Genomic DNA, 54,170 nt, shown 5'->3' with positions numbered 1-54,170 from the left:
AAATTCTAGGTTGGAGTTACGAATGTATCCTACCAAAACTCCGCTACGAGAAAATCAGTGTCAAAGTCAAATCTGAATATCCTGTGATTACTCCGGAAGAACTTACCCAACAAGGTTTAGCCATGGTTACATTTGCCAATTTAGTGATTGCACCTTGGGGTCGCTCTAACGGTCAATTTGTCAGCTATGGTTTATCAGCCACGGCAGATGCGGCAACTTTGATTCCGAAAAAACAAGGTCCCACTGCGCAAGACTAATTTTCCTATGGGTTTGTTGGGTGGTTAGGACGAAACGGCGGGGCAGCGCCATAGAGCCGCTTCTGTCCGTTAAGACCGCCCAATAAACACATAGGCTGGAAGGACTGCTTTGCAGGACTTCCCCTTAACTTGATTTATAGAACAACATCAGGCGAAAAATGATGGTTCTTTGACAACTGAATACACATCAAGGAGTGAGGATTTTTGAAAGCTTATAATCAAAAAATCATTGAAACTCCCACGTACCTTGAAATTTATGATTATGAAGCAATCATTACTCCTAAACAAAAAACAGGAAATATTGAAACCAATCCAAAACGAAAAAAAGAATTAGCTTGGCTTTATGAAGAAGAGAATCCAACTACCGAAAAAAGAAAAAACTATGATGAATTATCTGCTCAAGGACAATACGACAGCTTAAAACGAAAACAAAAATACTATCAAAATATGCGCTTTGAAATTGCCCGACTCGTGGATATGAACTTTGACAATCGGACAAAATTTTTAACCCTCACTTTCAGAGAAAGCATTCAAGACATTGCCTATGCGAATAATGAATTCAAAAAATTTATCAAACGACTAAACTACGAACTCTATCATACAAAGAAAGCAAAACTAAAATACCTTGCCACGTGGGAAAAACAAGAACGAGGTGCGATCCATTACCACATCATCCTGTTTGACTTTCCTTTTATCTCCACCAATCGCCTTACTACCATCTGGGGACATGGATTTGTCAAAATCAACAAGATTGATGTGGATAGTATCGAAAATCGTGGACGCTATATCAGTAAATATTTTGATAAGGACTTGGATATCAAAGAGCATAAGAAAAAAGCGTTCTTCAAGTCGCGCAACCTCAAAGTGCCCAGCGTCACGAAACAACTCGTGGACCAACCTTTTGATACCACAAATCAAGAGGTACTTTATACCAATGAGTATCTCGTAAGACGTCCGATATTTTACAGTGCGATAAATGAAGATGGAACTCCTGAACAAGTGATGGATTTTCAAGAAAGTACTGTTCACTATACCAAGATAAAAAAATAATTCATTATTCCCTACGCAAAATTCAAAGGAAGTGAGAATATGACCGAAATGAAAATTTTACTCAGTGATGATCAGATGGGCATTATTTCTACTCAACTATCTGATTTAATCACAACTGAAATCGAAAAAATTAAGACCCAGGAAAACCTGCAACACCGCTATATGAATAAAAAACAAACTTGTAACTATCTACAAGTTTCCAATAATACGTTAGATGGCTGGATTAAAGAGGGCTTACCCCTTATTCAAATCCACGGATCAAATAGATTTGACCGTATCGCCATTGATCAATGGCTTGCAAGCCTAGCAAAATAATTCCGACATCGTTATACTCCATATATAGTATTTGATTTCGGCTCGCAAATTCGGAGGGAAATACTATGGCAATTAGTAAAACAGAAAATGAGACTTACCGTTTACGGCTTTACTATCCACAAGATATCCAAGAGATGATAGGCATAAACAAACTTTATTCCAAAACTTTCAAAACTAGAAAGGATGCAAAAGCAGCAGAAATTGATTTTTATGCCAAGATTAAAGAGCTACGGGAAAACAAAGAAAAGAATGCTTTTGAACTAGGTGGTGAAGCACTGTTCAAAGCTTTCTATGAAGATATCTGGATTGATGCTTATACAGCTGGTTTAACTTCTCGAAACACGAAGTCTCCTACTCCTGTGACAATCGCGAATACAAAAGATATTTTTCGACTTCACATCTTACCAATGCTTGGGAAATACACATTGAACTATTTGAATCAAAATAAAGCTTTCGTTCTAAAAATCATGACACAAAAGGCTGCCGAATACGCAAACTTCAAAATACTACGTAGCTACGTTAATTCTATTTTCGATTGGGCGGAAGAACTTGAATACATCGAACGGAATAAACTAGAAAAATCGCTTAAACGAATCAATGCTACTAAGAAAAACCAATTGCAAGAAGCTAAGAAAGAAGAAGATTTATACCTTTCCTTTGAACAACTTCAAGAATGGCTAACTGCCGTTCAAAGCGATTATGAAAGTGGGAAATTGACTTTACAAGACTATGTATTATTTCTGACTACTTTCTTTTTATCTGATCGCAAATCAGAAACTTATGCCATCAAATGGAAGGACGTGAATTTCACTACTTCCCAGATTACGATTGGTAAAGCCTTGGATAAATTTGGCAATGAAAAAAGCACCAAAGGGAATAAAACGACAATTTTCCATATTCCAAATGAACTAAAGCAATTACTTCAACAGTGGAAAGTCCAACAAAAAGAAGAACTATCTCAATTTGAAATCGAACAAACCGAAGAACAGCTACTCTTTACCTTCTTTGATGATAAAGGAAATATCAATCAAAGACTTCATACAGATTATTTGAACTACCGTATGAAATCCATTGAGCGACGACATAAACACCTTACCCATGCGACTCCACACAAGTTACGGCATACTGGGGCAACCTTAGCTAGACAATCTGGTACTTCTTTAGAACAGATTTCAGAAGCCCTTACTCATAGCGATATAACAATCACAAAAGTTTATGTGAACACACCAAATGTCATTAAAATGCCCGTTGGTGAAATTGCTTATCGCAAACTAGCTCAAAATGGTGCTGTCCTGAATGGTGTCAACAATGGTGTCAAATTCAAAAAAAGACGCTTCACAAACTGAATTGCGAAACGCCTTGAAATGTTGATATACAAAGATATATTAACGTTTTGAAAATTGTGAAGCTTTACGAGCTTTCTTAAGACCTGGTTTTTTACGTTCAACCATACGTGCGTCACGTGTTAATAGTCCAGCGCGTTTTAAAGCTAGACGGAAGTCTGGATCTACTTCTAACAATGCACGAGCGATACCATGACGGATAGCTCCTGATTGTCCAGCGTAGCCTCCACCGTTTACGTTAACAAATACGTCATATGCGCCTTTTGTTTCAGTAACTCCGAAAGGTTGGTTGATAACTTCACGCAAGTCTGCGTGTGGGATGTATTCTTCAACATCTTTTTTATTTACAGTAATTTTACCAGTTCCTGGTACTAAACGTACGCGGGCAACTGCATTTTTACGACGGCCTGTGCCGATATATTGAACTTGTGCCAATGAAATTCCCTCCTATTAGATTAAGTTTGTGATGTCTAAGACTTCTGGTTGTTGTGCAGTATGTGGATGTTCTGCTCCACCATACACGTTTAATTTTGTCAATTGTTTGCGACCTAAAGTGTTTTTAGGTAGCATTCCTTTTACAGAAGTTTCGATTAAACGACGAGAATTGTTTGCACGTAATTCTCCAGCAGATACTGATTTCAATCCACCTGGGTAGTTACTGTGACGATAGTAAATCTTGTCACTTGCTTTGTTCCCTGTTAATTTTACTTTGTCTGCATTGATTACGATTACGAAATCTCCAGTATCCACATGAGGTGTGAATGTTGGTTTATTTTTACCACGTAAGATAGATGCAACAACTGCTGAAAGACGTCCCATTGGAACATCAGTTGCGTCTACTACGTACCATTTACGTTCTACTTCGCCTGCTTTGGCCATATATGTTGTACGCACAATATTTTCCTCCAATTTAAGTTTCTGATGTTTGACATACACTTCGAGTTTCCGGGGCTCTTTGTGGGGCAAACAATACCATTTAACATATTACCTTCTAAAAAGCCTTCTGTCAATGCGTTTTCACTGCCTTTCGGAAAATATTTCCATTTTAGAAACTCTTTTTTCAACAGATACCACTCAACACTAAATTATTTTTATTCAAAAATTATGTATAAAATACGGTAATATCCCTTTTTTACTGTATACAATATTCTTAAATAGAAAAATATTGCATATTTATTAATAAAAACTGTTGTCTTTTCTTTTTAATGGTGCTATGATTAGTCCATAAATTTTTTTTGAAAATAAATAAATAATTTTTTAAGGGGAGAATTAAATGAAGGAAAAAGTTATTTTGGCTTACTCTGGAGGACTCGATACCTCCGTTGCCGTCAAGTGGTTAGTTGATGAAGGATATGATGTGATTGCTTGCTGTTTAGACGTTGGTGAGAAAAAGGATATGACGTTTATTAAAGAAAAAGCCCTACAGGTTGGCGCCTCAGCTTCTTATGCAATTGATGCTAAGGAAGAATTTGCTCAAGAATTTGCCTTAATTGCCTTACAAGGACATACGTTTTACGAGCAGTCTTACCCGTTAGTTTCCGCTCTATCTCGTCCATTAATTGCGAAAAAATTAGTGGAATTAGCGCATGAAATGGGCGCAACAACCATTGCTCACGGCTGTACGGGAAAAGGCAATGATCAGGTTCGTTTTGAAGTAGCGATTAGCGCTTTAGCACCTGAGTTAAAGGTCATCGCGCCTGTTCGTGAATGGAAATGGTCGCGAGAAGAAGAAATTAACTATGCTCAAGAAAAAGGTGTGCCTATTCCAGCTGACTTAGACAATCCTTATTCAATTGACCAAAACCTTTGGGGACGTGCCTGCGAATGTGGGATTTTAGAAGATCCTTGGGCGACACCGCCTAAAGGAGCCTATGCCCTAACTGCCGAGCTAGAGGAGACACCTGATACACCGGACATCGTTGAGATTACTTTTGAAAACGGCGTCCCTGTTGCATTAAACGGCGAAAAAATGCTTTTATCCGAATTAATTCTTTCTTTAAATGTAACGGCCGGTAAACATGGGATTGGTCGAATTGACCACGTGGAAAATCGTTTAGTAGGTATCAAATCTCGAGAAGTCTATGAGTGCCCAGGTGCAGTCGTTTTGATGAACGCTCATAAAGAACTCGAAGATTTAACCTTTGTGCGTGAGTTAGCTCATTTTAAACCAACTATCGAAAATCAGTTAAGCCAAATCATTTATGATGGACTTTGGTTCAATCCTTTAACCGATGCGCTAATTTCCTTCTTAAAATCAACACAGGTCTACGTTAACGGGGTCATTCGTGTGAAATTATTTAAAGGAAACGCCATTGTCGAAGGACGTAAATCAGAGAATAGTTTGTACAATGAACAGTTAGCGACCTATACTTCTGCGGATACCTTTGATCAAGACGCAGCAGTTGGTTTCATCAAACTTTGGGGGCTTCCATCAAAAGTTCATGCAGAAGTCCAAACAAAAGTGGCAAATGATCAAGCAACTGACTAATTGGTAGTCAAACCTAGCGTTAGAAACGAATTCTAATTGCTCATTGGTGAGTCTCTTTTCCTCTTGCGAGAGAAAATAAAGAGTCCAGCAATCTTCAATAATATAGCAGCTGCACTTTGAAAAAAGGCGAGTACAGATTTTTCGGGAAAAAATTAACTGTTACCTGCAGTCTGCTCTCCCCCTTATAGATTTGGTAGGAGTCTATAAATTCGTATGGAAATACTCAGACTTAGAGACTGGACTGTGTACCAAACGTCCGTCTCTTTCTTTTTTAAATAATAAAATATGAGGTGAAGAAACGATGGCAAAACTTTGGGGTGGTCGTTTTGATGGGAAAAACGAAGCATGGATTGATGCTTTCGGAGCATCAATTCCTTTTGACCAAAAACTAGCAAAGCAAGATATTACGGGCAGTCTAGCGCACGTTAAAATGTTAGCAAGAACAGGCATTATCACAGAAGATGAAGGAGAACAAATCATTGCTGGTTTGAAGGCCGTGGAGAAAAAACTGGCAGAGGGCAAACTAACTTTTGCTATTGAAAATGAGGACGTTCATTTGAATATCGAGAAATACTTGCATGAAGAAATTGGTCCTGTGGCTGGGAAACTGCATACTGCACGTAGCCGAAACGATCAAGTGGCCACAGATATGCATCTTTATTTAAAAGAAATCATTCAAGAGGTTGTTGAAAAGATTACCTTATTCCGCCAAGTGTTGGTCCATAAAGCAGAAGAAAATATTGAAACCATTATGCCAGGCTACACTCACTTACAACATGCTCAGCCAATTTCATTTGGTCACCATATGATGGCTTATTACGGCATGCTGACAAGGGATCAGGAACGGTTTATGGAAAGTCTCAAACGAGTCGACATCTCGCCTCTAGGAAGTGCAGCTCTGGCAGGAACAACCTTTCCAATTGATCGTCAATTCGTAGCAGACGAGCTCGATTTTGCGTCTGTCTATGAAAATAGTTTGGACGGAGTGAGTGATCGGGATTTCATTTTAGAATTTTTAAGTCACTCTTCCATCTTAATGATGCATCTTTCTCGTTTTTGCGAGGAGCTTATTTTATGGTGCAGCCATGAGTTTCAGTTTATCGAATTGACCGATACTTTTTCTACAGGTAGCTCGATTATGCCACAAAAGAAAAATCCTGATATGGCTGAATTAATTCGTGGAAAAACAGGACGCGTGTACGGGAATTTATTTGGCCTTCTGACGGTCATGAAAGGTTTACCGCTTGCCTACAATAAAGACCTTCAAGAGGACAAGGAGGGCATGTTTGACACCGCTCATACGATTCTGACAAGCCTAGACATCATGGCAGGAATGATTGAGACAATGAAGTTAAATACGCAACGAATGGAAGAGTCGACCGAAAAGGATTTTTCAAATGCCACTGAGCTAGCCGATTATTTAGCTACAAAAGGTATTCCTTTCAGACAGGCACATGAAATTGTTGGAAAATTGGTACTCAGTTGCACTCAAAAAGGTATTTATCTGCAAGAAGTACCTTTCGCCGACTATCAAGCCATCAGCCCGTTAATAGAGGAAGACATCTACACCACTCTCGCTTCAAAAACAGCCATTCAAAGACGGCATTCCTTCGGTGGTACAGGATTTGACCAAGTAAAAAATGCCATCGCCCGCGCTAAACAATCGTTTTAATCAAATAAAAAGGGCACTTTGTCAAATGGTGTTGTTTTAAAAATAAGTCACAGAATTGAGAACACTTTTGGTGTTCTCTTTTTGTTTTTTAAATGAGTTCACAGAGACCTTGTTGGACTAGAATCCGCAGGCGTAGATGGCGAAATGTTCGGAATCCAAAGGCAATACGTTTGATTACTTTGATTAGGTTGTTTTTTCCTTCTAGTTTCCCGTTAGAATAGCTGTACATCAAGGCATTACAAATGGCTTTTCGATGCTTTCGCAGGTAGAGAATGGCTTTCTTGAATCCTTTATTCAATTGCGCAGGAAGTTGGTCGATACAAGTAAAGAAGCCCTCATAATCCTTAGTTTCAAAGGTTTCTAAGAGTTCTTGATAAATTTCATAGCTTTCTCTGAGGTCAGAATCCACGGTTAGGAGATGGTCCAAAACCTCTGATTCTGTTACATATCTCTTTTGAAAGAGGGGAAACTGCTTGAGCGCACTGTAGTTGATATTTTTATGTTTCTTTAAAAGAGTCCGCCAATATTTTTTTAACTTGCGATAGTCCTTTTGGGCAAGGGCATCACTTTTTTTTAGTTGATTCATTGTTTGAATTCGTTGTTTATTAAAAGCTCTACTCAGTTGTTGAATCACATGAAATCGATCAATCGAAATTTTGGCGTAAGGAAATACATCTTTTACAAAGCTACTATAAGAAGCATTCATGTCCATGACAATATGGGTGACTTTCTTTCGTGCCTTTAGCGTAAAACGCTGAAAATACGCACGTAGCTTGAAGTTTCTTCGGTCGCTTAAAATGTCAAAAATTTGTCCTGTATCTGCGTCACTGACAATAAAACACATGGCTCCTTCACAATCTTTCGTTCCTTTAAACTCGTCAATCAATAAATGAGCTGGCAAGTAATGAGGGTTAAAACGGGGTTCTCTATGAAAAGAGTCTAGAACTCGTTCAACCGTTTTAAAAGAGACAAAATAGCGTTCGCCAATATCTTTCATTGAAATTTTCCGCTTCAAATCAATGGCAATAGCGAATTTCAATGGGTTCGAAATGTAACAATTTTCCTGAACATAGGTCGTCTGGGCAGAAAAAGTGGCGGTACATTGTTTACAACGGAAGCGCTGCTTAAATAACCGTAAGTAGGTAGGAACCTCTTGATACGGAATGAGCTGAATAAGACTCTCATAATACGCATGACGAATAATACAGTGTCCTTCATTGACAGAGCCGCAAGCAGGGCAACAAGAAGGTGTATAAGTAAGTACACCGGTAAAGACGTTGGATAGCTTGCCGGAGATCGTTTCTTTAGATAAGGGGTCCTCTACAAAGTAAAGGTTTGGATCTTTTATATTTAATAATTTTTTTATCAATTCACTTGTCTTTTCCTGTTTTTTTCTGTTAATCTTAGTTATAGGCATTTGGTTTCTCCTTCTATATTTTGTTTAGGCGACTTAATTATAGAGGAACCAAATGCTTTTTGTTATAAAAAAATTTGGAGTTCCTACTCATTTTTTGAGTAACAACACCAAATATTATAGAGCCATAAAAAGTCGCCCCAAAGAGTCTATTGTAGACTTTTGGAGGCGGCTTTTCGTTTATATTCACGTAACCTGTTGTCTTATCGTATGTTGCTACTTTAGAAAAGAGTAGCTTAATTTTTGTGATTAACGATAGACTAGCGTCTTTACATACTGCATTTAAATAAACATATTTAAAACTTCAACAATATCAATCCAAGTCAATAAATCACATTGCTCAATTTTTTCTACATTTCTAGTCATGTAATCAATAGATCGTAACTGATGTGTGACTACCTCTCCCCTAATCTCTTGGGGATCTTTTATCTCAATGTATGTTGCAAATTCTCTCTTGGTAGAAGTAATTGGACAAACTAGACAAAAACCTGTATGCTCATTAAATTCAGTCTTACTAACAACTAATGCAGGTCTTCTTTTTCGAATTTCTTTTCCCCTTGATGGATCAAAATCCATCCAGATAATATCTTTTTGTTTTGGAAAATACATACTAATTTTCCTTTCCTTCTCGCATCATTGAATCCCATTCAACATCCTCAGAAGAAATTGAACTTCTGAACCCTTTCCAGTTCTCTTCATTTTTAAAAATATCTTCTTTTTTTGGTTTTAATACATACGTATCTCCAACCTTCAAAATGGTAAAGGTCTCTCCTACTTCAGGCGATATATCTTTAGGGAAAATTGCCCCTACAGAATTCCCCATTTTTCTAGCAATCGTTTCCATAGCTCCCACTCCTCTTTCCACATTGTCAAACTAAGTATAACTCGATTTTACAAAACAATCAATTTAATTTTAGATGAACCTTTATCGTCATTAGTTACAAAAATTTTTCAGTTCGATACAGTGGGGCGTAACATTCATTGACGTATCCATCCTTCTTACTAACACATTAGCTTTGATACACAGAGTATATATTTTTTTGCTTTAATCTCTATCATGCCTTGAACCATTTGAAGTCATTAGCATTTTTATATCTCAAAAATAAAGGCTCTATAATATTTGGTGTTGTTACTCAAAAAATGAGTAGGAACTCCAAATTTTTTTATAACAAAAAGCATTTGGTTCCTCTATAATTAAGTCGCCTAAACAAAATATAGAAGGAGAAACCAAATGCCTATAACTAAGATTAACAGAAAAAAACAGGAAAAGACAAGTGAATTGATAAAAAAATTATTAAATATAAAAGATCCAAACCTTTACTTTGTAGAGGACCCCTTATCTAAAGAAACGATCTCCGGCAAGCTATCCAACGTCTTTACCGGTGTACTTACTTATACACCTTCTTGTTGCCCTGCTTGCGGCTCTGTCAATGAAGGACACTGTATTATTCGTCATGCGTATTATGAGAGTCTTATTCAGCTCATTCCGTATCAAGAGGTTCCTACCTACTTACGGTTATTTAAGCAGCGCTTCCGTTGTAAACAATGTACCGCCACTTTTTCTGCCCAGACGACCTATGTTCAGGAAAATTGTTACATTTCGAACCCATTGAAATTCGCTATTGCCATTGATTTGAAGCGGAAAATTTCAATGAAAGATATTGGCGAACGCTATTTTGTCTCTTTTAAAACGGTTGAACGAGTTCTAGACTCTTTTCATAGAGAACCCCGTTTTAACCCTCATTACTTGCCAGCTCATTTATTGATTGACGAGTTTAAAGGAACGAAAGATTGTGAAGGAGCCATGTGTTTTATTGTCAGTGACGCAGATACAGGACAAATTTTTGACATTTTAAGCGACCGAAGAAACTTCAAGCTACGTGCGTATTTTCAGCGTTTTACGCTAAAGGCACGAAAGAAAGTCACCCATATTGTCATGGACATGAATGCTTCTTATAGTAGCTTTGTAAAAGATGTATTTCCTTACGCCAAAATTTCGATTGATCGATTTCATGTGATTCAACAACTGAGTAGAGCTTTTAATAAACAACGAATTCAAACAATGAATCAACTAAAAAAAAGTGATGCCCTTGCCCAAAAGGACTATCGCAAGTTAAAAAAATATTGGCGGACTCTTTTAAAGAAACATAAAAATATCAACTACAGTGCGCTCAAGCAGTTTCCCCTCTTTCAAAAGAGATATGTAACAGAATCAGAGGTTTTGGACCATCTCCTAACCGTGGATTCTGACCTCAGAGAAAGCTATGAAATTTATCAAGAACTCTTAGAAACCTTTGAAACTAAGGATTATGAGGGCTTCTTTACTTGTATCGACCAACTTCCTGCGCAATTGAATAAAGGATTCAAGAAAGCCATTCTATACCTGCGAAAGCATCGAAAAGCCATTTGTAATGCCTTGATGTACAGCTATTCTAACGGGAAACTAGAAGGAAAAAACAACCTAATCAAAGTAATCAAACGTATTGCCTTTGGATTCCGAACATTTCGCCATCTACGCCTGCGGATTCTAGTCCAACAAGGTCTCTGTGAACTCATTTAAAAAACAAAAAGAGAACACCAAAAGTGTTCTCAATTCTGTGACTTATTTTTAAAACAACACCATTTGACAAAGTGCCAAAATAAAAAGTCGCCCCAAAGAGTCTATTGTAGACTTTTGGAGGCGACTTTTTTGTCAGCTATAACTAGTTACGGCTTTTCGCACGTGAATCTGCATCAATCCCAGGCGCTTTGCCTAATTTGGCTTGAAGCATCCAGATTTTCTTTTCGATATCTGTTTTGTTTGAAATAAAGATATCTTGTGTTGAATCGTCGCCTTCTTCACCAGAAGCTTCAATTCCTTTTTGGTACAAATCAGCTAAATAACGGTACCCTTCAACTAATTTTTCCATACGTTCAGGAATTGTGCGTTCCCAGTTCCCCACTTCGTCTTCAATTCCAGTGTGGTCAGCAAACTCTTGTAATGTAGAATATGGCGAGCCATCTAATGTGATTAGACGTTCTGAAACAACATCTAGTTGCTCATTGATTTCATCCATATATTCGTCCATTAGTGGATGTAGAGTTAAAAATTCTGGTCCTCTCATATACCAATGTGTTTGGTGAATAACTACTGAGAATTGGCTCAAGTCAGCAACTAATTGATTCAATACTTCTTTTGTTTGTTCAAATTTCATAAATGTCTCCTCCTATATATGATTAATTTCCTTACACTTAAAATCATAGTATGAAATCAAAAAAAAGTACACTATTTTCTCTTTTAGATTAGAATTATTCTAATTTAACTTTCGATTTCAGATTTTTTGACTATACAGCGTATAACATTGGCTATTTTAAAAAAAATTATCTTCAGTTAGCGTAGTTTCTTTTGAAGACCTTTGAAAGGAGCATTCATTCTATGATTATCTTTTTTATTACTGGCTGTTGTTTTGGTTCCTTTTTCTGTGTGGTTGCAGAGCGCCTCCCTATAAAGAAACCTTTTTTACTCGCTCGTTCAGAATGTGTCGCCTGTAAACACCCCTTAAACTATTGGGAGCTTATCCCAATCCTCTCTATTTTTCTTAAAAAGTTCCACTGCCAACACTGCCATCAACCGATTCCACTTATCTGTCTCTTTTCAGAAGTGATCTATGGTCTTTTATTTGTTTGGTTTTATTTCCAATCATGGAACAACACAACGTACTTCTTATTCATATGGCTAACAATGGCTTTTTTACTCTCACTGACAGATATTTTTTATTATTTAGTCGAACCTAAGATTTTTTACTCCCTCAGTCTCATCTTGTGGGGATATTGGCTTTATTTGGGGCGACCCTTTAATTATCTTTTACTTGCAACATTGCTTGTTCTTTACTTTGGCCTCCCCTTCCTCTTTGAAAAATTTGGCCACGGAGATTATTTACTACTGATTTCCTGGGGCGTTTTCTTACCCTCTATATCCTTTATCTATTGGTTGTTTTTCTCAAGCCTTTTTGGATTACTCGGCTATTTTTTCATTCACGTATTCATCAATAAAAAAATGACAGAATTACCCTTTGTTCCCTTTTTAAGTCTAGGACTTTGCTTCACACTTTGGCTTATTTGAAATAAAGACTCTGAATCATTAAACTAGATTACTCTTAATTTTGGCCATCTAGTTTAATGAGTAAAGATTGAGAGTTTATCATTCTTGCCAACTCTTACGGAGAAAAGCCGCTCTTCCTGAACCTTCGCGGTAGCGTTCATAGTGTTGTTTATTTTTCTTATAATATTCTTGATGATAATCCTCAGCTGGATAAAAGGGCTGTGCTTTTTCGATTTTTGTAACAATTGGTTGGGTGAATCGACCACTATTTTGAAGCTGTTTTTTTGATGCTTCAGCACTCTCTCTTTGTTCTTCCGTTGTATAAAAAATAACTGGACGATAGGATTCCCCTCTATCAGCAAACTGCCCGAATTCATCAAAATTAATCAAAAAAATCAAAATTAATCAACATGAAAAAGCCTTCAAATCAGTATTTTTTGACTTTTAAACACAAATGAAAATCATTCAGTAGTTAATATTTGGTATTCAAATGGTATTCATTTAATCCGTTTTTTCAAGCCAAATAGCTTTGCTTTCTGTTCTCTTGACAAAAGGGAACTAACGTTCGTATAATAACTATGAGGTGAGTAGTATGATGGAAGAATTTCTTAGAAAACATTCAGGAGATGAAGTTGCTGATTATTATAAAAATTCTGATGATAAAGTTAAAACTCAAATTGAGCTAGGCATTTTTTCGATTTTTGCAAAAGTAGAAAAAAATAATCCAATAAACATAGAAAAAGAAATAGTTACAAAAAATGGAAAGAATAAAGTTCGTTACATTATAGAAACTGACTTGAAATAATTTTAGGAGTGATTGGATGATTAACTTAATAGGAACTGTTGATAAGATACGAGTATTAAAGTTTACTGCACAGCCACTTGTCCGTTTTACATTAATGACCGATGACGGAAACATCAACTGTCTAATTAGTCTCCACTCCCTATCTTTTTTGGCTGATGTTGAGGATGGAATGCGAGTTTCAATCGTCGGCACATATAATAGAAGAAAACAGTTTGTAATCAGAAAATATTGTGTCATTGGCAAAACAAAAGTCATGTATGAATTTGAAAATAGTATCTACCCGAAAATAAAAGTAAATTAAAAAAGATATCACCTCTCTTTCGCGTATCTAGCTTAAAGGAGGTGATTTTAATATGGATTACAATTTTTACTGCATGTATGGTCACGTATTTAAAAAGGGCAACACGATTGTGCATGAAAACGAGTATCTGACAATCAGCTATCAGCCTGCAGACAGCAATCTTAAAGCTTGCTATCTCGGTCTTTGCAACGATTTAATGGACTTAGAAGCTGCGTCAATACGCCCGAAATATTTGAGAAACAGAATAATTAAGATTAAATAATGCTGTTAGACCACTTCGGTGGTCTTTTCATTTTCTGTTTACTTTATAAAACAAAAGAGTTTACTTTGTAAAACGAATATGCTATACTATGTATGTAATCAAATGAGAGAGAAACAAGGAGAGAACTAAAATGACTAAAAAAGAAATCTTTAAAACGGCTTGGATTATTGCCAAACATGGAGCAACTAAATTTGGAGGTTCTCCAAAAGAATATTTTTCAGAGTCATTAAAAATGGCATACAAGAGAGGAGATTTGAAAATCATATTTACTTTAGAGATTGCTAGTGGAAGCAGAAACCATAAAAGTTGGGTATCAAAAATTGAAGGAACAGACCCGAAATGGGGATTCAAAAGAAAATTTATTGATCCGACAGAACCTGGTATTTACGACTTAGAAGACGGTGTCTATAACTTCAAAGATGCTCCCATTTCTTATCAGCAATATTTGGTCGTAAAAAATGGTCAAGCAACAGAAATCGAAAAAGAAGAAGTTTTAGCTAATTTATAATCCTCGGCTTCTCTCTCTTAGACTAAATGGAGGTATACAAAAATGACAACTATCAACCTAATAGCAAAGGATTTACAAGGTATTATAAAAATCATAGCTTACGAAAATTTAAAAAATCACGAAGACGGAGTAATCCCGGCAATCAAAACAGAAGAAATCGAAAAAAGACTTCCTTGGATATTACAAGGAAAAGTAAATTCACCTCTACTAGACCTAGAATTAAATGAATCTGATAACTTAATGTGGTCAACTCAAAACGTTAACTTACGTTATTACTATGATTTGAAATTGAATGAACATCTATTAAAAGAACTTGTAGACGCACTCAATCAAATCATCACGAGCGAGAATGATAACCCAGCTTACGAAGACAAAAATGACCCATATTATTTTTCATTTGAAGAAGATGACGATAGAATTTTTAGTAAGAATTTTCTTGAAAACTTAGAAACAACCTTAAGAAAATTTGATTTAAATCACAACGAACAAGAAATTGCAGAATACACTGTCTCTGACAGTCAAAAATAAGGAGAGATTACAATGACAGAAATAAGCAACGTGGACGAATTAAATTATTATTTTTTATCACAAGCAGACCTTGAGATAGCTGGTACAGACTTAACATCAGCTATAATTGATGGGATTGGTGGAATCATACGTAAGTTACCTAAAAGACCTGGCAACAATGTTCCCGTTAGAGTAAAAGTTAGCTATAACCCTAAATTTCGGCTTGGGGATGAATATAAAATTTTAGAAAAATACAACTATAAAAATAGAGGAACTTACACAGTTAGTGAAAATTCTGAGGGAATGATGTTTGGTTCGCAGAAAGGACAAGGGGCTGGAGCCGTGGAACTTGAGTTTATTTTTAAGGATGATGATGCTGTTCAATTGATTCAGCGTCTCCATATTATCGCAAACAAAAGTGATTTACCTGAACCTTTTACACTAATATATGATAGAGATTTTTCGTCATTGATGAGCATGCAAGATGTTGCTCTTGAATTAGGTATATCAAAACAACACATCACCACCAACATATCAAGAGGGAAATTTCCAGAACCAGTCAAAAGAGTGGCTAGTGGCAACCTGTGGACAAGAGACCAGATTGAAAAATACAAAGAAGAAATGAGAAAATGATAAAAATCATTTACTTAAACAAAATACTGATGTAGAATTTAGTTGTCAAGTCCTAGTTTAGGACTTGTGGATTGAAATTATTACCTATCAGAACTTATCTAAAAACATTTTAGTCTAGCTCTTTTTAGAGCTAGTGGATTGAAATATGTATTCATAAATTTTTGTTTAATTGAAATAGCTAAAAAAGCCGATATCCCAAAAATGGATACCGGCTTTTAGTTTGCTATTTAACATCTTGTTCTAACACCCAAGAATTAATATCAGCCAACAAATACGCCCGCTTGCTAGCAGACTGGTTAACCGATTTAACTTGCTTAATCTTATAGCTCTTACCTCTGACAAAGCTAGCCATCTTTTGACCAGTCTGATAATTAGTGGCTGTGGACTTGATAGTTACGGTTTGTCCAACTTTTTTAGCCGGATATCCTCCACCGGTCGAGCCACTTTTTGCTAATTGGAGATCGTTAGGGTGCGCCCATCCCCATGACTCGACTAGGTATTTTTTCCCTTTGCCACTAGCGATTTTTTTGATTACACCAGTTTGACCACGTTTAGCGGTTGAGCGTCCTCTGCCATCAGAATCTTTGTACAAGGCATCAAACACTTTGACTGTATCGCCCACTTTCCCGTTGGTTAACGGTTTGGTATTTTTCCCTGGCGTATTGGGATTCGATGAGCTTCCTCCACTGTTATTGCTGCTACCACTTGACACACCATTTTCAACATCCATTTTAAACTGCGCTCGACTGATACCCCATTTTGCTAGATAAGGATAAGGGTCTACATGGTCTGTTTTATTGTTTGGTTGGTGAGTTCTACAGTAATCATGCGTATTGATTCCCATGTTTCCAGCATCCAACTTCTGAGGAATTTTAGCTTGTTTTGCCAGTTCTCTCAATAGCTCAATATACAAACGATAATCTCGTTCAAATTCAGCCTTTGTCTTATGCGATTCGATTAATTCAACTGCAGCGTACGCCCACTTGTTCCAATCTCCAGCCACATCCCAAGCACCGCGCCCTACCTCTGCAGTCTGGATTACTCTACCGTTGCCAACAACATGAGTAAAAAATCCATCATAGATGTTTTTGCGACCCATGTAATCAGCTTCATTTTGCGCTGTTGATTTTGGGTTTCCTGTGGAATGAGCATGTACTTGCCCGTAAGGCGGCACTCCAACTAAAGGAATGCCTTTTCTGATTTGTTTTTCAATCTTCATCTTTATCTTCCTCCTCGAAATCTTTCGACAAGGTAAACTCGTTATCCACTTCGTACGGATCAATACGAGGTTTATCGTTATCCTTGCTGAAATTGTTGCTTATGATGTTTAAAATTACACCGGCCAGTGTTGCAACTGCTGTTACTGTACCGACTGCAACGTCTGTTGGGAACCCATACAGACCGCCCATTGTTACTAAAAATGCCGTGATGGCTGGTACTCCGATTGTTAAAAACCGTTTTATAAAGTCATATTGCTTATTAGTTAATTTCATATCATGGTCTCACTCCTTTTATAATTTTTCTTCTAAGCGATCTAATCGCTTAAAAATATTCACAAAACGTTCCTCATGTGACGTTGAAAGTTTTGTAATTTCTAGTCTCAATTCGTCTATTTCATTATGAATAGCAACTCTATCACGTTGACTTTCAGCCATTTGATTAGTAAATGAATCAAGTGACCTATTTAAATCCCTAATCGATTGGTCTAAGTCTGCTATAACAAGCTTTTTAAACAAGTACATTAATAAAGCTAATAATGAGCTTCCCAATCCAAATAATGTTGCAACCTCACCCACTGACAATCCAAATATTGTCATTATCTCACCACCGACTTTAACCGACATAAAAAGAGACCTGTCTAAGACAAGTCTCTCAAAGTAATTTATTTTGCTTTTTTGCTAGTTGGCTTAATCCCAACACCTAAAATCTCATTCATTTGCTTTTTTGTGATTGCTTCAAAATCTACGTACATTTGTAAGTCGTCTTCTGTCGCCCAACCTTCTAAATACGCATATTTGATTGATTCGAAATCAAACATATTATTCACCAGCTTTCGTTAAATCATTAATTTGTTTTTGCATTTTCATTTGTCCCAACGACAATTGGACTGCGGTTTTCCCTAATTTTTCTTGCGCTTCTTTTTGAGCGTTTAGTTCATCTTTTAGAATTTGTGGCGTTAAATCAACCCATTCATTTTGTCCAAAATCAAAGGATGGCTGCAAGAAGTCTTCCGGAATTGGTTTATCCGTGTAAGGTACCTCTACTGGGAAATCGTCCACCGTTTCAAATGGTCCTACGTATTCTGTTGATGAAATAACTTTGTATACTTGTTTCATGTTTGTTCCCCCTATTTGTTTTAATTGCTATATAATTCGTCTCCAGCAAACCACGCCAACTTAATTGGATACCAATGCGTGTTTGAATAGTCCAACTGAACACCTGAACCATTAAAGTAGCGATCAATTACAATCGTTCCGTCTCCTAAAGGTCTTGCATAAAAGCGATTATTTCCTGAACCTTGCTGTAGCTCACCTGTGGTTAATCCTTGAGCCGGCCAGTAACTAGACGGAATCCCTTTGATTACAGTGACAGATGCACCAGTATTAGTAATTGAAGTTGTTGGTTGAATTACAGCACTCACCATTACAAGTCCATTACGCTTTCTTATTCGAGGTCTGTTGTTTGTGTTATCTCCATAATTTTTCCAACCAGTACCTAGTGCCAAATTTAACCAACCTGTGTCCGATATCATGTTTTTACCACTATACTGTGGTATACTACTAAAGTTTTTAGTTCCAGTAATCGTCTGATTACCGGTTAACTTAACAACGGTTTGCATCAATGCTGCTATTTCATTGCTATGTGGTAAATACAACCACTGGTCCCATGTATTTGAGACTTCTCCAGCGCCTCGGAAATACATTTTTGAGTTAGCAAAAGCTCCAGTATAAGCTTTTGGGTAGCAGTATTGAACTATGCGGTTTACATTGTACTTTATCGTAACGATTACAGAATAATCTTGTGGATACCCGCTTACAGAAGCCGCTCCACCATCAAAGATGGTTATCCCATCAGCATAGGAAGATGGTGGGTCACTTACGGGTTTCATATTAATTAATGGAATTGGAATCTTATTTAATTTATCTGCAAGTACTTTCCCCGCGTTTGCTGATAACGCACTCAATGTATCAGTTGAACCATTTGTATTCAAAACTTTAACAATACCTGGTTGTGTAGCCGTAGCAACTTGAGTTTGTGGCACATAAAATTGTGTCATATTTATCTTATACGAGTGGTTAAATTGTATTGCATCAACGATAATTTCTGGATTATAACTAACAGTACTAGTAGCTGTCCATAATAAAAAATATATTTTTCCATTATCTTGAATTGCTGATGCTGGTGTACCCAGCCTTAAATAAGCAATATTATCAGTACTATTAACAACCATTGAGTTTGCATCCCACTCACTACCCGTCCAATATCGTAAACGTAGTAAGTTTTGTCCACTCGGCATACCGTTTCCTCGTCCCCAAACTTCAATAGCCAGTTGATTCGCATTATTTCTAACCCACCTAGCTTTTTCAGCTGTTGTCGTGATTCCCTGCCTACTAAAAATATATGGGTACTCTCTTTCTAATTGACTGACTAAATCAAAAGCTGCTAACATTTGAGGAATTTGATTTGCCACTCCTTTGGTAGCAGATTGTATTGCAAATTTCCCATCAATTGATAACGTATTTGCGTAGGATCCTTCTCCTGTATCAACCCAACCAGAAGCGCTTGGATTCCTCAAGCTAGTTCCAATGCCATACCTATATAAGCAATGTGGATTTTCTACAAAAGAACCAACCTTTTTATTAATATAGTTATAAACACGATGGACTTGTAAAAATGTTGTTACAGTATTGATTATTCTGTCATCAGTTTCTTTTTTTGTATATAAACTTTTTTCAGTTATTTGCTTTTGAATTGCATCCATTTGATTTTTAGAGGACGTTTCAAAATTGTTTAGCTTGCTTTGCATTGTATTAATCTGCTTATTAAAATTAACCTCTGTTGCTATAATTTTAGCTAGCGCATCTTTAATCTTTTGGTCAATTTCATCAAATCCGGCATAGTAATAATCTTGCAGTTCGGGAACGATATCATCGATGGGACTACGTTTGATTGCAAACGTAAAACGTCCAGCTGTATCCATATGTTGCTCGTTAGGCAAATCTACATAAATGCTACCGTTCACAATGCCTTGATATCCCATAATATTAGTTGGTAAGATTATAGACACAATGCCCTCTACTTTATCCTCAATCGTTGCATTGTAAACGTGTCTACCAATTCCATCAGCTGCTGTTTTTGAATCAAACAACAAACAAATAGGTACGATTGTTCCCTCAGTTAATGGGAAAATTGCACCTTCTTTTTTTAGTTTGAATTTTAAGCGAGCAACGCCTTTATCGTGTGACCAAAACACGACATTTGTGTTAATGACATTGGTTGCAGTTGCTTCAATTTCGATAAGTTGGTTATTTGTTTTATATGTCTTATTCATCCGCCTAGCACCTGCCCACCATTTTTTTCTTGCTTGAGAGTAGTAGCGAATAGCGGTGAACTCGAATATAATCTAACCACACTTGCGTCACCGATGTAGCCTATTGAATTTCCAGAGCCTTTAACAGATACAATCACATGTGACGCAAATCTTGCATTGACACAAATATTTTGATTGTTAAACGTAGTTCCAGAACCAATAGAAATTGCTGTGTTACCACTCGAATATACCGCACTAAACCCACTGATTGATTTCGTGTTTTCCGAAAAACTGCAACTTTGGATTGATACATATCCGGATAGGTCACAGTTTACTGATTTACCCGCTGAATTTTTAGTATCTACAAATGTGAGACCTGTCAAGTTTACATAAGTCGGTGTATTGAGGACTTCAAACGATCTTACGTAACAGCCCGTATCCGTTGCACCCATTGTTTCCACATAGTTTGTGGAGCGGATAAAAATTCTTCCAGCTTGAATTGAGTCAATAATGACGTCTTCCAAATAACTACCAGGTTCTAGCCAGAAATAATAGATGTTTGATGATATCATTGGCAAACTATTTACCGCCGATTGAATTGTTTTAAATGGTTTAGCAGCTGTCCCTGTCGCAGTCGTATCATTTCCAATTTTCGAACTAATAAATATATCAATAGTCTGTGATGTTCCTCCGAATAAACTCTGTATCACTTTATTCAGTTGACTAATTTCTTCTTTTTGTTTCAAATAATTTTCAGTTAAGACTTTAATCTCTAGCGCCGTTAATTTTTCTCCAGCGACTAACCTTGAGTGTAATGTTGCAAAACTTTGGCCAGCACTGTTAACACGAGCGTCTACGACCTCATTAGGCGACGCTCCACCACTCTGTAATACTAAGTTATCGATACGCTTGTTTGTTGCGCTATCACGTCTCTCAGCATCGGCTGGAAGCCCATTGACCTTGTCGATTAGTTTATCAAACAGCTTTTTAAATTCTAAATCAATTCTGTTTGACGTCCATTTTGGTAACATGTCATCACCCTTTCTTTAATAATTGTTTGATGATGCTTGTCATCGTCTTTTTTGTATTGCTAAAAACTATTTCTGGTGGCTTATTTGGAATCATTGGATAGTCCGTTATCCCAACTACTTGAATCCACATATTTATATTAAGTGGCTCGTACACAAACGTTACATAGTCCCCTTTGTTCAAATCCACCGACCACTTTAAAGTAGTACTACCTGAAACATTTGGGTAATCTTGTAGCTCTCGCTTTAATCGAGCGAGCATATTCCCACTATTTGTATATCGGTCATCCTCTACTGGGTCTTGTATTCTCACCCCCCAAACAGTTGCTTGAGTAGACGTATACGTGATTGGATTAAAGTAGTACCCTCCGCCAGCTGACTCATCTTTTTGTTTTCCGAACCCTCTAATTTGAGTTTTTAAGTCAAACGTATCGATGTCAAAATTAACATTGTCAGTGTTATATCTGTATCGAATTTGTTCGTTTGTTTTCTGTCCGTAATCTGCTGAAGGATAAAAGGTTAAACGTTTGTTGTTAGGAATAACTACTGCGTCATAATCATCTAAGACTTCTTCAATCAATTTCAGATAGTTATCTTTCCCAAAGTTTTCTTGTTCGACTTTTAAGAAGCGATTGTTTGGGTCAATAATCTCGTAAGAAAAGCCTCTTGTACCACTTGCAAATATATGTTGCAGACACTGTGTGATACTCAGAGTTCCTGTTTTTTCTGAGTATTGGCGTCCATCTTTGATTGTGTAATATATGTGAATGGCCACCACTTCTTTAAACTGCTGTTTACCGACTGCATAACTCTTCAGCTGCTTAATTACATACTGTTGCCCTTCCCAAATAACGATTGACTCGTAGTCAACAAGGTCAAATACAACGCTGTTTCCATCAGTTCTCATCACTTTAAAATTGACTTCCCACGTCTCATTTTTCTGCCAATTAACAGTAAAAGAATCCTTATCAACGTCGACAAGGATTTCTTCTTTGGTTTCTTCAAAATTCCGAATAATTAAATCGCCCATTTATGCACCTACTTATACAAGAAACGAAAATCAAAACTAACTTTCATTCGAGAGATGTTTTGAATTTCGATTTCATTTTTGCCGGGAACTAGCGATATCAAGCCGTGATTAGTCTCAATTCCGCAATGTACACCATTTTTCTTTGGATATACTCCCTCAATCGTTAAGGCTTCCCCTTTATCGCTGTATATGGAACCATTGTAAATGAATCGCTCACCTGTTGTTTTATTGAAAAGAGTACATTTACCGTCACTCATGCCTTCTACCTTAATAATTAGGTCTTGTTCACGGGGATCAATAGTAAAGTCACCTGCATTATAAACAATAAATTTATTTTGATTAAACGTGTACTCATAGTCATCCGCAAGAATTCCTTGCGAAAACTGCCACTCATTGTCTAAGCTATAATTGCTTAGCGTTGTTGAAACAGCTTCTGAATGACCTTCAAATACTAAAAATTCAGCTTTATAACGTGTGTAACTGCTATACTCGTCTTCTCGCTCTAGCGACACTGGATTGACCTTGAATCGTTTACCGGGTGATTTGCTATGAATTAGATAGTATGGGGTGCCGATAAAAATCAAACTATATAGCTCCGTTTCAATCAATTCAGCATCCTTGTCATTATTAAAAAATACATCCAAATCAAGAAATAAACTAAATGGTTTAAACGATGCATTAGACTCTCTACTTCCATTTGACCCGCTAAATTCCGTATACTCCACCTCGTACTGAGGGTAGCCACGACTTATATTTGCACAAACGATTTTTAACTGTTCCTGTGGATCAATGACTACATCATTTTGAATAAATCTTAAATCATAAAACATTTGCTACCCCCTCATAGACATAAGTCTTGATAATTTATCACCAAACATGGAATCTTGTAGCTTATTTAAAGTGTTTCCATCAAGCTCAATATTGGGATTTTTTTGAAGAATCATTCTTAAAACTGACATCATATCTTTATGCTGAGATTGGATGACGCCTATCAACTCTTTTTGGTTGATATTAACATTCAAATTTTGCTTATTATTTGAACTGCTGTTGAAAAATTCCATCTGTTTAATTATTTGAGCATTTTGTGGTATGCCCACGCCTTCAGCATATTTAGGTACAAGTCGTTTAGTCATTGACGCTTTAATTACCTTAGAACCTTTAGGTAAATCGGGTAGAAACACATCTCTACCATCTGGAATGAATGGAACGCCACCTTTAGGAATAACTAATTCTTTGTAAGTTGAACCTTTTTGGTCATTGACAATAGCCGGGCCACCTATATGGAAGTTTGTACCTTTTTCCAGCCCTAAAAGCTTTCCTATACCTGCACCAAAATCAGCTACTACACTTAGTGTTTTTTGGATGAATGATGGCTTAGAGTCAAAATCACCAACCGCTTTTGTAGCTTCACTTGCAGGACCACTAGCATTATCGACAGCAGCTAAATATTTAGTATCCGGATTGTTTCTCCGATAAATATCTAGCATAGTCCCCCCTTGAGTTGTAGCATTAATCACGCTACTTGCATTTCCGTTCATCATTTTCGTAGGAACTTGCTTATTATTAAACGTATTAATCGAATCGATTCCACTTTTACTTTCATTATTTATATCTGCAGAGTTACCTGTAAAGAGCTTTTCTTGTATATTTTTACCAGTATAATTATCAATGGCTGTTTCACCATCTTGTGCTGCTTTCTTTACATCAGTCGCGTCCCCAAGAAAATACTTCAAATCCTCTTGTATTGCATTATATTCTGCAAGTGATAAAGTACCATCATCTAACTTAGCCATCACATCTTCATTGTTAGCAAACATCTGCTTGACTTCAACAGGCATATTCTCCCAAGCAGTCAAAGCTTCTGTTGAGGCATAAATCTTATTCGCTAAATCTTCGTTATTTACTGTAATATTTTTTTCCAATATCGATTTACGGTCCCACCACTCAAGTTCTTTGCCAGACGATAGAATTTTATCAAGCACATCTTGATTATCCATTAACAACGTCTTATCTTCTACTGAAAGATAATCCCACCTAGCTAGTGTGTCTCGAGATTCAAATACCTTCGTATAAACATCTTCATTATTAATTAGAAGCCTCTTGCTCGCATCATCTTGCGAATTCCATCGTTCAAGTTCAATGTCCGAGTTCGTAATTTTTTCTAATAGATCAGAGTTATCAGCAAGTAGTTTCTTTTCCATATCAGGCAAGCTATTCCATCTAGCAAAATTCTTTTCGGATGTAAAGATTTTATCCAAAACATCTTGATTATCTGCTAGTAGATATCTTGTATCGCTTGGTAAATCATTCCATGCCTTCATTTTGTCTTTTGATTCATTCAACGAGTTCAAAAATTTATAATTATCTGCTTTTAAATCTTTAATTGTGGGTTGATATTCATCCCACAGACCTAAATTAAACATAGTTTCAGCCATTTTTTCAGGAGTATTAGAATAAAGTATGGCTTTCTTTTCTTCAAATTTCATTTCATCCCATTTTCCACCATCTCTTAAAGCTTTAAAGGTGTTTTGAGAAAACTCGTCTTTTAGCACAGCTTGTTTATCTTCCCAAGCCATCCCGTCCCAACGACCGTTCGCAATGGCCGCTTCTCCGATGATAAGTTTAGCATTTGAATCAAGATTGGCATCGTGTAAAACAACTCTCATTCTGTTCCACGTATCAATATCTTTTGTTCCGTCTTTGACAATTTGAGCTGCGTTTGTTTTTACATTTCCTTCTTTATCAATGAGCTCTAACCCATTCCAAATTTTACCAGCTTGAGTTGCTTGGTCAGCAGTCCAAGATAGTTGAGTAGCATTTTTTTGTGCATTTTCTGCTAATTCATTTGACATATCTTGCGCAGAACGTAAGATTTCTTCATTTGATTCCTTTACATATTTACCAGCTTCACCCATACTTGATGCCATTTGTCCTGTTGCAAAAGACATCTCCGATGCAATCTCAGGATATTTATTTTTAATCAATAGTAATTGAGCTTCAATAGCGTCTGTTGATCTATCTTTTGCTTGTTCATAAAGCTTAACTAATTGCTCGCCTTCTTCGGTGTGTAGCAACCCTTTATCATCTAAGTATTTCTTGTAATCCTCTAAACCTTGTGTGTACTGATTAAGCGTTTTTTGTCTTTGTTTACTAAGTGTTTGAGCCATTTTTGTGGCCTGTTCTTTAGTTGAGCTTTCAATATCTCCGTTTAAAGCTTGAGAAACTTCTTTTCGTTGATCAGCATCTTTAATCGTAATTTTTAGATATTCATCAGTACTTTGACGCATTAAGTCCGCAATCATCTTTGTACCTTGGGCAGTTATTTGACCATCAGCATCCACATATTTCTTTTTGATATCTAATATATCTGCATTATTTTTTTGAACAATCTCAAGTGCTTTCTCTCTTACTTCATTAGCAGTTTCAATAATTTCGCTACCTGGTCCACGAATTTCTTCGGGAAGCATATCTAAAGATTCTTTAAAAGCGGAAATTTGTGAAGTTAAAGATGTTTCAATTGTTTGACCAATTCTTTCAAAATTCGCCACAATTTTTTCTGTATTTCCAGAAAATCCTTGTTCCATTAAACCAAATTCCCCTGAAGCAGTTTGCGTGTTGTCTTGAATATGGGTGAGTGTTTCATCAGTTACTTTACCAACATCCGTACCCCAACGTTCTACACGTTGACTTGAATTCCAAGCTTCTTCACCAAATAACTTCCAAGCCCCGTAGCCGACTGCCAAAGCCCCGCCGACACCAACTATACCTAATATAGCTGGACCCAGTGGACCTAATGTTGCAGCCATAGCACCCAGACCACTTGAACCTGCAGCCGAACTCGCCGCTCCACCAAATAAGCCGAACTTTCCAACCCCGTCACCAAGAGCTTTTGATAGTGTTCCAACCTCAATAGAACCATCAGCTAACTGCTTAGTAAACTCCCCAACAGCCTTCTTTTTAGCAATTTGAGCTGACATCTCAACAAAGGATTTTCCAAGACCACCGATCCCAGATGACATTTTACCAACAACAGATAAAACTGGTCCAGCTGCCATTGCAAATGCACCTAGTTTTATAATCATTTGTTGCGTCTTAGGATCAGCATCACTAAACTTCTTGACTAAATCACCTAACGATTTGATTAAAGGTTTCGCAGATTCTAGCCCATCTCTCAATGCATCGACAAATGGTCCGCCTAATTCTATCGCGGCATCAACTGCTTCGTTTTTAAGCATTTTTAACTTAGATTCAGTTGTTTCATAGCGTTTGCCTGCTTCGTCTGTTAATGCGGTATTTTTCTTAAATGCGTCATTCCCCGTCTTCACAGCATCCGAAAAGACGCCACTTGCTCCTGCCGCACGCAACAAGCTGTCTCGTAAACGAACCTCAGTAATGTCCATATCGTCTAAAACTTTGATTGCTGATGTTCCTTTATCTTCTGCATGAGACAAGCCTTCAACAAATTTCATAATGGCGCCAGAAGGGTCAGATTTAAACATTTTTGAAAATTGATCGCCAGTCATACCAGCGACATCAGAAAAGTTTTCCAACGAAGTCTTAGATTTATCAGCTTCTTTATACCACTTTCTTAATGACGTACTGTTAGTCCCTAATGCTTCAGCCATTCCTTTAAGTGTTTTCCCACCTTTTCCAACAGCATTTGAAACGTCGCCAATTGTGTATCCAGCGGCATTTGCTCGTTCTTCAAGCTCAGAAAATGCACCAGTCCCTTTTTCAACGGCTAACTGCATTTGAACCATGACTTTTGAAAAAGCTGACCCACCAGCTTCAGCTTCTACGCCTACAGAACTTAAAGCAGCCGCAAAGCCAACGATGTCACCCTCAGACATACCAATTTGTTTACCTGCACCAGCTAAACGTAATGCCATAGCCGATATTTCTGATTCAGTAGTCGCGAAATTGTTACCTAAATCAACAATCGCAGAACCCAAATTACTGAACTTATCATGAGACATACCTGTGATATTAGCAAAACGAGCCAACTCAGTTGCCGCCGTATTAGCTGACAAATTGGTTGACTCGCCCATATCAATCATAACTTTCGTAAAATCTACAACATCATCTGTTGCAATGCCTAATTGTCCGCCGGCTTCAGCAACTGCCGCAATTTCCTTGTGCGTGCTTGGTAGCTCTTTAGCTAGTCCACGTAAGCCATCCTCTAAATCTTTATAAGAGTAAACAACTTTTCCTGTAGAATCGACAACCTCATCATTAGTCTTCTTTACCCCAGCAAAATCACTTTCCCACGAAATCGCCGCTGTGGTTACTGCTGTAGCAACTGCGGCAAGTGGAAGAGTCACGCCTTTAGTTAAAAAAGAACCAGCTGACTGGGCTTTCCCACCAAATGCAATTAAACCATCACTTGCCTTATTAATTGCGCCTGTAGCACCGGTAGTTTTAATTCTCAGTTCTGCAAGTTCACCAACTGTATTTTTTAACTGTGTTTGATAACTGGCCAGTTTACCATTAGCGTCCTGTAATTGTGAGGCTAGCCTTTTAGTCGATTCGGTAGCTTTACCATTAACAAAAGACTCTTCATAGGCTTTTTTAAGACTGGCTACTTGTTTTTCTTGCGCACCAATTACTTTAGTGAGACCATCGTACTTACTGCCAAGCTTACTCATCTTATCGCCAGCCATGTCAGCTATTTTCATGTTTGCCGACATTTCTTTTGCTAAATAGCTAACTTGTTTTTTAGAATTAGCTACGCCTCGACCGAAATCAGCGTCATCTAATCCCAATTTAATGACCATATTACCTAACGGTGTTGCTCCTGCCAAATTACCCGCCTCCTTTTACTAAATCGCTTAATGGTCTTACAACTTTTTTCTTTTTCTTCGGTGTTTTTGTAAACATAATTTCATACAGATAACTTATATCCGTATCAAGCACATCATTGATTGACCAATTTGGATAATGCTCAAGAATTGTCTTAACTAAATCCAATTGCAATTTATGATGCTCAGCAGCTGTTATTGCTTTTTTGTTTCGTTTGGGGCTGAATCGTCATCAAATTTTTCTTTGTATCCTAAAACTCGATACATAATGATGTCAGAAATCTTTTTAGGCGCTTCTGATGCATCTAAGCCATCTAAAATTGCGTCTACCGTTACATCCTCATCGTCAAAAATACTCGCGACAAAGCGGACACGGTACTCATCAAGCTCAAATTGTTTAGGCTGAATCTCCGTTCCAAACTTATCCTTTCCCCACAGCTCAGATTCTCCCTTGGTATAATCCAAAGCTTTGCGGTATGGGATATGGTCTTGTACAAACGTTTTTTTCTTTCCCTTAATCATTAAGTCTAATCTTGCTTCGCTCATTTATATTTCCTCCAATAATTGAATTAAAAGGCTAGTCCGAAGACTAACCTTTTACCATGTATCTAACTTGGTCCTTGTCCATTTACTATCTGCCACACAGATATATAGATAATCTGCATCCCAACAAATCATACCTTTTTCGCCATACGCTGTTGCACTAGCTGGTGTCTTTGTATTACGCAGACGAATAGCATCACTAACAATATCAAGTGCTCTCGTTGGGCTTCTGGTTCCTAGACCGATGTTGCCATTAGATCGTTTTACAAAAACAGCTGTATCAACTGGCGTTCCATCGTCTTTGTAGCGCACAATTTCTAAATCAGAACCTGCATTGTTTCCTGTTTCGTCAGTACTATTCGCTCGTACTGTCCAACGTTTAGAGTACATTTTATCCGGAATAATACGCCCATTCTCGTCAAGGCAGCCTAATTTTTTGTTGGCTGTAGCAAACGTAAAATCTCGATTTGATGCTTTAGCGCCAGCAACTCTACTGATACCATTGACAGTAAAATTAGAACTCCAGGTTTGAATTTCACAAATATCTGTGTCAAATGGAAACTCCATACGTGTGTGAATCTGTCCAGTTCCGTCGTTTTTAGTTGTTTCAATTGACAGATGAACATGGTCAGCTTGTCCAGCGTCGTTAGCCTTGTAATGGCTGATAATCGCTGTCTTATCTGCACCTGTCTCATCAGTCCAAACCAAAGCTGGTTTAGCTCTATCTGCAGTCCACTGCAATCGAATCATATCCGATAAGTGACCTTCTCCGACTTGCCATTTTTGATCTGTTGCTAAATGCAGACGATTGTTCGTTAGTTTTAAACCACCACCTGGCAATTCAGACTCACCGAATAACAGTAACGCATCAATTAACTTTGCAAAATTCTCTGATGTTAATTCTTCCTCTGAACCAAATAGTTTTTTTAAATCCGCTTTTGTCACTTAATCACCACCCCATCATCAATCTTCATTCCTTTATCAAGCACCCCAATCTTACGGGGTGGCTTAGGGTGTAACCAACGGTGTACCTAAAACAACGCCTTTTAATTCATCAACAGCTTCTTTTCCAATTGCACGGAGGACATGCAAGTTTTCTGTTTTTTCGCCGATTGTAATTGAGCGAGAAATAGCAGAATATACATACTCGCCAGGTTCCGGCTTAAAGTCTTCATCTGTCGTAGTTGCTAACGAATGACCATCTTTTGTGAATGACCCGCACGTCATAGCAAATGCAACTGGTGTACCGTACAAATCCTCTGCTTCAACAATCGCGGCCACAAATGGTGGCTCAGTGTTTTCCCCCATTCCGACAATTCCTTCAGCCATAGCAAGATACCCAAGTAGCTCATCCTCCACTTTAGATGGCAAGTCTAGGATTCCGAAGTTTGCAGCTACTGAACCTACGCCTTTTCGAACAATAAAGTATTCAATATTTGATCCAAATACTTTTACTGGCTCTTTTGATAGCCCAGTTAAATCAAAGCTTGATGTAGCCCCTTCTTTTGGCACACCTTTAATTTCGTGAATTTCCGCTGTTGTATCTGGCTGTTTCTTTGCATCTAGTTTCCTTACTGACATTTTTGCAAATCCATAAGTTTCCATTTATAAAATTCCTCCTAATAAAATAGACACAAACTAATAGTTCGTGTCATGAATGGTTGTATTTTTACGATAACGTCGTGCATCGACGTACCGCTTCGTTTCTTTAAAGTAGGTATCTAATCCTCCATTTAGTTGACCAAATCCGTTATTTCGCATAGTATCCTCTACAGCTTTTGCAAGTTCTTTCGTTACTACTGCGTTTTCGCTTTCGACATTTATCTGATAGCTAAATTGCTTAGACATAACCTTGTTACTCGCGAAATAAGCAGTCTGTTGTGGGACAAGTGCATCAATAATAATAAACGGTTTTGACGTATCGAAAGGTTCGACCAACTCGTAAAATTTAATACGAGAACTACCGACTTTTTCAGCGATTGTTAAGTTAGCCTTTAAAGCATTATAGATCTCCATCATCATATCCTTCATCGTACTAACTCCTCCAATTCGCTTCTCATTTCTTTCATAGCCGTATTTTGCACTTTATCAACAGCACTTTGCAGTTTCCCCATTCCTCGAGGTCTAACGTATTTCCCAAATCGCGTATAGCCAAATTCGTTTAAATGAACTAACGGAGCACGTTCTTTCGAAGCCCACCCCGTCTCAACTCGTTTAGGATTACTCTTAACGCCACTAGTAATAACTAAATCGTGTGTTCTTCCGCTATCAATATAACTAGACACTGCGTCCTTCACGATTTCTTTATTTTTTTCACCAGCAGTTCTTAGAGCTTTGTTAATCACGCGAGTTGCTTTTGATTTACCAAGCTTTGCTTCAATATTTTTTAGTATCTCTGCTTCACCTTTGATTGTTACACTCATGATGTCACCCCTAAAATAATTTTGAGGAAGTCATTATTTTCTAAGTCTGGTGCATGATCAACAACATCCCAAATCTTATTCTTGTATCGAAAATCATCAAGAACTACTTTATGCTTATTGTTAGGCAAATAATCAGTGTGCGGATCGCGAATTTTAATCGTGACTGCTTCTTTGGTTCCTTTTCCGCTCAAAATATCTCTATCTTTCGATGAAGGGTTATACACAAGACACGTACATTTATACAGTTCTTGCTTTTCTTCTTCGCCCGGATAAGGACCATCACTCGCTATAAACTCAAAAAAAGTAACTGGTGTGTTTAAATCACCAGCTACTATCTGAGGTCGCTTGTATTTTGAATTAATCGGCAACTGAGTCACCTACCAAATCTATTGACGCGTCCATTATCATTGTTTGGAAGTTGCTATAGAAGTATTCTAGTGCCTCGTTCCTCAAATAACGTGTGCGTTCATAGACTAATTCTTTCCCTTTTTCATAAGAATTAGGGTCAAAATTTCCTATGATAGATTTAATATCGGCGAAACCACTGTCTAGTTGTTCACCAATATCATCATCTTGCGAGGAATGAAAAATACTAAATCGCCGTTTATATTCGTCAACGAATACTTTTTCATTCATTCGTCACCCCTCCAGTAAATCAATCAATTCTTGCTTTTTAGCATTGCCTGCATAATCAATCGCACGCTCGTCTAACAATGCTTTCAGTTCTGGAACAGTATGGCTTGCATAGTCTACTGTCGCCTTACGAGCGATAGGCGTTGCTACTCCCCCGAACCACCAGGTGCTTCTTCGTCTGCTGGGATATCAATGTCATATACTTGCGCGGCGTCATTGTTTTTAGGCTCGCCATTTCCTAACATATCAATCGCATACAATGTGGCACGTTTCATAGCAAAAGTTTCTTTATAAATGTTGACCTTGCTTGGACGTGATTGTGTTGCATCGTATTCACCGTCAACGAATGCAATCAGTTTATTTTCGGGTACATCTAAAGATTCAATAATGTGGTCTTGAGGAATAAATGGTAAGTTAGATACAAATACTCCATTTGCATTTTGAGTAGTCACACGAGCAACGATATCGTAGTAGTTGACAGGGTTAACAATCAAATAAACTTTCCCAGAAACTTTACGATATTTTGTTTCCCCTTCGTCCTCATCTCCAATTTTATGCGTATATTTTGAAGCTTTTTTCAGAACTTTGGCAAATTCTTTCACCATTGTTGGTGCGTCTTTAAATGTCAATGTTCCAGCTGAAGCTTTGTCCGGATAAACACCACCAGTTACCGCTCCATCTAAATCTTTAAGTAATCCGATTGGCTCATTGTTGCCTGTTCCAGTTACAATTTTAACCTCCCAAATATCGGAAACAGCCTCACGCAATGATAGTTGAACATAGCGGTTAATCCAACGAGGTCCTAAATCTAGCGTGTCATTTGAAATTAACATAAAAGCTGTTAATGCTAATTGCGTGTATTCTGTTGAATCGAACTCAGCATCTAATTGACCTTCAACATCTTTATGCAGAGGTCCAAAGACTGCAACGCCGTTTCGACGCGAGCGAATAACTTTAACTTTTCCAACGGTCGATGAAAAATTGACTAATCCTAATAATGGATGGTCTTTTTCTAGGTCTTCAAATACTTTTTCGAAAATAGTTTCTGGCCATACAAGGTCCTTATCAAAACCACCAGCTTTAGAAACTTCATTATAAAACTTAGTTTCTTCTGCAGTTAGAGTAGGAATACCTCGAGCTTCTAGCACTCGGTTATCCGTAACATTTTTCAGTTCTTCATACTCTGCTCTGACTTGTTTCCCTGCGTCCTCTGCAATGGCTGTTACATAATTCTCTAAAGCGGCATTGACTTGTTCCGGGGTAGCATTTTCTTGATTCGAAACAGCATTAAACGTTTTTTTTGCGTCAGCTGTGTTGTTTGTTAATGTTAGCATGTGTTATTCTCCTTTTTTAAGTCTTGCGACTAATGATTTACTTTTAGTTTCTATTGGTTGAGGTTCCTTTTTAGAGTCAAAAAAAGAAGCTAATGCTTTTGTAACTTGAGCATTAACTCTGTCTTCGATACTTCCTTCGTTATCATCATTTGCTTTTTTCGACTTAACTTCATCTGCAAAGCCATAATCAACAGCTTCTTGAGCTGTAAACCATTTTTCCTCGTTAATCCAGTTAGTTAGTTGTTCCTCTGACTGTCCAGTTTTCTCCGCATAAATGCTCAGAATTGAACCATCAATTGTTTCTAAAGCATTTAAAGTCTTCTGTATATCGTGTTTATTACCCCATGTCCATGTTGATGCTTCATGAATCATCAGGGAAGTACCTGTATTCATGATGACTTTATCTGCACCAGCTACAATAAATGTTGCTGCACTCGCAGCAGTTCCTGTTACTTCCACTGTGATATTAGAGGAATGATCTTTGAGATAGTTGTAAATCTCAATTCCTTCGAATACATCACCACCTGGAGAATTAAGTCTGATGACAATATCATCTGTCACAGAATCCAAAGTATTCCGAATGGTTTTGGCATCAATCGCATCATCGTCAGACCAGTATTTTTTGCGCACTGCTCCACTTAAGGTGAGAATGTGCTTTCCATCTTTAGCTTCATTTTTAAACAAAAATGGAACGTTTTTAATCTTCGTCATTGTCTTTCTCACCCCCTTTCAGCGTTTCTTCATAATTCTTCGTACGAAGTCGCACTTTGCCTTCTCCATTTGGCAACTCGTCATATTCGACAGCCTCACGAACTTCGTCGATTAAGAATGCCCCGCCAGAAGTAACTTTATCGATTTGAGTAGCATATTCTAACAAGTCTTTCGGCAACACATTTTCTACTTTTATTCTTTCACCATTTCCATATCCTTGTTTGCCGATAATTTTAGCCATCAATTCATCTTGTAATTTTTTTGCTAATGAAGCCGTACAAAGCTTTCTGAACGCTTTGATATTTGAATCAAGTTCAGCCTTATCACCATAAATAAGCGCCGTAGGAACTCCTATGGCGTTAGCTATATCATCTATTAGTGATGATTTCATTTTATTTAATTCGTCTAAGGATTGATTCGATACGCCTTGTTTATTTGTGTACTCTTCATATTCTACCGCTTTAACTTTAGCAACGATTGCAACAGACTTAGTCTTAAATGATGTATAGATTTTATCAACATAGTCTTGCAAACGTTCAGCTCGAGTTTTTCCATCTTTACCTTTTTCATCATTTGCTGTACCAGTAGAATCAATAGTTACTGACCCTCGAATTTGATTATTGCGCATGGCAATTTCAAGGATTCGACCAAATAGCTCAGAATAATCTTCGAATAGTCCTTTTGTAAAACTATCCAATTTGGCATTGTTATACTCAATGTATAAAACGTCGCCCATGTAAAAATTTTCTGGAAACACATGATTTTTAACGGTCACTCCTGTAAAAATATCATTCCTTATATGATCTTCAGTACGAGAAAAATTATCAGCTATCAATAGTTGATCTCCTTTAATAATCACTAGCACTTCATTTTCATCCAGTAAACGGTAATAGAACTTTTCCCAGAACGTCGCCGCAGACATATCTTTATTGGGACGTACATTCAATATATAGTCCCAATCACCAGAGTTTTCTTTATTCTTAAATTTTATTTCCAGTGTAGACATTGTTCGAGCAACAAAATCAAGAACCGTATTTTTCGCCATAATTTTTAAGTATGAACGCGCTGAGTCTTCATCTCCAAACACAAAATCTGGAATCCAATCAGATGGAACTTCTTCTTTTATTGACTGTTTAAATACATCAAATAAACCCACATATATTCACCACCTTTCAAATGAATTACCAAATTACTTCGTTTTTGCTAAAGATCGTCTACCCGATTTGTTCTCAAGTTCACCGTATTCTTTTCGTTTTCGCCCAGTGCTTCCGACTATCGTTTTATACCAATATGCTTTATTTCCACCATAGGCTGAATTTGTTGTCCTCTCTACATTTAAGTAATGTGGTTTATACATATTTATCACCCTCTCTAAAAATCTAATTCATCTAACAAATCAAACGCTTCATCATAGTTCACGTCAGAAATCTCTTCGCGTTTATATAAAGCCGCTAAGAAAGCATGAAATCCATCTGTTTTTCTTCTAACAGGTTCTTTTTTTAGAAAAGTTCTATTCCCAGCATTATCTTCTTTAACAAAAGTATTATGGGTGTACCAACGCATAATAGGACTGTCTCCAAAAATGAATCGTTCATTTGCAAACCCGTCTTCTATAATTGGTGCAACCTTTGCTTGCACGCCTCTAGGATTCCTTAAAAATTCGTACTCGTATCCTTCTTTTTCTAGTAACGGTTTTAGTAAATCCATTCTAAACCCATCTGCAACAACTAAATCGATAGAGTAAAACTGCCTTTGCTCATTTAACCAATCAATAATATGTTTCGGCTCAATTGAAGGCTCATCTACTACTTTTATTAGCCCTTGTCGTTCCCAATCTTCAATTGGTGCTTTTAATTTAAAAACATCAAGAAACTTTTTCCTGGCAAAACTCTTTTGGATCCAAACGAATTTTTCATCCACTTTGAATAGCAAACCTACACTGACAAAATCTCGAATGCTTGCATAGTCAAATCCAGCAATACAAGAACGCCCCATCAAATCTGGAAGGGCTCTATTTGTGGCCATAAGCTTTTCTTGTGAGGTTACATCTCTCTCATCATTTCCTTCAGTGAAATTCATACGTTTGATGACAAATTCTTGTCTGCCACTTGGTTCTTCTTCTAAATCAAGGTAATCCTCTTTTACTTCTTCGAAAATCTGTTCTGCATATTTTGTTTTTTCATTGAACATTGGATTGGCTTTGGCCCACATAGCCATATCATTCATTTCATCTATAGAATCTAATGTACATATAAATGGAAAATATCCAATTCTATCTGTTTTACCAGTGAGGATCTTCATGGACCGTTCAAGTTGTTTATCATAGAACCCTTCACGAACATAACCATTTGTTCCAAAATAAAAGGTTCTAGCATTTTCTACTTTTCCTAAGCCCGACCTTTGAACTTTAACTGGACCATTATTGATAAACCCATGAACTTCATCAAAAAAAAGACAGGCATCTCGTGCGCTGTCCATTGTTTTCGGATTATTCGTTCTAAATTTAAAGACTGCATTCATAGCTTTGCCAGTAATGACTGTTTTTTTTGCATCAAATTGTTTTGTTAGTTTTTTACTTTGAATCACATTATAAACTTCTTCAAACGACATCTTCGCCTGTTCTTCTGAATTAGCAGTTATTGTTGAATTGTATCCTTTAATGCCATGTAAGGGAGATATAAAAAAAGCTCCCAAGGTAGAAAGGAATCCATTTTTACCTGCACCGCGGGCAATCGTTATTAAGAACTCACGAAACACTACCCGGTCATTCTTCTTCCAGTACATAAAAATAAAAGTTGCAATGAACTTCTGATATACAGCAAGTGGGAAAAAGTTTTTTTCTGCGAATCTAATATATTTTTCTAACATATCGTAATTAATGTACAGATCATCACGACTAAGAATTTTTTGTTCTAGATACTTGATGAGAAGCATTTGTTTATGACAAGCAACATGAGCACCACTTAGCACTAACTGTTTGTACTCTTCAAAATATTTTGCTTCAATCATAATAAATCACTGCCATCATCTATATTCGTTCCCCCTTCCTTTTCGAGAGGAATTAAATCTGTTAATTGTTTCATAATCCTTTGATAGCTCATGTCACGTGAGTTAAAAAGCTTTGCCATCGGACGCTCTCGCTCATATGGGTCTTGTTTATCAGATTGACAGAACATTTCGACATCACCGTTTTCAGAGATATCTATCCACATCTCATCAAGTAAAATTTTTAATCTAGCTGCTTGAATAATTAACCCATCAACTGCTTTTAATTTATTGCTTGGAATATCTTTGAACAATTTTTTTAATCTATTTTTCTCTTTTTTTACAAGCTTGTCTCGCTCTTCTAGCGTACTCATTCGCTCACCTACTTTCATAAACTATTTTACGGGGGAGGGGGGTCACGTGTGAAAAGTGTGTTTTTCTTTCTAGTCGACCCCTTCCACCGGTTCCCTGAGACCCCACTTTGACCCAAAATTATTCGACGGGGGGTATATCAGTCCCCACAATCAGTTTATTTTTTGTTCATTCTTTGAATGTTTTTATTAATCATTGGTTATGCACTACACCTGTTATCATATCGATAGACAATGCTCTCTGAGCTGGACTATCTTTGGTAATGTAAATAAAAGTAATTACATTAGTTCCTGGCATATCGCTGTTAGTAACATAATGTTTCGTCATTGATACCACGCCAACTTCTTCAAGCTTAATCCAAAGTCTTGGTACTTCATTGTTTAAATCGTATTTAATATCACTACGTTCTACCACCACTCATCATCCCACTTTCTTTTCTTTTGTTCACCACGATAGTTCATGCGGTCATGTCGCTTATTGTGACAGTCTTTACATAACGTTCTTAGATTGTTTATATCTAATGCATATTTCGGATACTTCTCTAGCTCTTTAATGTGGTCGACCTCTAACACTGAATCGTATTGAGTCGTTAGCTTGCCCTCGTACTTGCACCACTGACACTCATAGTTGTCACGCTCTAAGCACTGTTGTCTAAGCTTACGCCATGTTGTTGACCCATAAAACCTAGCTCTATCTGCTCTAGTCTTTACGTTTGGTGTCATTGTTTAATTGCTCTATATACGACGTAGCTAACGCCCTCTGCACTTGTAGTACACCATCAACGCCTAACGCTTTGACATCCAAGCGCATTCGTTGTTTAAGAAATTCTGCGTTAACTGGCGTCTCTAATGCTCGTTTCATCACATAAAAATTAAGTGAAGCTAGTTCATCCATCTTTAAACCATAGATTGTAATCATATTCCAAAACATTTCAGCTATCTCATCCATGCTTTTGTTGTCTTGGATTTCTTTAAGTTCTTTCATCTGCTCGATGATGCTTAATTCTTTTTTGTCCATTTCATAGCCTACTCTCTGTCAAAAAATATTTGTTTAATAGTAAAAAAAGTTCTTGCTTTATGCGCATTTTATGTGTATAATAATAAATATAGAAGGAGTTGATAATATGCCAATGACGCCAAAGGAGATGGTGAAACTGTTAAAAGAAAATGGATTCAATAAAAAAAGTAAAAATGGTAGTCATCAAAAAATGTATAATCCTAAAACTAAGAGAACAACAGTTGTTCCCATGCACAACAAAGACTTAGGAAAAGGACTTGAATCTGAAATATTGAAACAAGCGGGCTTGAAATAGCCCGCCGGTTTCAACGGCATATTATCAACTCAATAAGAAAGGTGTGAATTTTATGTTAGTGTATCCTGCAACATTCGAATCAGATGGTAAATATATTCTAGTCAAATTCCCCGACATTCCGGAAGCTATGACTCAAGGAGATTCGGTCGAACAAGCTTATGAAATGGCTTCTGAAGTGTTAGGCTTAGCATTAGAAGATGTATCAAGCTATCCAAAAGCTTCCTCTGTTTTAGATGTGAGAAATCAATTTCCCGAAAAAGATGTAGCCCTCATCGGTATTGATATGGCTTCTTATCGTAGAAAATATCACTCTAAAACAATCAGAAAAAATGTAACTGTTCCCGAGTGGCTTGCAGATGAAGCCGAAAAAGAGAACATTAATTTTTCTCAAACTTTGACTGAAGCATTAAAAGAAAAACTTGCTATCTGAATCTGAACTAAAAACTCCACTCATTAATCTTGAGTGGAGTTTTTACTAGTTACTCGTGGTACGTACAGTTAAACCAACGGCCACAACGACAATACTCCAATGCCTAGCCATCAGCGTCATATATAACAAAGCTAGGTTGCTCGCCTAGCTCGTTTCCGCAAGTAGGCTATGTATCTAGAACTCCCACGTCAGAACACGTCTGCCACTTGAGGGTGTGGGAGTATTGATCTTAAACAACCCTTAACGCGGTCTCGTCAGACTCACTTACCCATCAGGACGTAGCTTTCGCAGACTTTCACGGTTTGTTATTGGAACGACAGGATTCGAACCTGTATACGATTGGACAGCGAGCCCAATACTCTACCATTTGAGTTACATCCCAACATGAAAACAAGAATCGATGATTTTTATTTTTGTTTGTGTGAACAGTTTAAAATACCGCTCTCCTGTTTTCATTTTTTTGTGGTATGTGCATTTTTTACACATACCACTAAGACTAGCTATACATATAGAAATCATCCATTTGATTTTTGTTGTTAAGAAAGTAAGCTAGACTATCTTTAATCAGTTAATCTCAGCCAATGTTTTTCTGTTATTCTTTGCTCATTGCTCGTTAACTAATACTTTCGACAATACTATTTTATAACGATTTTAACCCTCGATTGTGCAAAAATAGTGCAAATCTACATTTCTAAATTCAACGCTCTAGCTATATCTTCAAAAAAATCATTTCTTAAATCGAAGGCTTTACGTCGGCTACAATATATTAATTTATTATCTATCAGACCTTGCATTGTATAACGTGGACGCTTTTTGAAATAAAGCTCTTCAATAATGGTCATCGTGTCTTCGCTTGCTCCGTCCATAGCTTCACTTATAATTCTTTGGTTTCTCTCAAGACTCGCCAAGCGTCTATCTTGTTCAATTGTGATTAAAAGGTTTGCAGCTGCTTCACTGTTACCAGTAGAACCCTTAATACCACTGTTTAAGTCGTTCTCTTTATACGGATATCTCAATTCTTCTTCACGTTGTCTGATGTAATCATCAGTCTTGTTATAGTCTGCTAATATATCTTTAATATAATTGAATGTTGATGTTCTCAATTAGTCACCCCTCCGAATCATTTTTAGGCGCCATCATGCCCTTAATCGCTTCCGCAACTGTGTCTGCTCCATCTTTAAAACCTTGCTCATATACTTTTATGTCAGCTGGTTTTGTAATGGTTAGTTTGCAAAGTAGACCAATAACTAAGCCACTTAAAAAATACCAAAACATCTTACTCCTCCCTTACCTTAAAAAGCTCATCCTCAATATCACCTTTCTGATATTTCAAATACTCCGCTAACTCGATTGGACGCCTGTTGCTCCAAGATATCTCAGTGATATCGATGTTTTTAAGAATTACTGTTGATGGTAGCGCTCCTTGTGCGTCCTCGTTAACATATCCCCAAGACTCTAAATCTCGGTATTTTTTTGGTTTTAAAGAAAAGAATGAAAGATACTCACTATCACAGTCTCGTACCACGTAATTAAATCCTTTTTCAAGAGCTTCTTGCATAACTACGAGCGCTTCGCTTCTAGTTTTCATCCTTAATTTTTCTTGAATGCTCTTCTCCCAATTCACTCCTTGACCTCCTCCACGTTAACAAGCCTGTAAATCCCCTGTATCACCATAGCTTTTTCCTCCGCGTCCTTTTGACAGTCAGCAAAGATGTACTCTTTTTTAGCAATTCCTTTGTAATTGATATAATTAACTTCGTATGTGTACATTTAATCCACTCCTTTAAACAGCATCTTCGCCAAACCAGTATTTATAGTCATTTTCATCGTGATAAGGATGTTTTAAAAAGACTCGTTTGGTTTCTTGCGGAGAAAGTTGTATGCAGTCTTTTTTTCGAAACTTAATATCTATCATTAACATTCCGTACGGTTGAGCTAAGTTGCCAATAAACCATTTTTTAGTCTGACTATGAATATCTATAATTTCCCCAAATGATTTAATCGTCATTAGCTTGTGATATCCCTTTGCTCCTTTTTTGAGAAACAAGTATTTGACTTTTTTACCTTTTAATTTCTTAATCCTACGATGTCTATTATTCATTTTTCTCCACCTCTTTCAGTGTATCCATATCCACCGGACACCAGTTTTCTAAAGAAATGTACTCACTATTCGCTTCCAACACGGCACCTACGATATACCCATCTACATACCATCCGTGAATGTACCCTTCTGCATCTACATCAAATTCGCTATATTCTAAATCTTCTGTTAATATTTCTTCGATTGGTTTAGCTTTAAATTTCAATTAATCCACCTCATTCATTTTTTATATACCCTGTCGTACCACTTGTAAAAATCATCGTCTGTGTGCTCTTCCGGTGGTGATGGACAACCCTCTTGGAAAAACCACCAACTTAAACGCCATTGTTCTAAAGATAATTCACGATGAGAGTAGTTTTCCATACCATCTAAAGCTGAGTAGCGTCTAACAGTAACATCAATATAGTTCTTTCTTGTATCAGCCAAATCGAGCCTTAACGCTTCTTTTCGGGCTGCCTTGCTATTTTTAGCAAATACTATTCCATTGCCAACGTCGGGATTGCTTTCTAATCCTATGATATATGCTTTCATTCCGTCTCACCCTCCATATCAAGGCCATCTATTCCACCGCTTACTTGCAAGATACGATTAATCAAACTTTTATGATTTTTGGGTAATTCTTTTTGGACTTTTTCAGCGTCTACGCCATAATATCTAAAACAATAGCCGTTGAACCAATCAACAATAGTTAACATCTCATCATAAGTAAGTTCTAACTGCTGATTCTCGTTGAGTTGCGGTTGATTAGACATTCTAACCAGTTCTTCACCTATATTGCAGACAGCACCCCAGTCTGGGTACATTCCTTCAAAATTTTGATGTGTATATTGCAACGCTATCTCCATAAGATTTCTGCCTATCTTTTCTAATTCACTCACTTGCTCTACTCTCCTTTAGCAGTTCTGGATTTGAGTATATGTTGCCTCTTACTTCAATATCTTCACACACTTCAAATAAATCATCTGAAATATTTTCCCAATCGTATGTGAATTTCCCCTCGTTAAAAACTATTTGACCATAAACTTCTCCGTAACTGTCCCAAGCAATATCCCCCTCATAAATCTCAACACCGTTCTTGTCTTTCAAGCCCGTGTATTGCATGAGAATCAGCCCGCACATTTCAGGTCGCATAAATACATTGCGTAAGTTGTGGCCATTTAATAATCTATTCCAAAAAATCATCTTTTTGTCAGTTTTATCCAACGCTCGAAACTTAATCTCTCTCATGTCAGTCCTCCTCAATATCCGTAATAAACACCAACAGCTTTTCCGTAACAGGTAGAGTCACACGCTTGATATGCCATCTGCCATTTACTGTTAAAATCTAATTTGTTCCCGCAATCCACGCAATACAAACAGCCATCAATACTGTGCCCTTCTTTAATTAACCATTTCTTGATAAATTTCTTTTTTTGTCTTTTATTCACTCGTTCTTCCCTTCCAATCTAATAGCCAACGTCCTAGCTTTTTTCGACGTAGCTTTTTTAAGCCGGCTCATGTCATCAAGTGCTTGCCGTTCATTCCAGTATTCTTTTGCAAGTTTTTTATCTGAGAATTCGGGAATATTTCCATGCCATCTTTTGAAATAGACCTTCTTAAAAGATTTATCTGACAAGTCAAGTAAATGAAATGCTATTCTCATGTCAGTCCTCCCACGGCTCAACTGTGCCACCAAGATGCATAGCAGCTAGACTCGCTCGGTTTTCGCTCTTAAATTTATTAATCATTTTTTCCTGTCCTAAAATGTCGTTTAAAACGAATGTTGGGGAGCAACCATCGTCCCCATAATTCACAAAATACATATTGCCTACTTTTACTACCCAAGCATTTACCTGCTTAACTTCATAGCCGTTAATCAAACTTAAAACAGTTTCATAGTTTGAATGCCTAAGCCAGTTCTTAACAGGACCTTCTTGCATTGGAGACATAATACCCTTCATTTTTTGCTGCGTCAGAAATGCAATTTTTTCGTAAAAATTACCGTCCTCAACAAATTCAGCTACTTCTTTCGGCACAACAACTTTCTTCGGCTCATCTAGTTGCTCGACTAATTTGTTGCATTTATCCATTGCAACTAAAAATCCGTTCCAGTACGATTCCATAAGCGAAGCTGGTTTCGTTGCTGATCTATCGTTTGCAGCTTCATAAATTTCCACTTGAATTTCTTCTAAAATTTGGTGTTTATTCATCGTTTCCCTCCATTATTTCACGCCACAGGCTCATCGGCATCTTACCGTTGTCTATCATTAATCTAATTTCTTGTTCTGACAATCCAGTATTATCAAACGCTATAGCTGCTTTATGCTCAATTGCTTCTAAGTCTCTCAACATAAACCAAAAACACTCACCATTATCAAATTTGATTTTTAGCGCACGAACATACGTGTTAACCTCGTCTATGCATATCCCAACAAGATTTTTTGGGACAATCGTTTTATACCTTGTTCTGTATTTTTTGCCTTTCATCGTTTTCCTCCTTTTTAAGTAGTGCCTATATCAACAATATTGTACTTTTCGTTATACATTACTTCGGGATAGTCACATACTTCTCCTCCAACAGTTATGGTTACCTCGGCATCATCAGGAAATTCTTGTAGTAATTCTATTAGTTCCTCTACGCTCATGAAGAAAATCTACCTCCTGTATTTATGCGAATACCCTACATAATCACAAATGACTTTAAATCGCTGTATCGCTTGTGTTACGTGGGTTTCGTGTGCTTTTTTTGGTTTGGTTAAAATGGTATCTACTTTTTACAAAATCCTTTCGAAAATGCTCTCAAAGATTGTCACTGGAATACTGTTGCCTGACTGATGATATAACGCGGTCTTACCGTTAACTGTAGCGGCGCTCATAAAGTCGCTGTCAGTATATCCTTGCAGGAGCCAACACTCTTTTTCAGTAAGCAATCTAAATCGCCCATCTCCGAGCGGTATAATACCACTGTTAGGATTTCTGTTTTGCTTTGTGGTTATGGTCCAACAATACTCATCGATTATCGGCAGATAGCCGCCAAAGCCTTTCTGTGGCTTGCCTATGACCTTGAGCATTGACGGTGCTGTAATCGTATAGCTCTCGTGTACGTCCATTTCTAAGAACTCTTGGATACTTCGCATTTCGTATTTTCGCAATGAATCAAAATTAAACGGTGCGTTCTGTAAAGTTGAAATACAGAAAACTCGATTTCTGTTTTGTGGTAGCCCAAAATCCATAGCATTCAATATCTTAAAACTATTTGTGTATCCCAAACTTTTCATTTCATTTAAATATTTTGCGAAGGCACCTTTTGATTTCTTAAGCTTTAATACTCCTGGAACGTTTTCCCAAATGACAACTCGTGGCTTCCACAACCCCATCTGCTTAATAATTTCTAGGGTTTCCCACATTAGACTTGAGCGTGTTCCGCTCATAAATTCCATGCCTGCCCTTTTTCCAATCATGGAATTGTCTTGGCAAGGGCTTCCGTGAATCAAAATATCGGGTTTTAAATTCCAATCAACTACTGATTGAGTCTTATAAGCTAAATCATCAATAAATATAGCGTTATAACTATCTACTGCCTTTTGGTCTATCTCTACATAGTCAATTGACTTAGTAGGTATCCCCATATTTCTCAAAGCGATTCTCGGGCTTCCGATTCCGCCAAAAAATTCTAAAATTTGAATCATATATCCACCTGCTCAAATGAATCTAATTGCATTGTTTTATTTTCCAAACCATTCACCTATCCTTTTTTCTGCGGTTTCAAAGTATTCCTTATCGATTTCATACCCAATAAAATTTCTATTAGTGTTTAGACAAGCAATTGCTGTTGTACCTGACCCCATGAATGGGTCTACTATTGTGTCGCCTTCGTTGCTAACAATCGTAATCTTTTCCATTAAAATCCTCCTCCGAACAGCTATCATAACTACGTCCATATTTATCGCACTCACCATAATCCAAAAACTTTTGAATCGTCTTTCGGGCCACTCTAGCCTCTTCACTTGCGATTACTGCTGACTCAAAGATCGGTTCTCGTCCGTCTTGATAGGTGATTTTTACGCACGGACCTTTATAAGGTTTAACTTTTGTTGGTTCTGGTTTAAATTTTGTTATTCTCCACAATTCAGTTCCTAATTCAACGACTCTGTTCTTTATTTCTTCTTCGCTCATCCAAGAATGGCTTTTTGTAAGCGCAACAATTTCGTCAAATAGATATTGCTTATTCATAAACTGTCACCCATATCTCTTTAGTAGTATTTTTTCCTGTTTTTCTATTTCAGCAACTTCAATCGCAAGCCATTTAGTTTCTTCTGCTAATTCAGTAAATCCATGTTTAGAGAATATTTTTATCTGTTCTTCAACAATTAGAACAAGTTCTGACCTAATCAGCCCATTCTCTCGAAATATAGCTAAGTAAGTTTTGCTATCCATCAACCTCTCCACTCATCAAAATCAATTGAAAAATCCATAAACTGTTTTTTAAAAATGAATGGTGCAACACCTGTCATGCCTTCACGATTTTTGGCTATCTCACATCTTATTTTTTCTGGATTATTCTCATCAGCAGAAAGAAGCATAACAACGTTCGCATCTTGTTCTAGACTTCCGCTTTCTTTTAGATCTGATAAAAGAGGGCGTTTGTCTTGTCTATTTTCCACGCCACGGCTTACTTGGGCCAATAGGATTATTGTTATCCCATAATCTGTAGTAAGCTTTTTAAGCTCTCTAGTGACCTCATTCATGACTTGACGTTCATTTTTTCGGCTGTCGTTAACAGTAATCAGTCCAGCATAGTCAACAAAAGCTACATAGCGATTTTTTCTGGCTCTGCGTTTGATTGCTGATTTTATATCATTTAAATTGGTGTATTCAGATGTATATACTCTAAAATCGTTCGTGTTTTTAATCTTTTCATAAGACTGTCTAGCTTTGATTTTGTTTTCCTCTGAGAGCTTCTCTTTACTAACGAATAGCAAAGAATTTATACGCGTATCTCTTGACACCAAACGTGTCATAAGTTCGTTTTGCCCCATTTCAAAAGTAAAAAAGTCGCAGGTCACATTATCATTTTTAGAAAACAATTCATCCATAATATTCAGCGCGAATGCCGTTTTACCAGTGGCTGGTCTCCCGGCTAAAATGAATAACTTTCCTCCTGTAATTCCACCACCTAAAAAATTGTCAATTGGAGCATAAGATTTAAGAGTTTCGCTTGGTGTTTCAAGGTTTTCACAAAATTCGTTGAATGCATTTTCTAAGCGTCCATCAGACTTAATGTGATTCACTTCTTGTTTTTCTTCTAACAATCGCTGCAGCTTATCGCCCGATGTTTTAGAAAGTGTCTCAGCGAATTCTTGCGAGGCCTTAGCAATTTGTCGTTCTAAATGATTACTGTGGACTTGCCTTGCTAATTCATATTCAATACCTAGCTGTTTAGCATTAGATTCGAGCATTTCTAAATCATCTACTGATCCAGCACTAAATATATCAATGGTTCTAAGTTCCCTATGCACATCTTCTAACGTATATCGTCTACCTTTTAGTTTTGATATAGCTTCGACAATATTTTTGAGATATTTAGAGTCAAACCACTCTGAATCTACATCTACAGAAGTAATTAAGCTTGGATTTTTTAGAAGCTCTGCTACCAAAACCATCTCACTATTGTTCATAAGCTTTTCTTAATGCCTCCTGTTGTTTTTGATAATCATCTTTCGGCGTGGCTTTTGGTTCACGATACTCATTACGATACTCGTCAAATTTGTTACCAAACAAGGTAACTGGTCTCAGATATTTACTCATTTCTGCATTGTTTATCCATTGTTGCGATTTTATATCAATAACTTTTTCAAAGTCTTCTACACGTTGACCTTCATTCCAACGGGCTTTAATAAGCTCTTTCCATTTTTGAGTTACTTTAAAAGCCTTTCCTGTTTTATCATTCAGATAATTTATAATCTGAGAATAGGGAATTAAGTCGGGCTTGCTCGACATAGTATCTTTTGTATTACTAAAAGATGTATTACTCCCTTTCGCGTTTTCCGAATACCCCTCTTCGATATTCCGAATACCCCCCTTCGGTTTTCCGACCACCTTAATAGTTCTTTTTTCTATTTCTTTTCCTCGATATTTATAATCGATACTTATATATTTTTTCTTGTGAAGAGACTTGATAACTTCTGAAACTCTACTTTTACTTAACCCAAAAAAGTCAGAAAAATGTTGATTACTTGCATAACAATTGTCTTTCCCAGTATCAAGACTTTCGATTTCTGTAAGGAAAAGAATTTCTTGTGTAGATAGATTAGAGTCTAGCCAGTAATCAGAAGGAATCCAAACCCCTTTAAAACCTCGATTGGCTTTGACTATTTTTCTTTCTGCCATTCGAATACCTCCTAAATATTTTTAATCGTTCTGAATCGTTCTCCTAACTCGTTTGTACTCAACTTCGTATAAATTGTTGTCGTCGCAATGTTCTCATGCCCTAACATCTGCTGCAGTTCTGTAGAGTCTCCGCCCTGAGCGATAAATTCCTTTGCAAAATAATGACGAAACGAGTGAGGATAAACTTTGTCTTTCCGTACTTTCGCACGCCCAGCAATCGCCTTTAAATTAGTTCTATACGTTGCTTGATTTTTGAAAAAGATTGTCTCTTGAATACCATTTTCTGCACAGAATTTTTTTAGCTTCTTTTTTACAAAAACTGGAATCGAGATCGCCCGAATTTTCCCCTTGTTTTCGACATTTTGAAGACTATTATCCAAGTCACTCGCTTTCAATTGGCATAATTCAGTGATCCTGAGACCCGTGTTAGCTATTGTGAGCATAAACAGATACATCTCCTCACTTGCCGCTTTAAGCAGCTGACGGAACTCTGAGCGATTAATAGACTCACGGTGCTCGTTTGTCTGATTCTTTATCAGTTTTAGAGTCAAATCTTTTCGATCTAACCAATTAAAGTAAATGTTTATAGAAATGATTTTTTGATTAATCGTCTTCGTTTTATAAAATTTTCCTTTACTGTACTCGGTCGTTCGCATAAATTCTTTGAAGGAAATCATACTCTCTTTGCTCAATTCCAACTTATTTCCCAGTAGATAATTTTCGACTTGACTCAACGTGTTCATATAATTTTTAATTGTGTTTGGACGTATTTCATTTTCGACAAGATGTAATTTGTACGCTGCTAAATCCAACAAGTTTCTTCTCCTCCTCTTTGCGAATACGTAATATAATCGCAAGTAGCACTTAACACTAATAGCCCTACTCTCCCAACTGTTACAAGAGTTTTTCTATTTTTGTCATTTTGTGCTATAATATTAGTAAGAGAATATTATTTTTGCGACTGTATGCTTGGCGGCGTGGTCGCTTTTTTGTTGTCTTTTTTCACTCTGTATCGCAGACTATTAAGATATATTGCTGATACTGTTACATAAATACCCATTACAAAAATTAGTGTCTGTGCGTTTAAAAAATTAGATGCTGCAACACCAACTAAAAAATAGGTCATTGCGAGAAAAATGTTTTTTTCTAGGAATTTACTAAACGTTACATACTTCATTTGATTCCCAACCTTTCTTTCTGTTGTTTGATGTATTTCAACGCTTTTCTGACTGGTTCAGGTTTATCATTTTCTTTATGCCATTCGGCAGCCATTGTTTTGTGTGCTTCTAATATTGAATCGGTCATGCTATTCATCCTTTCGTTTGGTATAATTTCCTTATCAGCAGTGGTCGCTGAAATAATTAATAAGGTGGTGAAAATTTGTCTAATAGATTGTCAAAAGACGAGCTATCTCTTCTACACTATTTAACTTCTATCAGTGGGAAGCTTGATGTCACATCAATGTATACAACTAGAGAAGCTTTAGCTTCTAAAATAGAAATAATTGAAATTGATAGTGTTTTAACCCACCTGCTAGAATTGAAACTACTAGAGAAGTTAGAACGCCACGGAAATGAACCCTGTTACTATGCCGCAACAACTAAAGCTAAAAATACTTTAGAATTCTTGGAGAGTGATAGAAAAGATAAAGTAAAATGGAGTATCTATGTTCCGCTAGCTGTTACCTTAGGCGCAAACATTCTAATAAAGATTGTTGAACTTCTACTCAAACAGTAAGTAGTATACTATTTGAAATATTAATGTAGTCAGTAAAGATAGAATTACTATGGTTAATTTTTCTTTCTTGCTCACGCTAGTTTCCTCCGGTGTAATTTAATATTTTGATTTAATTTGTACTTGTTGCTCTGAGCTACTCGCAATAGCTTGGAGCAATTCTGCTATTTCTGTCGGTGTTGATTCGATTGTAATTTTCATTTACTTCCCTCCTTTGTAATACCCGATAAATTTATTCGTGATAAAAATCATAAACTTAAATAAAGTAGTGTGAAAAATAAATGTAAATATCAGCATAGCTAGAAGCATTCTTAACTCACTATCCTTTTCAACTTGACATTAAGATCGTAGCTTGGTCGGAACGTTGTTCGTTTCTTCTCGCCCATCTTTCTTCTCTCCTTGTAAGAACATCTCGTGATGATTTGGAGCAGAAAATACAAGTTTCGAAACAAGTAGGTCCGAAAAGCCGTCTCTAGTTTTCCCTTCTGCCACAATCTTTATTGATGATGGTGTTATGTTCCCATTTTCTATAAATGTTTTTACTATCCAATCAAAAGCGTCTTTCATTTCTTCTTCAGAAACTGCAGGGAGCTTTTTTTTCATCTTTTTTCTTCCTTTCTTTGCTATATTTCTATATCTTTATACCTTTCATCTATTATTAATTAAAGAAATCATAGATTTTCAAAAATATACTATTAAGTAGAATGTATATAAAATAATCAATAATATATTGAAGATGAGTCCATATTTATTCTTGTACTTCCATGCAACAAAACATGCTGTAAATAACATTGCATAGCAGACTAAAGATAAAACAATATATATAAATACATCCAACATTATTCTCCCTCCCTTATGCGATACCCCCGAATTCAACCTGTTTAATGCGCTCTTTCACATTGCTCTAACTTTTACTGATAACTCGTGTTGATGTAATACATTCTTGTCATAGCTACGTTTAGCTTGCTCAGCTTGTTCAATATTATATTCATGTTCTTTACCTCGTTTACTGATAGGCTTCACATTTCCATGTTTTAAAATAGTAGCAACTGTAACTTTTGAACATCCCCAACGATCACATAATTCGCTTGTTGTAAAAATCGTCTGTTTGGATTTAGCAAAATATGTGTCTTCAAGTATCTTCATGTGCTCTGATACTTGTTCTTTAACCATTTTTTCGATCACATTGGCTAGTTCTAGTGATGTGTTATTCATCTGATAGAGCCTCCTTTTTAGGCTGTCTGCTGTTATAAAAATTTATTCACAAAATAAATTTGTCCTTTGCCAGTTATTTTGGGTGTCCTGCTGATTCTGATACTTCCATCTGGATTGTTATGCGTGCGCTCCTTAATCTCAATTAACTTCATATTCATTGAGCGTTGAGTTGGCATATTGTAGCTTTCTCCTCTTCGACTAATTAAGTATCCGTTAACTCTCAACCATTCAAACAATCTGTTTTGACCTATGTTGATACCGTTTTGAGAAATTAATTTGGCTAAATCCCCTACTAAGATGCTAGACTTGCTAGAATCCACAGCGTCTGCAAATAGTGCTTTAGGTTTTAACTCTATATTCTCTAATTGCAGAGATTCGATTTTCTTTTGTTGATATTCTAATGCTCGCTTAACCACCATATCTGGGTTATTCCAAGCTTTTTCTACAGAAATAAAATAATCTCTGACTTCAAACCCTTTAGGTGTTCCCGTCATCATTGCGATATGTTTCGCCATCTCAACTGATAAAGCATAGTCTTGCAGTTCTCGTAATGCTCCATTATTTACAACCGTAGTTGAAACTACACTTGTAAAATCCAAGCCTTCTTTGAATGATTTAAAATTTTGAATAACCCATTGACTAAAACGAGTCTTGACTTCTAATCCTCCATGAAGATCTCTTGCGCTGACAAGCTGTTCGTCTTTTTCGTTCGTTGTTACTTTGATTAATCCGTCCATTTCAACACCTCTTATTATGATGGTTGTTTTGTTTTTACGGTTAAACCGTAATTAATTGGTGAAAAAATGATGTCGTTATATCCAACATCGAATACCGCTTCTATTTTTTTGATAATAGGAACATCAGGATATGTTTTCCCTTTTTCGTAATTAGCCCATGTATCAACTGATACCCCAACTTCTTTAGCGGCTTCTTTTTGTGTCCAATTTCTCATTGCTCTTAGTCCTCTTAATGTAACTTTCATTTATTTCACCTCCTTGTTTAGTACAAACTCATATTATTACGGTTTAACCGTAATGTCAAGTAGGAATCTTTAATTTTTTAAATATCTGATTTGTTTTATTCTATCGCACACTTAAAAAAATCTAATTATCATTGACTTTTTTACGGTTTAACCGTATTATATTCTATATACAATACGTTGTAAAGGAGAAATAGTATGAGCGCTTTAGGTAATAAGGAAGTGATGGCAAATAATATTCAACGTTACATGAACAAATGGGGTATTGACAGGAGGAAATTATCAACCGATTTAGAAATTAGTTACACTACTCTTACTGATTGGTTAAAAGCAAAAACCTATCCAAGAATTGATAAAATAGAACTCTTGGCAAATTATTTTTCTGTAACAAAAGCTGATTTGGTTGAGGAATATCAACCATCCACTGTACTAACTCTAATAAATGAAACGACAGCAAAACTTGAAGAAACTCGCCAACAGAACGTTTTAACGTATGCACAAGAGCAGTTGCAGGCACAACAACTACATAAACAAGACGAATCTATTGATAATGTCATTCCATTTCCAAAAAAATATGATTTCGATTGGCGTGGATTTGTTTCTGCTGGTACAGGTGAATATTTAGATGGGGAAATGAAAGAAACCATTGAATTGACAGAGGATGAAATACCTGATCGAGCGGATTTTGCATTGACTGTGAATGGCGATTCTATGAAACCATTGTTTAAAGACCATGAAACTATTTTTGTAGAGGAAACAACTGAAATATTAAATGGAGCCATCGGGGTTATTCTCATTGACGATGAAGCATTTGTAAAAAAAATATACACTTCTTTTGATGGAATGACTCTTGTCTCACTCAATCCAGAATACGAAGATATTGAAATAAAGAACAATGAACGCGTAAAAATAATCGGAAGAGTGGTTATGTAATACAAAATGCCCCAGAATGTTGGTAGCATTCTAGGGCGCCCTCTACATAATATAGAGATAGTCAAAATACATTATATCAGAATGGAGATAAAAAAATGAGAAAATTTATTTTAGGGTTAGCCATAATCTTTTCAAGCGTTGTTCTAGTAGGATGTGGTCCAAAATTAACAAGTGACTCGTTTAATGACCTTGGAAAAGGAATGTCTGCTAATGAGGTTATTGAACTATTAGGAAATCCGAGCGAAACAATTAACAAGCAAACAGAAGTAACAAAATTAGTAGATAAAGAAATAGAAACAAGTTCAACCGTATTAGCTTTTACTGATGAAAATGAGTATCCAGACGAATATCAAACAATATATAACTCAGCTTTAGAAATAGCGAATATAAAAGTATTATTAAATAAAAATGAAAGTGTTAAAGCTCTCATATATAAGTACTCATATAAAAATAGTGATGGTAAATCCAGTACCGGCGAAAGAAAATTATACTTCTACAAAGATAAATTATCTTACTATTAATAAAAAAACACGCCCCTACTTTGGTGAGCAGAGCGTGCCAAACATAAATAAACAATAAGCTTATTTAGCTATGCTTATTGTATCAAAAGAAAGGGATTGATTCAAATGGCAGTCATAAAAAAATACAAAAAAAAAGACGGCTCAACGGCTTACATGTTTAACGCATATTTAGGTGTTGACCCATTGACAGGCAAAAGTAAGAGAACGACTAGACGAGGCTTTAGGACTCAAAAAGAAGCAGGGTTAGCTCTTGCACAACTTCAAATTGAAGTAGAGTCTGGAAGTTTTGTCAAACAACATTATCAGACATTTAAAGATGTATATGAGTTGTGGTTTGAAAACTATAAATTAAATGTTAAAGAAACAACTGCCATACGTTTGAAATTTCTATTTGACAATGAAATCTTACCCAAATTCGAGAATAAGCGAATAAATAAAATAACTACAGCAACGTGTCAGAGAGTCTCTAATGAATGGCTTGCAGATAATGCTCCATCAAGACTAAGAAGTTATACTAGTAAAGTATTTAGGTATGCTGTATCTATTAATCTCATCCAATACAATCCAATGGATAATATAATTGTCCCTAGAAAACAAACCAATGTTCCAAAAAAAGAAGCTGTATTTTTAGACAGGGAAGAGTTAAAGTCTTTTTTAAATGATATTAAATCTAAAGAATCTGAAATGGTATATGTAATGTTTCATACTCTAGCATATACAGGATTAAGAAAAGGGGAATTAGCTGCATTAAACTGGACTGATATAGACTTTGAAAAAAATACTCTATCAATAACTAAGACAGCTTATTATTTATCTGGGGAACAAATAACAACGACTCCAAAAACGTTAGGATCAACAAGAGAAATTTCCTTAGATAGCAGTACAATTGCTCTATTAAAAAAATGGAAACTTACTCAAAAAAAGGAAATGTTGTCAAGAGGTATTAGAGCTAAAAAAGAGGCAGAACAACTTATTTTTTCTGATTATCAAAATAGACAAGTATATAATTCTTTTTTAAACCAAGTGCTTCATAATTATTCATCATATAATATCACGCCACACGGTTTTAGACATACTCACGCGTCTTTATTATTTGAAGCTGGAGCTAGTATCAAGCAAGTGCAAGAACGTCTAGGACATAGCAACATAAAAACTACTATGGAAATATATACCCATGTAACCAAAGAAGCGGAGAAAGAGACTGCTGATAAGTTTTTAAAATATATGAATTTGTAAATATGGTATTCACTGTGGTATTCAATTAACAAAAAAACCTATTATATCAACGATTCAAGGCTCTATTATCTGACCGAATTCATCAGTAGGATCCGTTTGTTGCCAATAAATTTCAACTAATTCTTTATACGAGATAATGGAGGCATCGAATATCACCTCTACAGCCTCTGTGTGCCCTGTTATCCCAGTTACAACCTGTTCATATGTCGGATTCGGCACATGACCTCCTGTGTAACCTGAAGTTACAGATAAAATTCCTGGTTGTTGGTCAAACGGTTTTACCATGCACCAAAAACAGCCGCCAGCAAATAGAGCT

78 protein-coding genes, 1 tRNA gene and 2 pseudogenes (2 of these 81 only partly in view) are annotated in these 54,170 nt (G+C 36.7%); 19 read left to right on the top strand and 62 right to left on the bottom strand.

Translation table 11 applies throughout. The features are described 5' to 3' along the window. The 4 genes from IGI37_RS00675 to IGI37_RS00660 form a co-directional block, all read left to right on the top strand. On the top strand, positions 1–257 hold the 3' portion of the coding sequence (locus IGI37_RS00675) for a hypothetical protein (RefSeq protein WP_424684367.1). The gene continues 94 nt to the left of window position 1, outside the view; only the last 257 of its 351 coding nucleotides appear in the window; the start codon falls outside the window, past its left edge; the stop codon is at positions 255–257. A gap of 204 nt (positions 258–461) precedes the next feature. Then, positions 462–1,307 carry a rolling circle replication-associated protein gene (locus IGI37_RS00670; protein ID WP_438759482.1) on the top strand — a complete coding sequence of 282 codons (846 nt, stop codon included), beginning with the start codon at positions 462–464 and terminating at the stop codon, positions 1,305–1,307. 39 nt (positions 1,308–1,346) lie between these two features. Next, the gene (locus IGI37_RS00665; protein ID WP_002340127.1) at positions 1,347–1,622 is read left to right on the top strand and encodes a helix-turn-helix transcriptional regulator; all 276 of its coding nucleotides are present in this window, start codon (positions 1,347–1,349) and stop codon (positions 1,620–1,622) included. 65 nt (positions 1,623–1,687) lie between these two features. Further along, on the top strand, positions 1,688–2,968 hold the full coding sequence (locus IGI37_RS00660; RefSeq protein ID WP_438759481.1) for a site-specific integrase: 1,281 nt from the start codon (positions 1,688–1,690) through the stop codon (positions 2,966–2,968). A 39-nt stretch (positions 2,969–3,007) separates the two neighbouring features. On the opposite strand, the gene rpsI is transcribed toward IGI37_RS00660, so the two are convergent. Together rpsI and rplM are read right to left on the bottom strand one after the other, a co-directional pair. Beyond that, complete coding sequence (rpsI, locus tag IGI37_RS00655) at positions 3,008–3,400, bottom strand: 30S ribosomal protein S9 (protein ID WP_067395005.1); 393 nt, start codon at positions 3,398–3,400, stop codon at positions 3,008–3,010. A 15-nt stretch (positions 3,401–3,415) separates the two neighbouring features. Then, the gene (gene rplM / locus IGI37_RS00650) at positions 3,416–3,862 is read right to left on the bottom strand and encodes a 50S ribosomal protein L13 (RefSeq protein ID WP_438763556.1); all 447 of its coding nucleotides are present in this window, start codon (positions 3,860–3,862) and stop codon (positions 3,416–3,418) included. Positions 3,863–4,238: 376 nt separating this feature from the next. On the opposite strand from rplM, the gene IGI37_RS00645 reads away from it, so the two are divergent. Both IGI37_RS00645 and argH read left to right on the top strand, forming a co-directional pair. After that, entirely contained in the window at positions 4,239–5,453 is a 1,215-nt protein-coding gene (locus tag IGI37_RS00645) for an argininosuccinate synthase (protein ID WP_438759480.1), read from the top strand. Between the two features lie 301 nt (positions 5,454–5,754). Then, entirely contained in the window at positions 5,755–7,125 is a 1,371-nt protein-coding gene (argH, locus tag IGI37_RS00640) for an argininosuccinate lyase (protein WP_438759479.1), read from the top strand. A gap of 88 nt (positions 7,126–7,213) precedes the next feature. On the opposite strand, the gene IGI37_RS00635 is transcribed toward argH, so the two are convergent. From IGI37_RS00635 to IGI37_RS00625, 3 genes are all read right to left on the bottom strand, one after another. Beyond that, positions 7,214–8,542 carry an ISL3 family transposase gene (locus IGI37_RS00635; RefSeq protein ID WP_438759476.1) on the bottom strand — a complete coding sequence of 443 codons (1,329 nt, stop codon included), beginning with the start codon at positions 8,540–8,542 and terminating at the stop codon, positions 7,214–7,216. Between the two features lie 279 nt (positions 8,543–8,821). After that, complete coding sequence (locus IGI37_RS00630; protein ID WP_438759478.1) at positions 8,822–9,148, bottom strand: type II toxin-antitoxin system PemK/MazF family toxin; 327 nt, start codon at positions 9,146–9,148, stop codon at positions 8,822–8,824. Position 9,149: 1 nt separating this feature from the next. Then, positions 9,150–9,383, bottom strand: coding sequence for an AbrB/MazE/SpoVT family DNA-binding domain-containing protein (locus IGI37_RS00625; RefSeq protein WP_438759477.1), 234 nt, complete (start codon positions 9,381–9,383; stop codon positions 9,150–9,152). A 387-nt stretch (positions 9,384–9,770) separates the two neighbouring features. Between IGI37_RS00625 and IGI37_RS00620 the strand changes: the two genes are divergently transcribed. Beyond that, complete coding sequence (locus IGI37_RS00620) at positions 9,771–11,099, top strand: ISL3 family transposase (protein ID WP_438759476.1); 1,329 nt, start codon at positions 9,771–9,773, stop codon at positions 11,097–11,099. Positions 11,100–11,241: 142 nt separating this feature from the next. Here IGI37_RS00620 and IGI37_RS00615 read toward each other — a convergent pair whose 3' ends face one another. Continuing rightward, positions 11,242–11,733 carry a Dps family protein gene (locus IGI37_RS00615; RefSeq protein WP_438759475.1) on the bottom strand — a complete coding sequence of 164 codons (492 nt, stop codon included), beginning with the start codon at positions 11,731–11,733 and terminating at the stop codon, positions 11,242–11,244. Positions 11,734–11,954: 221 nt separating this feature from the next. Here IGI37_RS00615 and IGI37_RS00610 point away from each other — a divergent pair, with 221 nt between their 5' ends. After that, complete coding sequence (locus tag IGI37_RS00610) at positions 11,955–12,641, top strand: prepilin peptidase (RefSeq protein ID WP_438759474.1); 687 nt, start codon at positions 11,955–11,957, stop codon at positions 12,639–12,641. A 78-nt stretch (positions 12,642–12,719) separates the two neighbouring features. Here the strand turns inward: IGI37_RS00610 and IGI37_RS00605 are convergent. Then, positions 12,720–12,998, bottom strand: a pseudogene (locus IGI37_RS00605) (peptide-methionine (S)-S-oxide reductase); the annotation flags it as partial. 214 nt (positions 12,999–13,212) lie between these two features. Between IGI37_RS00605 and IGI37_RS00600 the strand changes: the two are divergent. The 5 genes from IGI37_RS00600 to IGI37_RS00580 all read left to right on the top strand — a co-directional run bounded on the left by IGI37_RS00600 (position 13,213) and on the right by IGI37_RS00580 (position 15,636). After that, a complete protein-coding gene (locus IGI37_RS00600; protein ID WP_438759473.1) occupies positions 13,213–13,425 on the top strand; it encodes a hypothetical protein in 213 nt (70 codons plus the stop codon). 16 nt (positions 13,426–13,441) lie between these two features. Then, positions 13,442–13,726, top strand: coding sequence for a hypothetical protein (locus IGI37_RS00595; protein ID WP_438759472.1), 285 nt, complete (start codon positions 13,442–13,444; stop codon positions 13,724–13,726). Positions 13,727–14,118: 392 nt separating this feature from the next. After that, positions 14,119–14,496: a hypothetical protein gene (locus tag IGI37_RS00590; protein WP_438759471.1), complete on the top strand. Its 378-nt coding sequence runs from the start codon at positions 14,119–14,121 to the stop codon at positions 14,494–14,496. Positions 14,497–14,538: 42 nt separating this feature from the next. Beyond that, positions 14,539–15,024 (top strand): hypothetical protein, encoded by a 486-nt coding sequence (locus IGI37_RS00585; RefSeq protein WP_438759470.1) that lies wholly within the window; start codon positions 14,539–14,541, stop codon positions 15,022–15,024. Positions 15,025–15,036: 12 nt separating this feature from the next. Next, positions 15,037–15,636 carry a helix-turn-helix transcriptional regulator gene (locus tag IGI37_RS00580; RefSeq protein ID WP_438759469.1) on the top strand — a complete coding sequence of 200 codons (600 nt, stop codon included), beginning with the start codon at positions 15,037–15,039 and terminating at the stop codon, positions 15,634–15,636. Positions 15,637–15,859: 223 nt separating this feature from the next. On the opposite strand, the gene IGI37_RS00575 is transcribed toward IGI37_RS00580, so the two are convergent. The 27 genes from IGI37_RS00575 to IGI37_RS00445 form a co-directional block, all read right to left on the bottom strand. Further along, positions 15,860–16,855 (bottom strand): N-acetylmuramoyl-L-alanine amidase, encoded by a 996-nt coding sequence (locus IGI37_RS00575; RefSeq protein WP_438759467.1) that lies wholly within the window; start codon positions 16,853–16,855, stop codon positions 15,860–15,862. Next, positions 16,845–17,129, bottom strand: coding sequence for a phage holin (locus IGI37_RS00570; protein WP_438759466.1), 285 nt, complete (start codon positions 17,127–17,129; stop codon positions 16,845–16,847). The genes IGI37_RS00575 and IGI37_RS00570 overlap by 11 nt, the downstream gene beginning before the upstream one ends. Before the next feature lie 18 nt (positions 17,130–17,147). Beyond that, the gene (locus tag IGI37_RS00565) at positions 17,148–17,453 is read right to left on the bottom strand and encodes a hypothetical protein (protein ID WP_438759465.1); all 306 of its coding nucleotides are present in this window, start codon (positions 17,451–17,453) and stop codon (positions 17,148–17,150) included. 65 nt (positions 17,454–17,518) lie between these two features. Further along, complete coding sequence (locus IGI37_RS00560) at positions 17,519–17,674, bottom strand: XkdX family protein (RefSeq protein WP_438759464.1); 156 nt, start codon at positions 17,672–17,674, stop codon at positions 17,519–17,521. A 1-nt stretch (position 17,675) separates the two neighbouring features. Further along, complete coding sequence (locus IGI37_RS00555) at positions 17,676–17,972, bottom strand: hypothetical protein (protein ID WP_438759463.1); 297 nt, start codon at positions 17,970–17,972, stop codon at positions 17,676–17,678. Positions 17,973–17,992: 20 nt separating this feature from the next. Next, positions 17,993–20,188: a BppU family phage baseplate upper protein gene (locus IGI37_RS00550; RefSeq protein ID WP_438759462.1), complete on the bottom strand. Its 2,196-nt coding sequence runs from the start codon at positions 20,186–20,188 to the stop codon at positions 17,993–17,995. Continuing rightward, positions 20,185–21,198 carry a hypothetical protein gene (locus IGI37_RS00545; protein WP_438759461.1) on the bottom strand — a complete coding sequence of 338 codons (1,014 nt, stop codon included), beginning with the start codon at positions 21,196–21,198 and terminating at the stop codon, positions 20,185–20,187. The genes IGI37_RS00550 and IGI37_RS00545 overlap by 4 nt, the downstream gene beginning before the upstream one ends. A 4-nt stretch (positions 21,199–21,202) precedes the next feature. Further along, entirely contained in the window at positions 21,203–22,225 is a 1,023-nt protein-coding gene (locus tag IGI37_RS00540) for a phage tail protein (RefSeq protein WP_438759460.1), read from the bottom strand. Positions 22,226–22,233: 8 nt separating this feature from the next. Then, on the bottom strand, positions 22,234–23,055 hold the full coding sequence (locus IGI37_RS00535) for a phage tail domain-containing protein (protein WP_438759459.1): 822 nt from the start codon (positions 23,053–23,055) through the stop codon (positions 22,234–22,236). A 3-nt stretch (positions 23,056–23,058) separates the two neighbouring features. Then, entirely contained in the window at positions 23,059–28,026 is a 4,968-nt protein-coding gene (locus IGI37_RS00530) for a phage tail tape measure protein (RefSeq protein WP_438759457.1), read from the bottom strand. 192 nt (positions 28,027–28,218) lie between these two features. After that, on the bottom strand, positions 28,219–28,569 hold the full coding sequence (gene gpG / locus IGI37_RS00525) for a phage tail assembly chaperone G (RefSeq protein ID WP_438759456.1): 351 nt from the start codon (positions 28,567–28,569) through the stop codon (positions 28,219–28,221). Positions 28,570–28,620: 51 nt separating this feature from the next. Further along, positions 28,621–29,511, bottom strand: a complete 891-nt coding sequence (locus IGI37_RS00520) for a hypothetical protein (RefSeq protein WP_438759455.1) — start codon at positions 29,509–29,511, stop codon at positions 28,621–28,623. Between the two features lie 63 nt (positions 29,512–29,574). Further along, positions 29,575–30,171 (bottom strand): major tail protein, encoded by a 597-nt coding sequence (locus IGI37_RS00515; protein WP_438759454.1) that lies wholly within the window; start codon positions 30,169–30,171, stop codon positions 29,575–29,577. A 33-nt stretch (positions 30,172–30,204) separates the two neighbouring features. Next, entirely contained in the window at positions 30,205–30,597 is a 393-nt protein-coding gene (locus IGI37_RS00510) for a hypothetical protein (RefSeq protein WP_438759453.1), read from the bottom strand. Beyond that, positions 30,594–30,989 carry a hypothetical protein gene (locus IGI37_RS00505; protein WP_438759452.1) on the bottom strand — a complete coding sequence of 132 codons (396 nt, stop codon included), beginning with the start codon at positions 30,987–30,989 and terminating at the stop codon, positions 30,594–30,596. The genes IGI37_RS00510 and IGI37_RS00505 overlap by 4 nt, the downstream gene beginning before the upstream one ends. Further along, positions 30,986–31,357, bottom strand: coding sequence for a phage head completion protein (locus IGI37_RS00500; protein WP_438759451.1), 372 nt, complete (start codon positions 31,355–31,357; stop codon positions 30,986–30,988). The genes IGI37_RS00505 and IGI37_RS00500 overlap by 4 nt, the downstream gene beginning before the upstream one ends. Further along, the gene (locus IGI37_RS00495) at positions 31,347–31,625 is read right to left on the bottom strand and encodes a phage gp6-like head-tail connector protein (protein WP_438759450.1); all 279 of its coding nucleotides are present in this window, start codon (positions 31,623–31,625) and stop codon (positions 31,347–31,349) included. Before IGI37_RS00495 ends, IGI37_RS00500 begins: the two co-directional genes overlap by 11 nt. 3 nt (positions 31,626–31,628) lie before the next feature. Next, entirely contained in the window at positions 31,629–31,712 is an 84-nt protein-coding gene (locus tag IGI37_RS00490) for a hypothetical protein (RefSeq protein ID WP_438763555.1), read from the bottom strand. A gap of 56 nt (positions 31,713–31,768) precedes the next feature. After that, positions 31,769–32,956: a phage major capsid protein gene (locus tag IGI37_RS00485; protein ID WP_438759449.1), complete on the bottom strand. Its 1,188-nt coding sequence runs from the start codon at positions 32,954–32,956 to the stop codon at positions 31,769–31,771. Between the two features lie 3 nt (positions 32,957–32,959). Then, a complete protein-coding gene (locus tag IGI37_RS00480; protein ID WP_438759448.1) occupies positions 32,960–33,667 on the bottom strand; it encodes a head maturation protease, ClpP-related in 708 nt (235 codons plus the stop codon). Then, entirely contained in the window at positions 33,654–34,823 is a 1,170-nt protein-coding gene (locus tag IGI37_RS00475; protein WP_438759447.1) for a phage portal protein, read from the bottom strand. Before IGI37_RS00475 ends, IGI37_RS00480 begins: the two co-directional genes overlap by 14 nt. Positions 34,824–34,856: 33 nt before the next feature. Further along, positions 34,857–35,024, bottom strand: coding sequence for a hypothetical protein (locus IGI37_RS00470; RefSeq protein ID WP_438759446.1), 168 nt, complete (start codon positions 35,022–35,024; stop codon positions 34,857–34,859). Positions 35,025–35,038: 14 nt separating this feature from the next. Then, a complete protein-coding gene (locus IGI37_RS00465) occupies positions 35,039–36,676 on the bottom strand; it encodes a terminase TerL endonuclease subunit (RefSeq protein ID WP_438759445.1) in 1,638 nt (545 codons plus the stop codon). After that, on the bottom strand, positions 36,673–37,026 hold the full coding sequence (locus IGI37_RS00460; RefSeq protein ID WP_438759444.1) for a hypothetical protein: 354 nt from the start codon (positions 37,024–37,026) through the stop codon (positions 36,673–36,675). The genes IGI37_RS00465 and IGI37_RS00460 overlap by 4 nt, the downstream gene beginning before the upstream one ends. Positions 37,027–37,216: 190 nt before the next feature. Continuing rightward, positions 37,217–37,438 carry a hypothetical protein gene (locus IGI37_RS00455; RefSeq protein WP_438759443.1) on the bottom strand — a complete coding sequence of 74 codons (222 nt, stop codon included), beginning with the start codon at positions 37,436–37,438 and terminating at the stop codon, positions 37,217–37,219. Continuing rightward, positions 37,432–37,746 (bottom strand): HNH endonuclease, encoded by a 315-nt coding sequence (locus tag IGI37_RS00450; protein WP_438759442.1) that lies wholly within the window; start codon positions 37,744–37,746, stop codon positions 37,432–37,434. The genes IGI37_RS00455 and IGI37_RS00450 overlap by 7 nt, the downstream gene beginning before the upstream one ends. Further along, entirely contained in the window at positions 37,724–38,041 is a 318-nt protein-coding gene (locus tag IGI37_RS00445; protein WP_438759441.1) for a hypothetical protein, read from the bottom strand. Before IGI37_RS00445 ends, IGI37_RS00450 begins: the two co-directional genes overlap by 23 nt. A gap of 106 nt (positions 38,042–38,147) precedes the next feature. On the opposite strand from IGI37_RS00445, the gene IGI37_RS00440 reads away from it, so the two are divergent. Beyond that, the gene (locus IGI37_RS00440) at positions 38,148–38,336 is read left to right on the top strand and encodes a type II toxin-antitoxin system HicA family toxin (protein ID WP_438759439.1); all 189 of its coding nucleotides are present in this window, start codon (positions 38,148–38,150) and stop codon (positions 38,334–38,336) included. A gap of 52 nt (positions 38,337–38,388) precedes the next feature. Next, complete coding sequence (locus tag IGI37_RS00435) at positions 38,389–38,766, top strand: type II toxin-antitoxin system HicB family antitoxin (protein ID WP_438759437.1); 378 nt, start codon at positions 38,389–38,391, stop codon at positions 38,764–38,766. Positions 38,767–39,074: 308 nt separating this feature from the next. On the opposite strand, the gene IGI37_RS00430 is transcribed toward IGI37_RS00435, so the two are convergent. The 23 genes from IGI37_RS00430 to IGI37_RS00320 all read right to left on the bottom strand — a co-directional run bounded on the left by IGI37_RS00430 (position 39,075) and on the right by IGI37_RS00320 (position 48,541). Beyond that, positions 39,075–39,148 (bottom strand) — tRNA-Ala (locus tag IGI37_RS00430). A 301-nt stretch (positions 39,149–39,449) separates the two neighbouring features. Next, a complete protein-coding gene (locus IGI37_RS00425; protein ID WP_438759436.1) occupies positions 39,450–39,869 on the bottom strand; it encodes a transcriptional regulator in 420 nt (139 codons plus the stop codon). Positions 39,870–39,873: 4 nt separating this feature from the next. Then, the gene (locus IGI37_RS00420) at positions 39,874–40,041 is read right to left on the bottom strand and encodes a hypothetical protein (protein ID WP_438759435.1); all 168 of its coding nucleotides are present in this window, start codon (positions 40,039–40,041) and stop codon (positions 39,874–39,876) included. A 1-nt stretch (position 40,042) separates the two neighbouring features. Then, entirely contained in the window at positions 40,043–40,354 is a 312-nt protein-coding gene (locus tag IGI37_RS00415) for a DNA topoisomerase (protein ID WP_438763554.1), read from the bottom strand. A gap of 32 nt (positions 40,355–40,386) precedes the next feature. Next, a complete protein-coding gene (locus tag IGI37_RS00410) occupies positions 40,387–40,536 on the bottom strand; it encodes a hypothetical protein (protein WP_438759434.1) in 150 nt (49 codons plus the stop codon). A 13-nt stretch (positions 40,537–40,549) separates the two neighbouring features. Next, on the bottom strand, positions 40,550–40,867 hold the full coding sequence (locus tag IGI37_RS00405; protein WP_438759433.1) for a hypothetical protein: 318 nt from the start codon (positions 40,865–40,867) through the stop codon (positions 40,550–40,552). Then, the gene (locus tag IGI37_RS00400; protein ID WP_438759432.1) at positions 40,860–41,072 is read right to left on the bottom strand and encodes a hypothetical protein; all 213 of its coding nucleotides are present in this window, start codon (positions 41,070–41,072) and stop codon (positions 40,860–40,862) included. The genes IGI37_RS00405 and IGI37_RS00400 overlap by 8 nt, the downstream gene beginning before the upstream one ends. Before the next feature lie 14 nt (positions 41,073–41,086). Then, entirely contained in the window at positions 41,087–41,398 is a 312-nt protein-coding gene (locus IGI37_RS00395) for a hypothetical protein (RefSeq protein ID WP_438759431.1), read from the bottom strand. Further along, positions 41,395–41,745, bottom strand: coding sequence for a hypothetical protein (locus tag IGI37_RS00390; protein WP_438759430.1), 351 nt, complete (start codon positions 41,743–41,745; stop codon positions 41,395–41,397). Before IGI37_RS00390 ends, IGI37_RS00395 begins: the two co-directional genes overlap by 4 nt. Further along, positions 41,738–42,094 (bottom strand): YopX family protein, encoded by a 357-nt coding sequence (locus tag IGI37_RS00385; RefSeq protein WP_438759429.1) that lies wholly within the window; start codon positions 42,092–42,094, stop codon positions 41,738–41,740. Before IGI37_RS00385 ends, IGI37_RS00390 begins: the two co-directional genes overlap by 8 nt. An 11-nt stretch (positions 42,095–42,105) precedes the next feature. Further along, positions 42,106–42,294: a hypothetical protein gene (locus IGI37_RS00380; RefSeq protein WP_438759428.1), complete on the bottom strand. Its 189-nt coding sequence runs from the start codon at positions 42,292–42,294 to the stop codon at positions 42,106–42,108. Then, positions 42,291–42,509, bottom strand: coding sequence for a hypothetical protein (locus tag IGI37_RS00375; RefSeq protein ID WP_438759427.1), 219 nt, complete (start codon positions 42,507–42,509; stop codon positions 42,291–42,293). Before IGI37_RS00375 ends, IGI37_RS00380 begins: the two co-directional genes overlap by 4 nt. A 1-nt stretch (position 42,510) precedes the next feature. Next, complete coding sequence (locus IGI37_RS00370) at positions 42,511–43,056, bottom strand: DUF1642 domain-containing protein (protein ID WP_438759426.1); 546 nt, start codon at positions 43,054–43,056, stop codon at positions 42,511–42,513. Next, positions 43,049–43,333, bottom strand: coding sequence for a hypothetical protein (locus IGI37_RS00365; RefSeq protein ID WP_438759425.1), 285 nt, complete (start codon positions 43,331–43,333; stop codon positions 43,049–43,051). The genes IGI37_RS00370 and IGI37_RS00365 overlap by 8 nt, the downstream gene beginning before the upstream one ends. 14 nt (positions 43,334–43,347) lie before the next feature. Further along, positions 43,348–43,491 (bottom strand): hypothetical protein, encoded by a 144-nt coding sequence (locus IGI37_RS00360; protein WP_438759424.1) that lies wholly within the window; start codon positions 43,489–43,491, stop codon positions 43,348–43,350. A gap of 129 nt (positions 43,492–43,620) precedes the next feature. Next, a complete protein-coding gene (locus tag IGI37_RS00355) occupies positions 43,621–44,535 on the bottom strand; it encodes a DNA cytosine methyltransferase (protein WP_438759423.1) in 915 nt (304 codons plus the stop codon). Between the two features lie 36 nt (positions 44,536–44,571). Continuing rightward, positions 44,572–44,748, bottom strand: coding sequence for a DNA methyltransferase (locus IGI37_RS00350; RefSeq protein ID WP_438759422.1), 177 nt, complete (start codon positions 44,746–44,748; stop codon positions 44,572–44,574). Next, positions 44,726–45,079: a hypothetical protein gene (locus IGI37_RS00345; RefSeq protein WP_438759421.1), complete on the bottom strand. Its 354-nt coding sequence runs from the start codon at positions 45,077–45,079 to the stop codon at positions 44,726–44,728. The genes IGI37_RS00350 and IGI37_RS00345 overlap by 23 nt, the downstream gene beginning before the upstream one ends. Before the next feature lie 6 nt (positions 45,080–45,085). After that, positions 45,086–45,283, bottom strand: a complete 198-nt coding sequence (locus tag IGI37_RS00340; RefSeq protein WP_438759420.1) for a hypothetical protein — start codon at positions 45,281–45,283, stop codon at positions 45,086–45,088. Continuing rightward, positions 45,283–46,524 (bottom strand): DnaB-like helicase C-terminal domain-containing protein, encoded by a 1,242-nt coding sequence (locus IGI37_RS00335; protein WP_438759419.1) that lies wholly within the window; start codon positions 46,522–46,524, stop codon positions 45,283–45,285. Before IGI37_RS00335 ends, IGI37_RS00340 begins: the two co-directional genes overlap by 1 nt. Further along, entirely contained in the window at positions 46,514–47,236 is a 723-nt protein-coding gene (locus tag IGI37_RS00330) for a conserved phage C-terminal domain-containing protein (RefSeq protein WP_438759417.1), read from the bottom strand. The genes IGI37_RS00335 and IGI37_RS00330 overlap by 11 nt, the downstream gene beginning before the upstream one ends. An 11-nt stretch (positions 47,237–47,247) precedes the next feature. Further along, positions 47,248–48,051 (bottom strand): tyrosine-type recombinase/integrase, encoded by an 804-nt coding sequence (locus tag IGI37_RS00325; RefSeq protein ID WP_438759416.1) that lies wholly within the window; start codon positions 48,049–48,051, stop codon positions 47,248–47,250. A 358-nt stretch (positions 48,052–48,409) separates the two neighbouring features. Then, the gene (locus tag IGI37_RS00320) at positions 48,410–48,541 is read right to left on the bottom strand and encodes a hypothetical protein (protein ID WP_438759414.1); all 132 of its coding nucleotides are present in this window, start codon (positions 48,539–48,541) and stop codon (positions 48,410–48,412) included. 75 nt (positions 48,542–48,616) lie between these two features. Between IGI37_RS00320 and IGI37_RS00315 the strand changes: the two genes are divergently transcribed. Then, positions 48,617–48,973 (top strand): hypothetical protein, encoded by a 357-nt coding sequence (locus tag IGI37_RS00315; RefSeq protein WP_438759413.1) that lies wholly within the window; start codon positions 48,617–48,619, stop codon positions 48,971–48,973. A 336-nt stretch (positions 48,974–49,309) separates the two neighbouring features. Here IGI37_RS00315 and IGI37_RS00310 read toward each other — a convergent pair whose 3' ends face one another. From IGI37_RS00310 to IGI37_RS00295, 4 genes are all read right to left on the bottom strand, one after another. Then, complete coding sequence (locus IGI37_RS00310) at positions 49,310–49,573, bottom strand: hypothetical protein (protein ID WP_438759412.1); 264 nt, start codon at positions 49,571–49,573, stop codon at positions 49,310–49,312. Between the two features lie 291 nt (positions 49,574–49,864). Beyond that, positions 49,865–50,185, bottom strand: a complete 321-nt coding sequence (locus IGI37_RS00305; protein WP_438759411.1) for a MarR family transcriptional regulator — start codon at positions 50,183–50,185, stop codon at positions 49,865–49,867. A 32-nt stretch (positions 50,186–50,217) separates the two neighbouring features. Then, positions 50,218–50,922, bottom strand: a complete 705-nt coding sequence (locus IGI37_RS00300; protein WP_438759410.1) for a phage antirepressor KilAC domain-containing protein — start codon at positions 50,920–50,922, stop codon at positions 50,218–50,220. Positions 50,923–50,936: 14 nt separating this feature from the next. Then, entirely contained in the window at positions 50,937–51,167 is a 231-nt protein-coding gene (locus IGI37_RS00295; protein ID WP_438759409.1) for a helix-turn-helix transcriptional regulator, read from the bottom strand. A gap of 195 nt (positions 51,168–51,362) precedes the next feature. Between IGI37_RS00295 and IGI37_RS00290 the strand changes: the two genes are divergently transcribed. From IGI37_RS00290 to IGI37_RS00280, 3 genes are all read left to right on the top strand, one after another. Then, a complete protein-coding gene (locus tag IGI37_RS00290; RefSeq protein ID WP_438759408.1) occupies positions 51,363–52,097 on the top strand; it encodes a S24 family peptidase in 735 nt (244 codons plus the stop codon). A 95-nt stretch (positions 52,098–52,192) separates the two neighbouring features. After that, positions 52,193–52,618 (top strand): hypothetical protein, encoded by a 426-nt coding sequence (locus IGI37_RS00285; RefSeq protein WP_438759407.1) that lies wholly within the window; start codon positions 52,193–52,195, stop codon positions 52,616–52,618. Positions 52,619–52,723: 105 nt separating this feature from the next. Next, entirely contained in the window at positions 52,724–53,854 is a 1,131-nt protein-coding gene (locus tag IGI37_RS00280; RefSeq protein ID WP_438759406.1) for a tyrosine-type recombinase/integrase, read from the top strand. A gap of 69 nt (positions 53,855–53,923) precedes the next feature. On the opposite strand, the pseudogene msrA reads toward IGI37_RS00280, so the two are convergent. Further along, positions 53,924–54,170 (bottom strand): annotated as a pseudogene (gene msrA / locus IGI37_RS00275) (peptide-methionine (S)-S-oxide reductase MsrA); its annotated part runs 44 nt beyond the window's last position; the annotation flags it as partial.

The sequence above is a fragment of the Enterococcus sp. AZ194 genome (genome assembly GCF_051713825.1).
Taxonomy (GTDB): Bacteria; Bacillota; Bacilli; order Lactobacillales; family Enterococcaceae; genus Enterococcus_K.
The sequence above is the reverse complement of the archived record's forward strand: the minus strand, read 5'-3'. Positions and strand labels throughout refer to the sequence as shown.

Coding starts and splice junctions, on each gene's coding strand:
- IGI37_RS00435 (WP_438759437.1), top strand. CDS start 38,389: ATGTTAGTGTATCCTGCAACATTCGAATCAGATGGTAAATATATTCTA.
- IGI37_RS00335 (WP_438759419.1), bottom strand. CDS start 46,524: ATGAACAATAGTGAGATGGTTTTGGTAGCAGAGCTTCTAAAAAATCCA.
- IGI37_RS00445 (WP_438759441.1), bottom strand. CDS start 38,041: ATGGACAAAAAAGAATTAAGCATCATCGAGCAGATGAAAGAACTTAAA.
- IGI37_RS00615 (WP_438759475.1), bottom strand. CDS start 11,733: ATGAAATTTGAACAAACAAAAGAAGTATTGAATCAATTAGTTGCTGAC.
- IGI37_RS00485 (WP_438759449.1), bottom strand. CDS start 32,956: ATGCTAACATTAACAAACAACACAGCTGACGCAAAAAAAACGTTTAAT.
- IGI37_RS00310 (WP_438759412.1), bottom strand. CDS start 49,573: ATGAAAAAAAAGCTCCCTGCAGTTTCTGAAGAAGAAATGAAAGACGCT.
- IGI37_RS00355 (WP_438759423.1), bottom strand. CDS start 44,535: ATGATTCAAATTTTAGAATTTTTTGGCGGAATCGGAAGCCCGAGAATC.
- IGI37_RS00290 (WP_438759408.1), top strand. CDS start 51,363: ATGAGCGCTTTAGGTAATAAGGAAGTGATGGCAAATAATATTCAACGT.
- IGI37_RS00370 (WP_438759426.1), bottom strand. CDS start 43,056: ATGAATAAACACCAAATTTTAGAAGAAATTCAAGTGGAAATTTATGAA.
- IGI37_RS00630 (WP_438759478.1), bottom strand. CDS start 9,148: ATGTATTTTCCAAAACAAAAAGATATTATCTGGATGGATTTTGATCCA.
- IGI37_RS00560 (WP_438759464.1), bottom strand. CDS start 17,674: ATGTTTGATTTCGAATCAATCAAATATGCGTATTTAGAAGGTTGGGCG.
- IGI37_RS00575 (WP_438759467.1), bottom strand. CDS start 16,855: ATGAAGATTGAAAAACAAATCAGAAAAGGCATTCCTTTAGTTGGAGTG.
- IGI37_RS00340 (WP_438759420.1), bottom strand. CDS start 45,283: ATGGATAGCAAAACTTACTTAGCTATATTTCGAGAGAATGGGCTGATT.
- IGI37_RS00620 (WP_438759476.1), top strand. CDS start 9,771: ATGCCTATAACTAAGATTAACAGAAAAAAACAGGAAAAGACAAGTGAA.
- IGI37_RS00590 (WP_438759471.1), top strand. CDS start 14,119: ATGACTAAAAAAGAAATCTTTAAAACGGCTTGGATTATTGCCAAACAT.
- IGI37_RS00480 (WP_438759448.1), bottom strand. CDS start 33,667: ATGACGAAGATTAAAAACGTTCCATTTTTGTTTAAAAATGAAGCTAAA.
- IGI37_RS00375 (WP_438759427.1), bottom strand. CDS start 42,509: ATGAGAATAGCATTTCATTTACTTGACTTGTCAGATAAATCTTTTAAG.
- IGI37_RS00465 (WP_438759445.1), bottom strand. CDS start 36,676: ATGATTGAAGCAAAATATTTTGAAGAGTACAAACAGTTAGTGCTAAGT.
- IGI37_RS00610 (WP_438759474.1), top strand. CDS start 11,955: ATGATTATCTTTTTTATTACTGGCTGTTGTTTTGGTTCCTTTTTCTGT.
- IGI37_RS00515 (WP_438759454.1), bottom strand. CDS start 30,171: ATGGAAACTTATGGATTTGCAAAAATGTCAGTAAGGAAACTAGATGCA.
- IGI37_RS00565 (WP_438759465.1), bottom strand. CDS start 17,453: ATGACAATATTTGGATTGTCAGTGGGTGAGGTTGCAACATTATTTGGA.
- IGI37_RS00415 (WP_438763554.1), bottom strand. CDS start 40,354: ATGAAAACTAGAAGCGAAGCGCTCGTAGTTATGCAAGAAGCTCTTGAA.
- IGI37_RS00535 (WP_438759459.1), bottom strand. CDS start 23,055: ATGTTTTATGATTTAAGATTTATTCAAAATGATGTAGTCATTGATCCA.
- IGI37_RS00665 (WP_002340127.1), top strand. CDS start 1,347: ATGACCGAAATGAAAATTTTACTCAGTGATGATCAGATGGGCATTATT.
- IGI37_RS00350 (WP_438759422.1), bottom strand. CDS start 44,748: ATGGAAAAGATTACGATTGTTAGCAACGAAGGCGACACAATAGTAGAC.
- IGI37_RS00440 (WP_438759439.1), top strand. CDS start 38,148: ATGCCAATGACGCCAAAGGAGATGGTGAAACTGTTAAAAGAAAATGGA.
- IGI37_RS00595 (WP_438759472.1), top strand. CDS start 13,442: ATGATTAACTTAATAGGAACTGTTGATAAGATACGAGTATTAAAGTTT.
- IGI37_RS00330 (WP_438759417.1), bottom strand. CDS start 47,236: ATGGCAGAAAGAAAAATAGTCAAAGCCAATCGAGGTTTTAAAGGGGTT.
- IGI37_RS00410 (WP_438759434.1), bottom strand. CDS start 40,536: ATGTACACATACGAAGTTAATTATATCAATTACAAAGGAATTGCTAAA.
- IGI37_RS00295 (WP_438759409.1), bottom strand. CDS start 51,167: ATGAAAGTTACATTAAGAGGACTAAGAGCAATGAGAAATTGGACACAA.
- IGI37_RS00360 (WP_438759424.1), bottom strand. CDS start 43,491: ATGAGCGTAGAGGAACTAATAGAATTACTACAAGAATTTCCTGATGAT.
- IGI37_RS00280 (WP_438759406.1), top strand. CDS start 52,724: ATGGCAGTCATAAAAAAATACAAAAAAAAAGACGGCTCAACGGCTTAC.
- IGI37_RS00420 (WP_438759435.1), bottom strand. CDS start 40,041: ATGTTTTGGTATTTTTTAAGTGGCTTAGTTATTGGTCTACTTTGCAAA.
- argH (WP_438759479.1), top strand. CDS start 5,755: ATGGCAAAACTTTGGGGTGGTCGTTTTGATGGGAAAAACGAAGCATGG.
- IGI37_RS00540 (WP_438759460.1), bottom strand. CDS start 22,225: ATGGGCGATTTAATTATTCGGAATTTTGAAGAAACCAAAGAAGAAATC.
- IGI37_RS00570 (WP_438759466.1), bottom strand. CDS start 17,129: ATGAAATTAACTAATAAGCAATATGACTTTATAAAACGGTTTTTAACA.
- gpG (WP_438759456.1), bottom strand. CDS start 28,569: ATGAGCGAAGCAAGATTAGACTTAATGATTAAGGGAAAGAAAAAAACG.
- IGI37_RS00365 (WP_438759425.1), bottom strand. CDS start 43,333: ATGAAAGGCAAAAAATACAGAACAAGGTATAAAACGATTGTCCCAAAA.
- IGI37_RS00645 (WP_438759480.1), top strand. CDS start 4,239: ATGAAGGAAAAAGTTATTTTGGCTTACTCTGGAGGACTCGATACCTCC.
- IGI37_RS00395 (WP_438759431.1), bottom strand. CDS start 41,398: ATGAAAGCATATATCATAGGATTAGAAAGCAATCCCGACGTTGGCAAT.
- IGI37_RS00510 (WP_438759453.1), bottom strand. CDS start 30,597: ATGAAGGATATGATGATGGAGATCTATAATGCTTTAAAGGCTAACTTA.
- IGI37_RS00580 (WP_438759469.1), top strand. CDS start 15,037: ATGACAGAAATAAGCAACGTGGACGAATTAAATTATTATTTTTTATCA.
- IGI37_RS00345 (WP_438759421.1), bottom strand. CDS start 45,079: ATGAATAAGCAATATCTATTTGACGAAATTGTTGCGCTTACAAAAAGC.
- IGI37_RS00505 (WP_438759452.1), bottom strand. CDS start 30,989: ATGAGTGTAACAATCAAAGGTGAAGCAGAGATACTAAAAAATATTGAA.
- IGI37_RS00305 (WP_438759411.1), bottom strand. CDS start 50,185: ATGAATAACACATCACTAGAACTAGCCAATGTGATCGAAAAAATGGTT.
- IGI37_RS00625 (WP_438759477.1), bottom strand. CDS start 9,383: ATGGAAACGATTGCTAGAAAAATGGGGAATTCTGTAGGGGCAATTTTC.
- IGI37_RS00285 (WP_438759407.1), top strand. CDS start 52,193: ATGAGAAAATTTATTTTAGGGTTAGCCATAATCTTTTCAAGCGTTGTT.
- IGI37_RS00385 (WP_438759429.1), bottom strand. CDS start 42,094: ATGAGAGAGATTAAGTTTCGAGCGTTGGATAAAACTGACAAAAAGATG.
- IGI37_RS00450 (WP_438759442.1), bottom strand. CDS start 37,746: ATGACACCAAACGTAAAGACTAGAGCAGATAGAGCTAGGTTTTATGGG.
- IGI37_RS00470 (WP_438759446.1), bottom strand. CDS start 35,024: ATGTATAAACCACATTACTTAAATGTAGAGAGGACAACAAATTCAGCC.
- IGI37_RS00405 (WP_438759433.1), bottom strand. CDS start 40,867: ATGAATAATAGACATCGTAGGATTAAGAAATTAAAAGGTAAAAAAGTC.
- IGI37_RS00545 (WP_438759461.1), bottom strand. CDS start 21,198: ATGTTACCAAAATGGACGTCAAACAGAATTGATTTAGAATTTAAAAAG.
- IGI37_RS00495 (WP_438759450.1), bottom strand. CDS start 31,625: ATGAATGAAAAAGTATTCGTTGACGAATATAAACGGCGATTTAGTATT.
- IGI37_RS00555 (WP_438759463.1), bottom strand. CDS start 17,972: ATGAAACAAGTATACAAAGTTATTTCATCAACAGAATACGTAGGACCA.
- IGI37_RS00550 (WP_438759462.1), bottom strand. CDS start 20,188: ATGAATAAGACATATAAAACAAATAACCAACTTATCGAAATTGAAGCA.
- IGI37_RS00660 (WP_438759481.1), top strand. CDS start 1,688: ATGGCAATTAGTAAAACAGAAAATGAGACTTACCGTTTACGGCTTTAC.
- IGI37_RS00600 (WP_438759473.1), top strand. CDS start 13,213: ATGATGGAAGAATTTCTTAGAAAACATTCAGGAGATGAAGTTGCTGAT.
- IGI37_RS00300 (WP_438759410.1), bottom strand. CDS start 50,922: ATGGACGGATTAATCAAAGTAACAACGAACGAAAAAGACGAACAGCTT.
- IGI37_RS00635 (WP_438759476.1), bottom strand. CDS start 8,542: ATGCCTATAACTAAGATTAACAGAAAAAAACAGGAAAAGACAAGTGAA.
- IGI37_RS00320 (WP_438759414.1), bottom strand. CDS start 48,541: ATGACCGATTCAATATTAGAAGCACACAAAACAATGGCTGCCGAATGG.
- IGI37_RS00585 (WP_438759470.1), top strand. CDS start 14,539: ATGACAACTATCAACCTAATAGCAAAGGATTTACAAGGTATTATAAAA.
- IGI37_RS00460 (WP_438759444.1), bottom strand. CDS start 37,026: ATGAGTACGCTAGAAGAGCGAGACAAGCTTGTAAAAAAAGAGAAAAAT.